This window comes from Stutzerimonas stutzeri (assembly GCF_024448895.1).
GTDB lineage: Bacteria > Pseudomonadota > Gammaproteobacteria > Pseudomonadales > Pseudomonadaceae > Stutzerimonas > Stutzerimonas stutzeri_Q.
In genome coordinates this window covers 1-57,671 of sequence record NZ_JAMOIC010000012.1, presented here as the reverse complement: position 1 = coordinate 57,671, position 57,671 = coordinate 1, and the positions used below count along the sequence as shown (strand labels likewise).

The 57,671-nt window shown below is 58.4% G+C and carries 52 protein-coding genes, 1 other RNA gene and 1 pseudogene; 30 read left to right on the top strand and 24 right to left on the bottom strand.

The features are described from left to right. Positions 1-95 precede the first annotated feature (95 nt). Entirely contained in the window at positions 96-467 is a 372-nt protein-coding gene (locus tag NA619_RS15165; RefSeq protein ID WP_255962677.1) for a YraN family protein, read from the bottom strand. After that, a complete protein-coding gene (locus tag NA619_RS15160) occupies positions 464-2,221 on the bottom strand; it encodes a penicillin-binding protein activator (protein ID WP_255962676.1) in 1,758 nt (585 codons plus the stop codon). Before NA619_RS15160 ends, NA619_RS15165 begins: the two co-directional genes overlap by 4 nt. A gap of 120 nt (positions 2,222-2,341) precedes the next feature. On the opposite strand from NA619_RS15160, the gene rsmI reads away from it, so the two are divergent. The 18 genes from rsmI (at position 2,342) to lpxC (ending at position 21,695) form a co-directional block, all read left to right on the top strand. Further along, positions 2,342-3,217 (top strand): 16S rRNA (cytidine(1402)-2'-O)-methyltransferase, encoded by an 876-nt coding sequence (gene rsmI / locus NA619_RS15155; protein ID WP_336605461.1) that lies wholly within the window; start codon positions 2,342-2,344, stop codon positions 3,215-3,217. An 82-nt stretch (positions 3,218-3,299) separates the two neighbouring features. Next, positions 3,300-3,657: RNase P RNA component class A (rnpB, locus tag NA619_RS15150), an RNA gene on the top strand. 295 nt (positions 3,658-3,952) lie between these two features. After that, positions 3,953-4,408 carry a division/cell wall cluster transcriptional repressor MraZ gene (gene mraZ / locus NA619_RS15145; RefSeq protein WP_122168339.1) on the top strand — a complete coding sequence of 152 codons (456 nt, stop codon included), beginning with the start codon at positions 3,953-3,955 and terminating at the stop codon, positions 4,406-4,408. Next, positions 4,405-5,352, top strand: coding sequence for a 16S rRNA (cytosine(1402)-N(4))-methyltransferase RsmH (gene rsmH / locus NA619_RS15140; protein WP_255962674.1), 948 nt, complete (start codon positions 4,405-4,407; stop codon positions 5,350-5,352). Before mraZ ends, rsmH begins: the two co-directional genes overlap by 4 nt. Before the next feature lie 17 nt (positions 5,353-5,369). After that, a complete protein-coding gene (gene ftsL, locus NA619_RS15135; protein ID WP_272891790.1) occupies positions 5,370-5,639 on the top strand; it encodes a cell division protein FtsL in 270 nt (89 codons plus the stop codon). Then, positions 5,636-7,363 carry a peptidoglycan D,D-transpeptidase FtsI family protein gene (locus tag NA619_RS15130; RefSeq protein ID WP_255962672.1) on the top strand — a complete coding sequence of 576 codons (1,728 nt, stop codon included), beginning with the start codon at positions 5,636-5,638 and terminating at the stop codon, positions 7,361-7,363. Before ftsL ends, NA619_RS15130 begins: the two co-directional genes overlap by 4 nt. After that, positions 7,363-8,826, top strand: coding sequence for a UDP-N-acetylmuramoyl-L-alanyl-D-glutamate--2,6-diaminopimelate ligase (locus tag NA619_RS15125; protein ID WP_255962671.1), 1,464 nt, complete (start codon positions 7,363-7,365; stop codon positions 8,824-8,826). Before NA619_RS15130 ends, NA619_RS15125 begins: the two co-directional genes overlap by 1 nt. Then, positions 8,819-10,195 carry a UDP-N-acetylmuramoyl-tripeptide--D-alanyl-D-alanine ligase gene (locus NA619_RS15120; protein ID WP_255962670.1) on the top strand — a complete coding sequence of 459 codons (1,377 nt, stop codon included), beginning with the start codon at positions 8,819-8,821 and terminating at the stop codon, positions 10,193-10,195. Before NA619_RS15125 ends, NA619_RS15120 begins: the two co-directional genes overlap by 8 nt. Beyond that, positions 10,195-11,277, top strand: a complete 1,083-nt coding sequence (mraY, locus tag NA619_RS15115) for a phospho-N-acetylmuramoyl-pentapeptide-transferase (protein WP_255962669.1) — start codon at positions 10,195-10,197, stop codon at positions 11,275-11,277. Before NA619_RS15120 ends, mraY begins: the two co-directional genes overlap by 1 nt. Before the next feature lie 6 nt (positions 11,278-11,283). After that, positions 11,284-12,627, top strand: coding sequence for a UDP-N-acetylmuramoyl-L-alanine--D-glutamate ligase (murD, locus tag NA619_RS15110; protein ID WP_255962668.1), 1,344 nt, complete (start codon positions 11,284-11,286; stop codon positions 12,625-12,627). Beyond that, positions 12,627-13,862, top strand: a complete 1,236-nt coding sequence (gene ftsW, locus NA619_RS15105; protein ID WP_255962667.1) for a putative lipid II flippase FtsW — start codon at positions 12,627-12,629, stop codon at positions 13,860-13,862. The genes murD and ftsW overlap by 1 nt, the downstream gene beginning before the upstream one ends. Beyond that, positions 13,852-14,922 (top strand): undecaprenyldiphospho-muramoylpentapeptide beta-N-acetylglucosaminyltransferase, encoded by a 1,071-nt coding sequence (gene murG, locus NA619_RS15100; protein ID WP_255962666.1) that lies wholly within the window; start codon positions 13,852-13,854, stop codon positions 14,920-14,922. The genes ftsW and murG overlap by 11 nt, the downstream gene beginning before the upstream one ends. After that, positions 14,915-16,375: a UDP-N-acetylmuramate--L-alanine ligase gene (gene murC / locus NA619_RS15095; RefSeq protein WP_255962665.1), complete on the top strand. Its 1,461-nt coding sequence runs from the start codon at positions 14,915-14,917 to the stop codon at positions 16,373-16,375. The genes murG and murC overlap by 8 nt, the downstream gene beginning before the upstream one ends. Next, on the top strand, positions 16,372-17,316 hold the full coding sequence (locus NA619_RS15090) for a D-alanine--D-alanine ligase (protein WP_255962664.1): 945 nt from the start codon (positions 16,372-16,374) through the stop codon (positions 17,314-17,316). The genes murC and NA619_RS15090 overlap by 4 nt, the downstream gene beginning before the upstream one ends. A 3-nt stretch (positions 17,317-17,319) precedes the next feature. After that, positions 17,320-18,177, top strand: coding sequence for a cell division protein FtsQ/DivIB (locus NA619_RS15085; protein WP_255962663.1), 858 nt, complete (start codon positions 17,320-17,322; stop codon positions 18,175-18,177). A gap of 12 nt (positions 18,178-18,189) precedes the next feature. After that, positions 18,190-19,437, top strand: coding sequence for a cell division protein FtsA (gene ftsA / locus NA619_RS15080; RefSeq protein ID WP_255962662.1), 1,248 nt, complete (start codon positions 18,190-18,192; stop codon positions 19,435-19,437). Positions 19,438-19,484: 47 nt separating this feature from the next. Beyond that, complete coding sequence (gene ftsZ, locus NA619_RS15075; RefSeq protein ID WP_255962661.1) at positions 19,485-20,672, top strand: cell division protein FtsZ; 1,188 nt, start codon at positions 19,485-19,487, stop codon at positions 20,670-20,672. A gap of 111 nt (positions 20,673-20,783) precedes the next feature. Continuing rightward, positions 20,784-21,695 (top strand): UDP-3-O-acyl-N-acetylglucosamine deacetylase, encoded by a 912-nt coding sequence (gene lpxC, locus NA619_RS15070; protein ID WP_255962660.1) that lies wholly within the window; start codon positions 20,784-20,786, stop codon positions 21,693-21,695. Between the two features lie 96 nt (positions 21,696-21,791). On the opposite strand, the gene NA619_RS15065 is transcribed toward lpxC, so the two are convergent. The 3 genes and pseudogenes from NA619_RS15065 to NA619_RS15055 form a co-directional block, all read right to left on the bottom strand. Then, positions 21,792-22,325: a ferritin-like domain-containing protein gene (locus tag NA619_RS15065; RefSeq protein WP_255962659.1), complete on the bottom strand. Its 534-nt coding sequence runs from the start codon at positions 22,323-22,325 to the stop codon at positions 21,792-21,794. A gap of 83 nt (positions 22,326-22,408) precedes the next feature. Beyond that, complete coding sequence (locus NA619_RS15060) at positions 22,409-22,549, bottom strand: hypothetical protein (RefSeq protein WP_255962658.1); 141 nt, start codon at positions 22,547-22,549, stop codon at positions 22,409-22,411. Positions 22,550-22,601: 52 nt separating this feature from the next. After that, a pseudogene (locus NA619_RS15055) lies at positions 22,602-22,959 on the bottom strand (termination factor Rho). Positions 22,960-23,325: 366 nt separating this feature from the next. Between NA619_RS15055 and rfbD the strand changes: the two are divergent. Then, positions 23,326-24,249, top strand: coding sequence for a dTDP-4-dehydrorhamnose reductase (gene rfbD / locus NA619_RS15050; RefSeq protein ID WP_255962657.1), 924 nt, complete (start codon positions 23,326-23,328; stop codon positions 24,247-24,249). Positions 24,250-24,360: 111 nt separating this feature from the next. Continuing rightward, positions 24,361-25,260 carry an AEC family transporter gene (locus tag NA619_RS15045; protein WP_255962656.1) on the top strand — a complete coding sequence of 300 codons (900 nt, stop codon included), beginning with the start codon at positions 24,361-24,363 and terminating at the stop codon, positions 25,258-25,260. 8 nt (positions 25,261-25,268) lie between these two features. Here NA619_RS15045 and NA619_RS15040 read toward each other — a convergent pair whose 3' ends face one another. The 14 genes from NA619_RS15040 to NA619_RS14975 form a co-directional block, all read right to left on the bottom strand. Then, positions 25,269-26,012, bottom strand: a complete 744-nt coding sequence (locus tag NA619_RS15040; RefSeq protein WP_255962655.1) for a VC0807 family protein — start codon at positions 26,010-26,012, stop codon at positions 25,269-25,271. Between the two features lie 89 nt (positions 26,013-26,101). Continuing rightward, positions 26,102-27,052, bottom strand: coding sequence for a lysylphosphatidylglycerol synthase transmembrane domain-containing protein (locus NA619_RS15035; protein ID WP_255962654.1), 951 nt, complete (start codon positions 27,050-27,052; stop codon positions 26,102-26,104). A 382-nt stretch (positions 27,053-27,434) separates the two neighbouring features. Beyond that, positions 27,435-30,230 carry a response regulator gene (locus NA619_RS15030; protein WP_255962653.1) on the bottom strand — a complete coding sequence of 932 codons (2,796 nt, stop codon included), beginning with the start codon at positions 30,228-30,230 and terminating at the stop codon, positions 27,435-27,437. A 102-nt stretch (positions 30,231-30,332) separates the two neighbouring features. Next, positions 30,333-31,622: a phosphoribosylamine--glycine ligase gene (gene purD / locus NA619_RS15025; RefSeq protein WP_255962652.1), complete on the bottom strand. Its 1,290-nt coding sequence runs from the start codon at positions 31,620-31,622 to the stop codon at positions 30,333-30,335. Positions 31,623-31,824: 202 nt separating this feature from the next. After that, the gene (gene purH, locus NA619_RS15020; protein ID WP_255962651.1) at positions 31,825-33,429 is read right to left on the bottom strand and encodes a bifunctional phosphoribosylaminoimidazolecarboxamide formyltransferase/IMP cyclohydrolase; all 1,605 of its coding nucleotides are present in this window, start codon (positions 33,427-33,429) and stop codon (positions 31,825-31,827) included. 85 nt (positions 33,430-33,514) lie between these two features. After that, on the bottom strand, positions 33,515-33,835 hold the full coding sequence (fis, locus tag NA619_RS15015; protein ID WP_021208373.1) for a DNA-binding transcriptional regulator Fis: 321 nt from the start codon (positions 33,833-33,835) through the stop codon (positions 33,515-33,517). After that, entirely contained in the window at positions 33,832-34,845 is a 1,014-nt protein-coding gene (dusB, locus tag NA619_RS15010; protein WP_255962650.1) for a tRNA dihydrouridine synthase DusB, read from the bottom strand. Before dusB ends, fis begins: the two co-directional genes overlap by 4 nt. A gap of 198 nt (positions 34,846-35,043) precedes the next feature. Then, positions 35,044-36,321, bottom strand: coding sequence for a DUF3426 domain-containing protein (locus NA619_RS15005; protein WP_255962649.1), 1,278 nt, complete (start codon positions 36,319-36,321; stop codon positions 35,044-35,046). 96 nt (positions 36,322-36,417) lie between these two features. After that, positions 36,418-37,299 carry a 50S ribosomal protein L11 methyltransferase gene (gene prmA, locus NA619_RS15000; protein WP_255962648.1) on the bottom strand — a complete coding sequence of 294 codons (882 nt, stop codon included), beginning with the start codon at positions 37,297-37,299 and terminating at the stop codon, positions 36,418-36,420. Between the two features lie 139 nt (positions 37,300-37,438). Beyond that, positions 37,439-38,788 carry an acetyl-CoA carboxylase biotin carboxylase subunit gene (accC, locus tag NA619_RS14995; protein ID WP_255962647.1) on the bottom strand — a complete coding sequence of 450 codons (1,350 nt, stop codon included), beginning with the start codon at positions 38,786-38,788 and terminating at the stop codon, positions 37,439-37,441. A gap of 17 nt (positions 38,789-38,805) precedes the next feature. Next, complete coding sequence (accB, locus tag NA619_RS14990; RefSeq protein WP_255962646.1) at positions 38,806-39,261, bottom strand: acetyl-CoA carboxylase biotin carboxyl carrier protein; 456 nt, start codon at positions 39,259-39,261, stop codon at positions 38,806-38,808. 73 nt (positions 39,262-39,334) lie between these two features. Then, positions 39,335-39,778, bottom strand: coding sequence for a type II 3-dehydroquinate dehydratase (aroQ, locus tag NA619_RS14985; protein ID WP_255962645.1), 444 nt, complete (start codon positions 39,776-39,778; stop codon positions 39,335-39,337). A gap of 152 nt (positions 39,779-39,930) precedes the next feature. Beyond that, the gene (locus NA619_RS14980) at positions 39,931-41,709 is read right to left on the bottom strand and encodes a protein-disulfide reductase DsbD (protein WP_255962644.1); all 1,779 of its coding nucleotides are present in this window, start codon (positions 41,707-41,709) and stop codon (positions 39,931-39,933) included. 71 nt (positions 41,710-41,780) lie between these two features. Beyond that, on the bottom strand, positions 41,781-42,104 hold the full coding sequence (locus NA619_RS14975) for a Rieske (2Fe-2S) protein (protein ID WP_255962778.1): 324 nt from the start codon (positions 42,102-42,104) through the stop codon (positions 41,781-41,783). Positions 42,105-42,315: 211 nt separating this feature from the next. Between NA619_RS14975 and NA619_RS14970 the strand changes: the two genes are divergently transcribed. Beyond that, a complete protein-coding gene (locus tag NA619_RS14970; RefSeq protein WP_255962643.1) occupies positions 42,316-43,200 on the top strand; it encodes a ChaN family lipoprotein in 885 nt (294 codons plus the stop codon). Between the two features lie 230 nt (positions 43,201-43,430). On the opposite strand, the gene NA619_RS14965 is transcribed toward NA619_RS14970, so the two are convergent. The 4 genes from NA619_RS14965 to NA619_RS14950 form a co-directional block, all read right to left on the bottom strand. Then, positions 43,431-44,228: a cyclic nucleotide-binding domain-containing protein gene (locus NA619_RS14965; protein WP_255962642.1), complete on the bottom strand. Its 798-nt coding sequence runs from the start codon at positions 44,226-44,228 to the stop codon at positions 43,431-43,433. 105 nt (positions 44,229-44,333) lie between these two features. Further along, positions 44,334-44,606, bottom strand: coding sequence for a TfoX/Sxy family protein (locus NA619_RS14960; RefSeq protein ID WP_255962641.1), 273 nt, complete (start codon positions 44,604-44,606; stop codon positions 44,334-44,336). Positions 44,607-44,614: 8 nt separating this feature from the next. Then, positions 44,615-45,364 carry a class I SAM-dependent methyltransferase gene (locus NA619_RS14955; RefSeq protein ID WP_255962640.1) on the bottom strand — a complete coding sequence of 250 codons (750 nt, stop codon included), beginning with the start codon at positions 45,362-45,364 and terminating at the stop codon, positions 44,615-44,617. A 158-nt stretch (positions 45,365-45,522) separates the two neighbouring features. Then, positions 45,523-47,085, bottom strand: coding sequence for an AAA family ATPase (locus NA619_RS14950; RefSeq protein ID WP_255962639.1), 1,563 nt, complete (start codon positions 47,083-47,085; stop codon positions 45,523-45,525). A gap of 156 nt (positions 47,086-47,241) precedes the next feature. On the opposite strand from NA619_RS14950, the gene mrcB reads away from it, so the two are divergent. The 3 genes from mrcB to NA619_RS14935 are packed head-to-tail and all read left to right on the top strand — an operon-like array spanning position 47,242 to position 50,664. Then, a complete protein-coding gene (gene mrcB / locus NA619_RS14945; RefSeq protein WP_255962638.1) occupies positions 47,242-49,554 on the top strand; it encodes a penicillin-binding protein 1B in 2,313 nt (770 codons plus the stop codon). A 52-nt stretch (positions 49,555-49,606) separates the two neighbouring features. Then, positions 49,607-50,332, top strand: a complete 726-nt coding sequence (locus NA619_RS14940; protein WP_255962777.1) for a tetratricopeptide repeat protein — start codon at positions 49,607-49,609, stop codon at positions 50,330-50,332. Beyond that, positions 50,332-50,664 (top strand): YqcC family protein, encoded by a 333-nt coding sequence (locus NA619_RS14935; RefSeq protein WP_255962637.1) that lies wholly within the window; start codon positions 50,332-50,334, stop codon positions 50,662-50,664. The genes NA619_RS14940 and NA619_RS14935 overlap by 1 nt, the downstream gene beginning before the upstream one ends. Before the next feature lie 31 nt (positions 50,665-50,695). Here the strand turns inward: NA619_RS14935 and NA619_RS14930 are convergent, their stop codons facing one another. Then, on the bottom strand, positions 50,696-51,127 hold the full coding sequence (locus NA619_RS14930) for a DUF4124 domain-containing protein (RefSeq protein WP_255962636.1): 432 nt from the start codon (positions 51,125-51,127) through the stop codon (positions 50,696-50,698). A 400-nt stretch (positions 51,128-51,527) separates the two neighbouring features. Here NA619_RS14930 and NA619_RS14925 point away from each other — a divergent pair, with 400 nt between their 5' ends. From NA619_RS14925 to msrQ, 6 genes are all read left to right on the top strand, one after another. Then, a complete protein-coding gene (locus tag NA619_RS14925; protein WP_255962635.1) occupies positions 51,528-53,252 on the top strand; it encodes an acetolactate synthase 3 large subunit in 1,725 nt (574 codons plus the stop codon). 2 nt (positions 53,253-53,254) lie between these two features. Beyond that, on the top strand, positions 53,255-53,746 hold the full coding sequence (ilvN, locus tag NA619_RS14920) for an acetolactate synthase small subunit (RefSeq protein ID WP_222909255.1): 492 nt from the start codon (positions 53,255-53,257) through the stop codon (positions 53,744-53,746). Between the two features lie 46 nt (positions 53,747-53,792). Continuing rightward, the gene (gene ilvC, locus NA619_RS14915) at positions 53,793-54,809 is read left to right on the top strand and encodes a ketol-acid reductoisomerase (protein WP_255962634.1); all 1,017 of its coding nucleotides are present in this window, start codon (positions 53,793-53,795) and stop codon (positions 54,807-54,809) included. A gap of 149 nt (positions 54,810-54,958) precedes the next feature. Then, on the top strand, positions 54,959-55,792 hold the full coding sequence (gene pssA / locus NA619_RS14910; RefSeq protein WP_255962633.1) for a CDP-diacylglycerol--serine O-phosphatidyltransferase: 834 nt from the start codon (positions 54,959-54,961) through the stop codon (positions 55,790-55,792). A 60-nt stretch (positions 55,793-55,852) separates the two neighbouring features. Next, positions 55,853-56,863 (top strand): protein-methionine-sulfoxide reductase catalytic subunit MsrP, encoded by a 1,011-nt coding sequence (gene msrP / locus NA619_RS14905; protein ID WP_255962632.1) that lies wholly within the window; start codon positions 55,853-55,855, stop codon positions 56,861-56,863. Beyond that, on the top strand, positions 56,863-57,501 hold the full coding sequence (msrQ, locus tag NA619_RS14900) for a protein-methionine-sulfoxide reductase heme-binding subunit MsrQ (RefSeq protein ID WP_255962631.1): 639 nt from the start codon (positions 56,863-56,865) through the stop codon (positions 57,499-57,501). The genes msrP and msrQ overlap by 1 nt, the downstream gene beginning before the upstream one ends. The last annotated feature ends 170 nt before the right edge of the window (positions 57,502-57,671 follow it).

Here is a 57,671-nt window from a genome sequence, read left to right as displayed (position 1 = left end):
TTCAGGTGACTGGCTGGGCTGCGTCGCCTTGCCGTAAGGAGTCTTTGGGTAAACGCGAAGCTTCACGAGGCGTTGGGGCGGTGAATCCGGGATGACTAGCTATCAAAAGCGTTCTGGATCCAATTGGGCTCTCCAATCACGTCTCCCGTTGAGCCGATGGCAACAACATCGAAGCGGCAGGGGTATTTTGCCCAGCGTGTCTCTTTCTGCAAGAAATGCTGGGCTGCCTTGATCAGCTTTTGCTGTTTGCGCACGTCGACGCTCTCGAGGGCGCCACCCCATGCGGCGTGGCGTCTGTAGCGAACCTCGACGAATACTACTGTATCGCCATCGAGCATGACCAGATCAAGCTCTCCGCTGCGGCATGTCCAGTTCTGGCACAGCGGCCGCAGACCTTGCTTTTGCAGATAGCGTTGCGCCAGATTCTCGGCAATTTGCCCGGTTGCTTTTCTGCTGGTTGGGATCAATTAAGCGTATCCGGGAGCGGCTGCACCGCGCCATCGTGGAACTCAGCCCAAGGCAGACGTCGCTCAATTCTCTGTGCTGGTGTAATGCTGAGCGTGCCCGACAATCCGTCAAGCTGAGTCTCCGGTAAGGCCAGCAGCTGGTTCAGGCGGGTCGCGAGCAGGTAGGCGTCTGCACCCATCGCGTACAGCCTGCCAAGACTGCCGCGCGCCTGCGGCCATTTGCTCTCTATTTCTTTCCGAAGTGGAAGTTGGGCATCGAGCAACCAAGGTGTTTCAGTGAAACGTATGCCTTCAAGATCTAAGTACTGGGTGCGATTGTCCGTAGCCGCGTGCAAGTGTGAGGTGGCGTACACCGGCAGATCACCAGCGTACTGGAATATCAGGGTAGGTCTGACTTGCTGTGCCTGTTGAGGGGTGGCGGCTAGAAAGAGGAAGTCGATATCCTGCCGCCGTGACGGTTCCGCGTCACCGTTGCTGCGAATCTGCAGGAGGTCGGCGATCTGGTTCGCCAGTTCGATAGGCTCTGCCAGGGATTCTGCAGCAGCGACTGTCCCGCCTAGCTCCTGCCATTGTTGCCGAAATGCCTGATAGACCCGATTGCCCCATTCGCCTCGCGGCGTAAGTGCCACAGCCTGGCGGTGTCCATCTGCCCAGGCTCGTTGTGCAACCTCGCGCGCTTCGTCCTCCGCGGCCAGTCCGAACTGGAACAGCTGGGGTGGCACCTTCTGACTGGCGTCGCTGTAGTTAAGCGCAAGAGTCGTAATTGGCAGTTGATCTCGGTCGGCCAGCTGGCGAACCATGTCCTTGTCCAGTGGCCCTATGACCAGTTCCACGCCGGCTGCGGCTGCCTGGCGATAGAATTCGTCGAGTGAGGAGAGCCGGGTGCTATCGAACAGTTCGATCTTGAGGTCTTGGTCCGCTTCAAGGTGAGCCGCGAGAAAACCGTCACGCAGGGCGCGGGCGACGCTAGCGAGCTGGCCGTCCATTGGTAATAACAGCGCCACGTGCGATAACGGTTTGTCAGCAAGCTCTCTGAGTTTGACCAAAGACTCTGGCAGCCGAGTGGCTGCAGGGTGGTGCGAGTTCAGCTGCAGCCAGCTGTCGATAGCGCGTTGCTGTTGTTCAAGAGTGCCGGCTTGTTTGACGCCTGCAGCCAGCGAAATCCATCCGGCCAGGTCTGCGTCTGCGGTTGGTTGCAGTTGTTCGACTGTCAGCGAAGAGACGAGGGACCAAATTTTCTCATGGTTCTGCTCAGCCGCTTCGCCACTCAGCAGGGGAGCGATAAAGGTGCGCTCGCGAGCGGCATCCAGAGGTTGGTCATTTGCTTCGTATGCCTCTGCACGAGCCAGCTGTGTACGGAGTTGCTGCTCAACAGGCAGTTCCGCAAGGCGCTCGAAAGAGGGGTGTTGCAAGGCTTCAAGGGCTTGCTTGGCTTCGCCGGCTGCGAGCTCAAGTTCCGCTTCAAGGGTCTTGGCGAACATCTGTTGAGCTGGCATAAGCTGCTCGATGTCAACCTGCTCCAGTATCTGCCTTGCTTGCGCTTCGTTGTTCTGCTGCATGCTGAGGTCGGCGGCCGAAAGTCGCAGCTGTGCGGCTTTGGCTGGCTCGCTGGTCTCGGCGTCTTTGAGCAGTTGCTGTGTTGATGCCTGAGGTGTGCGGGGCAACTCCCCCAGAGTTGAGGTCGGTGAGCTGGCGCAGGCCGAAAGCACGGCGGCAATGAATAAGAAGATAAGCGGGCGAAAACGAGCCGTCATTTGATCATTCCTGGAAGGCGCTGGCGGTTGTCAGTCGATTGTACCCAAGCGCTGTGGGGGCTGCGATGTTGGCGCCCGTAAACGGGCTACAATGCGCGTTTTGTAATTGAGGTACGCCCTGTGACTGCGACAGGAGATGTGAATTCCGCGGCTGGCACGCTCTATGTGGTCGCCACGCCAATCGGTAACCTTGAGGACATCAGCGCAAGGGCGCTTCGTGTTTTGTCCGAAGTGGCGCTGATTGCGGCAGAGGATACCCGGCATTCGGCTCGGCTGATGCAGCATTTCGGAATCGCAACGCCCTTGGCGGCGTGCCACGAACATAACGAGCGGGACGAGGGTAGTCGTTTCATAAAGCGTCTGTTGGCGGGGGAGGATGTGGCGTTGATATCGGACGCGGGGACACCCTTGATATCCGATCCGGGCTACCACCTCGTCAGACATTGCCGGGCTGCAGGTATCCGTGTTGTACCAGTCCCTGGGGCTTGTGCTCTTATCGCAGCGCTTTGCGCTGCTGGCTTGCCTTCGGATCGATTTATCTTCGAAGGTTTCTTGCCAGCAAAACAGGCCGCGCGTCGCGCTCGACTGGAGCAGCTCAAGCTGGAGCCGCGCACGTTGATCTTCTATGAGGCGCCACATCGCATTCTTGACTCGCTCGAGGATATGAGTGCTGTGTTCGGTTCTGATCGGGCAGCGCTGCTCGGGCGAGAACTAACCAAGACATTCGAGACGCTCAAGGGATTGCCTCTAGGTGCGCTGCACGCTTGGGTGGCGTCGGACGACAACCAGCAGCGAGGTGAATGCGTTGTAACAGTAGGTGGCTGGCAGGCTCCGGACTCGGATGAGGCTGTCGACGCCAATGCGCAGCGCGTCCTGAATTTGCTACTGGGTGAGTTACCAGTTAAGCGAGCCGCTGCGCTTGCCTCGGAAATTACGGGTGTTCGAAAAAACCTTCTTTATCAGCTGGCATTGCAGGAAAAAAATTCTGGCGAATAGGGCATCTGCAGATGCGTTGGACCAGTGCTGGCAAGGCTCTCCGCTTGCAGGCATCTGTTTAGCAAAGTACTCTGGCTGCCGGAGAGTCGATCGGACAGTCGCTGTCTCTTTTTGTTCGCAAAAAGGGAGGGAGGAAAGTCCGGGCTCCATAGGGCGAAGTGCCAGGTAACGCCTGGGAGGCGTGAGCCTACGGAAAGTGCCACAGAAAATAACCGCCTAAGCGCTTCGGTGCCGGTAAGGGTGAAAAGGTGCGGTAAGAGCGCACCGCGCGGCTGGCAACAGTCCGTGGCTAGGTAAACCCCACTTGGAGCAAGACCAAATAGGGATCCATTGGCGTGGCCCGCGCTGGATCCGGGTAGGTTGCTAGAGGCAGTCAGTGATGGCTGTCGTAGAGGAATGACTGTCCTCGACAGAACCCGGCTTACAGATCGACTCTCCGACCTCTCTTTCTGAAACATCCGTCCTTTTTAGTCCAAAAAAATCTTGCTCTTAACAAACTACTTTAAGTTTGAAGTGCAGGTTTCTGCTTGTCTTGGCTATCTCCTCCAGCCACTCCCTCCTGTTCGTCCTTTAGCACCGTTTCGGTTGCTAAATTCCCGCCACATAAGGCTTTTTCCCGTCGGACTTACCTTGACGGTGGGGCTGTTGCATTTCTATAGTGCGCACAAGTGGTGAAAAGTGGAATGAAGTGGGTATTTATGGGCATGGAAAGCTAAATTCAGGGGAAGCGCAGCCGTGTTTCGCGGAGCAAACGCAATCAGTCTCGATGCCAAAGGGCGGCTAGCCATGCCCAGCCGGTACCGTGACGAGCTCGTTTCGCGCTGCGAGGGCCAGCTGATAATCACGATCGACGCAGTCGATCGGTGCCTCTGTATTTATCCGTTACCTGAGTGGGAGCAGATCGAAGCCAAATTGCGCGAGCTGCCGTCCCTTAGGGAAGAGAGCCGCCGTCTGCAGCGTCTGCTTATTGGTAACGCAGTTGATCTGGAGATGGACGGCAGCGGTCGCGTGTTGGTGCCGCCGCGACTGCGCGAGTACGCAGGCTTGGACAAGCGGGCCATGTTGGTTGGTCAGCTGAATAAGTTCAGCCTTTGGAACGAGGACGACTGGAACGCACAAGCTGATGCGGACCTGGCGGCCATCAAACAACCCGGCGCCTTGCCGGAAGAACTGCGTGATCTAATCCTGTGAGCCAGACCAGTAGCTACAACCATGTGACCGTGTTGCTTGACGAGGCCGTTGCGGCCCTCGCGGTGCGCCCGGATGGTCGCTATCTGGATGGGACCTTTGGCCGAGGCGGGCATAGCCGTCTCCTGCTTCGGCAGCTTGGGCCTGATGGCTGTTTGCTAGGATTCGATAAAGACCCGCTAGCAATCGCTACGGGGCAAGCACTGGCGGCCGAGGATGGCCGCTTTGTCGTTGTGCAGAGAAGTTTTGCTGAGCTTGGTGCGGAGGTCTCGCAGCGCGGCTGGACCGGTACTTTGAGCGGTGTTTTGCTGGATCTTGGCGTTTCGTCACCCCAGCTTGACGACCCTGAGCGTGGCTTCAGTTTTCTTAATGATGGTCCTCTGGACATGCGCATGGACCCCAGTCGAGGTATCAGCGCGGCCGAGTGGATTGCAACCGCGAATGAAGAAGACATCGCGCGGGTGCTTAAGGAATATGGTGAGGAGCGCTTCGCTCGACGCATGGCGCGTGCTGTGGTGCTGCGTCGCTCCGAGCGCCCCTTTGAGCGTACGGCTGATCTGGCCCAGGTACTGACGGTCGCCAATCCGGCATGGGAAAAAGGCAAAAACCCGGCGACTCGCGCATTTCAGGGGCTGCGTATATTCATCAACAACGAGCTCGGAGATCTGGAGGTCGGGCTCGAGGCTGCGCTCGAAGCGCTCGAGATTGGCGGTCGTCTCGTTGTTATCAGCTTCCATTCCCTGGAAGACCGTATCGTCAAACAGTTCATGCGTCGTCACGCCAAAGGCGAAGCCGACACCATGCCTCGCGACCTGCCAATCATTCCCGAGAAGTTCGTGCCACGACTGAAACTGTTGGGTAAGCCGCAGTACGCATCTGCAGAAGAGGTCAAAGCGAATTCCCGTTCACGTAGCGCAGTGATGCGTGTTGCGGAGAAGTTGCGGTGATCCAGCTCCGTCGCGCCATGCCAAAGGGCAGCTTGCTGATGCTGGTGCTGTTCATCGCCGTGCTGGTGTCGGCTATCGGTGTTGCCTATAGCGCGCACTGGAATCGGCAGCTTCTCAACGAGCTATACGGTGAGCTCAGCGTGCGCGACAAGGCTCAGGCCGAGTGGGGTCGTCTGATTCTCGAGCAAAGCACCTGGACCGCTCACAGTCGCATCGAGACCTTGGCGACCGAGCAATTGAAGATGCACATCCCCGAAGCGGCGGATGTCAGGTTGGTGGCTCCATGAAGCTTCAGGGTGCGCTGTATCCCTGGCGTTTTCGAATCGTTCTGGCGCTGCTGGCATTGATGGTTGGCGCCATTTCGTGGCGGATTGTCGACCTTCAGGTAATAGATCAGGGTTTCCTGAAAACTCAGGGTGACGCGCGCAGCGTTCGGCACATTCCCATCCCGGCTCATCGCGGTCTGATCACGGATCGCCACGGCGAACCTCTGGCAGTCAGTACGCCGGTTACCACGCTTTGGGGCAATCCTCGTGAATTGCAGGCAGCTCGTGCCCGTTGGCCCGAGCTGGCCAACGCACTGGGGCAGGATGCAAGCGCACTACAGAAGCGCCTCAATGACCAGGCAGAGCGCGAGTTCATCTATCTCGTTCGTGGATTCACGCCCGAACAAGGGCAGCGAGTGCTGGATCTAGATATTCCCGGCGTGTATTCGCAGGAAGAATTTCGTCGTTTCTACCCCGCTGGAGAAGTTGCCGCTCAGATCGTTGGTTTTACGGATATCGATGATCGAGGTCGTGAAGGTCTTGAGCTGGCTTATGACGAATGGCTGGCCGGCGTACCTGGCAAGCGGCAGGTGCTCAAGGATCGCCGCGGTCGTCTGATCAAAGACGTGCAGGTGACCAAAAACGCCAAGGCCGGTAAGGCGCTCGCTTTGTCCATCGACCTGCGCTTGCAGTATTTGGCTCACAGCGAGTTGCGCAAGGTGGTTCAGGAATACGGGGCCAAAGCTGCCAGTCTGGTCATGGTGGACGTCAACACTGGCGAAGTCCTCGCCATGGCCAACCAGCCCACCTACAACCCCAATAATCGCCGTAACCTTCAGCCGTCTGCCATGCGCAACCGCGCATTGATCGACGTGTTCGAACCGGGCTCGACGGTCAAGCCGTTCAGCATTGCTGCCGCGCTTGGAACGGGCAAATATCAGCCCGAGTCGGTCATCAACACCCTTCCGGGCTGGATGCGCATCGGCCGTTACACCATTCGGGACGTATCCCGAGGCGGCATGCTCAACCTGACCGGCATCCTCATGAAGTCGAGCAACGTCGGGATCAGCAAGATTGCGCTCGACATCGGTCCGGAGCCTGTTCACCAGATCATGCATCAGGCGGGTTTCGGCCAGCCTACCGGTCTCGGCTTCCCTGGCGAGCGCGTCGGGTCGTTGCCGAACCATAGGAAGTGGCGGGATGCCGAAACCGCTTCGCTTGCCTATGGCTACGGATTGTCCGTCACAGCCGCACAGCTGGCCCATGCGTACGCAGTGCTGGGTAACGAAGGCACCAATATCCCGATGTCGCTGCTGCGCCTGGATCAGCCACAGGCCGGCGTGCAGGTCATGGACAAGGAAATCTCCAAAACCGTTTTGCGCATGCTGCAGTCCGTGGTCGAGGAAGAAGGCGGCGGCGGTGCGCGAGCCAAGGTTCCCGGCTACCACGTGGCTGGAAAGAGTGGAACCGCGAAAAAGACTTCGGGAACGGGTGGCTATACGCAAAGCGCTTATCGCGCATTCTTTGCCGGGGTCGCGCCCGTGTCCAATCCTCGCATCGCAATCGTCGTGGTGGTTGACGAGCCCAGCGAAGGTGGCTATTTCGGCGGGCTCGTGGCTGCGCCCGTATTCGGCAAGGTAGCGGCTCGCGCGTTGCGGCTGATGAATGTCGCCCCCGACAACCTGCCACCGCCAGTCGAGGTTCAAACCGCCGAAGCAGTGAAGAGCAAGGGAGGGCGTATCTGATGCCGATGCCGTTGAATCAGCTGCTGCCACAGGCTGCCGGCGACGCCTTGATCCGAGAGCTGACGCTGGACAGCCGCAAGGTCCGTCCGGGTGATCTGTTCCTGGCTGTACCCGGCTATCAGCAGGATGGACGTGTGCATATCGCTGATGCCATCGCGCATGGCGCGGCCGCTGTCGCCTACGAAGCCGAGGGTTCGGCCGAAATGACTGCCGCCAGCGCTGAGCTGGTGCCCGTACGCAATCTGGCAGGTCAACTGTCGGCGATTGCAGGCCGCTTCTACGGCGAGCCGAGCCGCAGTCTGCATCTGGTAGGCGTAACTGGAACGAACGGCAAGACCAGCGTGAGCTATCTGATAGCACAGGCCCTCAATCAGATGGGCGAACGGTGCGGAATCATTGGGACGCTGGGCACCGGCTTTCATGGAGAGCTGGTACTCGGCAAACACACCACGCCCGATGCCATTGGCGTACAAGCCAACCTTGCAAATCTGCGCAAGCAGGGCGCACGTGCTGTGGCGATGGAAGTATCGTCACATGGCTTGGCGCAGGGCCGAGTCGCTGCGCTGGCATTCGACGTAGCCGTATTTACCAACCTTTCTCGCGACCACCTCGATTACCACGGATCCATGGAAGCCTATGGTGAAGTGAAGGCGCAGCTGTTCGATATGCCCGGGCTCTGCTGCCGTGTCGTGAATCTGGACGATGAACTAGGCCGCTCTCTAGCAATAGAACGCCCGGAATCGCGTTTGATTACCTACAGTCTGAACGACAGTTCGGCCTATCTCTATTGCCCGGAAGCACGCCTGGACGACCATGGAATCCATGCGCGCCTCGTAACGCCGCAGGGTGAACGATCGCTGCGCAGCCCGTTGCTTGGCCGGTTCAATGTCAGCAACGTGCTTGCTGCAGTGGGTGCCTTGCTGGGAATGAATTATCCGCTTGACGAGATACTGGCTGTCCTCCCGAAAATCGAGGGTCCTGCCGGACGTATGCAGCGGCTAGGTGGGGATGGCCGACCGCTGGTCGTCGTCGATTACGCTCATACGCCTGATGCTTTGGAAAAAGTGCTTGATGCGCTGCGCCCGCATGCCCGGGGCAAACTCGTGTGCGTATTTGGTTGTGGTGGTGATCGTGACCGCGGCAAGCGCGCCCTGATGGCGAAAGTCGCTGAGCGCCTGTCGGACCAGGTAGTGGTCACGGATGATAACCCGCGAAATGAAGACCCCTTGCAGATTCTCGACGAGATTCGCACCGGTTTTGATGCGCCCGATCGCGCAGCTTTCATCCCCGGCCGCGCCGCTGCCATTGCGAGCTGCATCGCGCGCAGCGCTATAGATGATGTGATCTTGCTCGCCGGAAAAGGCCACGAGGACTATCAGGAAATCAAAGGCGAACGACTGCCGTTCTCCGATTTGGAACAGGCATCGATTGCCCTGGCTGCCTGGAGGAGTTCCGATGCTTGAAGTCATGCGCCTGAGCGATCTCGCAGCCCCTTTGTCCGGCAAATTGATAGATGCTGATGCATCCTTCCGTTCTGTGAGTACTGACAGTCGTGCCATCGAGCCTGGTCAGCTGTTTATCGCTCTGACCGGGCCCCGGTTCGACGGGCATGCCTACCTGGCAGACGTTGCCGCCAGGGGCGCCGTTGCCGCGTTGGTAGAGCACCATGTTCCCGAGTCCTCTCTGCCCCAATTGGTCGTCGCCGATAGCCGGATCGCGCTGGGTCAGTTGGGAGCATTGAACCGTGCAGTTTTTCGCGGCCCGGTTGCTGCCATCACAGGCTCCAGCGGGAAGACCAGCGTCAAGGAGCTGCTTGCCAGCATCCTTCGCGCTGCCTATGGCGATGACGCTGTGCATGCCACCCGGGGCAATCTGAACAACGACCTAGGCGCTCCGCTGACGCTTCTGGAGCTGGCCCCTCATCATCAGGCGGCAGTCATTGAGTTGGGCGCTTCGCGTGTTGGCGAAATCGCCTACACCGTCAATTTGACCAAGCCAGATGTCAGCTTGATTACTAACGCGGGCACGGCCCATGTCGGCGAGTTCGGCGGTCCCGAAAAGATCGTGGAGGCCAAAGGCGAGATACTCGACGGGTTGGGAGCTAGCGGTGTCGCCATCCTCAATCGAGACGAACGCGCTTACGCGACCTGGGAGCGCCGTGTTGCTGGCAAGCGCGTGGTGAGCTTTGCGATCAACAGCCCATTGGCTGACTTCCTTCCTGCTTCGATCGCCTACGACTTGCGCGGGTGCCCGAACTTCGTCATGACCAATCCAGCCGGCTCCGTCCGCGTTCAGCTGAACCTGCTTGGTCGCCACAACGTTGCCAATGCCTTGGCAGCCGCAGCGGCGGCTAGCGCGTTGGGCATCTCGCGCGAACACATCGTCGTCGGACTGGAAAGTCTGCAGCCGGTGAAGGGAAGGGGCGTCGCCCAGATGCTTAGCAATGGTGTCCGCCTGATCGATGACACCTACAACGCCAATCCCGCTTCCATATGCGCTGCCATTGACGTGCTTGGCAGCTTTGCCGGGCGCACGGTGTTGGCACTGGGCGATATGGGCGAGCTGGGCGAGTGGGCTGAGCAAGGCCACCGTGAAGTGGGGGCTTACGCCAGCGGCAAGGTGGATACGTTGCTCGCGGTTGGCCCGCTCATGAAGCATGCCGTCGACGCCTTTGGCGCTGGCGGCCGCCATTTTGCTGATCAGCAGAGCCTCATCGAGGCACTGAGTCTGGAACAAGGTAACGGGACAACCATTTTGATCAAGGGATCTCGGAGCGCTGCCATGGACAAGGTCGTCGCAGCGCTTTCCGCATCCGGCATGGAGAAATATTAATGCTGCTGCTGCTCGCCGAGTACCTGCAACAGTTCCACACGGGCTTCGCAGTCTTCCAATACTTGTCCCTGCGCGGAATTCTCGGCGTGCTGACTGCGCTGGTCCTGTCGCTTTGGATGGGGCCCTGGTTGATCCGCACGCTACAGCTGCGCCAGATCGGTCAATCGGTACGTACCGACGGTCCGCAGAGCCACCTTGCCAAGTCGGGCACGCCGACTATGGGTGGCGCCTTGATTCTCAGCGCGATCACAATCAGCACCCTGCTCTGGGCCGACCTTGCAAACCGCTACGTGTGGGTCGTGCTAGCGGTCACCTTGCTGTTCGGCGCGGTTGGCTGGGTCGATGATTACCGCAAGGTCATCGAAAAGAACTCCCGTGGTTTGCCCAGCCGCTGGAAATACTTCTGGCAGTCGGTGTTCGGACTCGGTGCTGCGATCTTCCTTTATATGACTGCGCAGACTCCGGTAGAAACGACTCTGATCCTGCCGCTATTGAAAAACGTCGAGATCCCCCTGGGCATCGGCTTCGTGGTACTGACCTATTTCGTCATCGTCGGCTCGAGCAACGCGGTAAATCTCACCGACGGGCTCGACGGGTTGGCAATCATGCCGACCGTGATGGTGGGTGGGGCGCTGGGCATCTTCTGCTACCTCTCCGGCAACGTGAATTTCGCTGACTACCTGCTCATTCCCTACATCCCCGGCGCAGGCGAGCTGATCGTCTTCTGCGGCGCGTTGATCGGTGCAGGGCTCGGCTTTCTCTGGTTCAACACCTATCCGGCTCAGGTCTTCATGGGCGATGTCGGCGCGCTGGCCCTTGGGGCCGCGTTGGGAACCATTGCTGTGATTGTCCGGCAGGAAGTGGTGCTGTTCATCATGGGTGGCGTTTTCGTGATGGAAACCCTCTCGGTGATGATTCAGGTCGCCTCGTTCAAGTTGACAGGCAAGCGCGTGTTCCGCATGGCACCGATCCATCACCACTTCGAACTCAAGGGCTGGCCCGAGCCACGGGTCATCGTGCGCTTTTGGATCATCACGGTGATTCTGGTGCTGGTCGGTCTCGCTACATTGAAGTTGAGGTAATAAAGAGTGCTCATCGCGTCCGATCAGTTCCGCATCGTCGTAGGCCTAGGCAAAAGCGGCATGTCCTTGGTTCGCCACCTGGCGCGCCGCGGGCTGCCGTTCGCCGTCGCCGATACACGTGCGAACCCCCCGGAGCTGGCCACTCTGCAATCGCAGTATCCGGATATCGAAGTTCGCTGCGGTGAGCTTGATGTCGAGTTTCTCTGCCGCGCCAGCGAGCTGCTGGTAAGCCCTGGGCTGCCGATCAGCACCCCCGCGTTGCAAGCCGCTGCAGCACGGGGTGTAAAACTGTCTGGTGATATCGAGTTGTTCGCCCGTGAAGCGAAAGCACCCATCGTTGCGATCACGGGCTCCAATGCCAAGAGCACCGTGACCTGCCTGGTAGGTGAAATGGCCGCAGCAGCCGGTCGCAAGGTCGCGGTCGGCGGCAACCTGGGTACGCCGGCGCTGGATCTGCTCGATGAAAGCGTTGAGCTCTACGTGATGGAACTGTCGAGCTTTCAGCTGGAAACGACCGACTTGCTGAATGCCGAAGTCGCGACCTGCCTGAACATCAGCGAAGACCACATGGATCGCTACGACGGATTGCCTGCTTATCACCAGGCCAAGCACCGCATATTCCGTGGCGCACGGCAGGTTGTCGTGAATCGCGATGATCGATTGAGCCGTCCTCTGGTAGCCGATGACCTGCCGACATGGTCGTTTGGTCTGGGCAAGCCTGATTTCAAAGGCTTCGGGCTGTTCGAGGAAAATGGCGAGAAGTACCTCGCGTTCCAATTCGACGCGCTGATGCCTGCCAACCAACTCAAAATTCGCGGTGCCCACAATCAATCCAATGCGCTGGCGGCTCTGGCGCTTGGACATGCGGCAGGCTTACCGTTCGAGCCGATGCTGGACACGCTGCGCCGTTTTGCAGGCCTGGCTCACCGCTGCCAATGGGTTGGCGAGCGCCGCGGTGTTAGCTACTACGACGATTCGAAGGCGACCAATGTGGGCGCCGCCCTTGCTGCGATCGACGGCTTGGGTAGCGATATAAAGGGCCAGCTGGTGCTGATCGCCGGTGGCGACGGTAAAGGCGCTGATTTCTCCGGGTTGCACAGCCCCGTGTCGCATCAATGCCGAGAGGTCATCCTCATTGGGCGGGATGCCGAACTTCTCGCCAGAGCGCTGGACGGCGCAGCCCCTTTGCATCGAGTCGAAACCCTGCAGGCTGCGGTGCAGCTCGCCGCTACGCTGGCCAAACCGGGTGATGCGGTATTGCTGTCGCCAGCATGTGCCAGCTTCGACATGTTCGACAATTTCGAAGATCGCGGGCGTCAGTTCGCCGCAGCGGTGGGGGCGCTCAGCTGATGCTTGCCTTCCTGCGCAGTGCACCGTCTCCTTTGTTCAGCCGTCGGCGCGGCCTTGATCTCGATTTCCCGATGCTTGCCGGATGTCTCGCGCTGCTCGGCCTCGGGCTGGTCATGATCACTTCGGCGTCGTCGGAAGTCGCCGCGGTGAATTCCGGCAACGCGATGTACCACATGATCCGTCATCTGGTTTACGTGCTGTTAGGTCTGGTCGCTGCAGCAGCGGTACTGTTGGTGCCTTTGTCGGCCTGGCAACGGCTGGACTGGATGCTGCTATTGGGCGCTTTTGCGCTACTGATTCTGGTGCTGATTCCGGGTATAGGCCGAGAGGTCAACGGTTCCATGCGCTGGATCGGTTTCGGCGCTTTCAACGTACAGCCGTCCGAGCTCGCCAAACTTTTCGTGGTTGTTTATCTCGCTGGCTATCTGGTACGCCGTCAGCAGGAAGTGCGCGAGAGCCTCTGGGGGTTTCTCAAGCCGTTCCTCGTCCTGCTGCCCATGGCAATGCTGCTCCTCCTTGAACCTGACTTCGGTGCCACTGTGGTCATGATGGGCGCGGCGGTAGCGATGCTGTTTCTTGGCGGCGTCGGTCTGGTTCGTTTCAGCCTGCTGGTTCTGCTTGCAGTCGGCGCAGTATTCATTCTGGTACAGACTCAGGAATATCGCCTGCAGCGGCTGATTACCTTTACCGATCCGTGGGCCGATCAGTATGGCGCCGGTTACCAGCTTACCCAGGCGCTGATCGCGTTCGGGCGAGGGGAATGGTTGGGTGTAGGGCTGGGCAACAGCGTACAGAAGCAGTTCTATCTTCCCGAAGCACACACCGATTTCGTGTTTTCTGTCCTTGCTGAAGAACTTGGCATGGTCGGTGCGCTTCTGACCATTCTGCTGTTTGCCTTCGTTGGTGTGCGTGCGCTGTACATCGGCCTTGCCGCCGAGCGTGCACGCCAGTTTTTTGCGGCTTACATAGCCTGGGGTGTCGCGTTTCTTTGGCTTGGCCAGTTCCTGATTAACGTCGGGGTGAATGTAGGGCTGCTGCCGACCAAAGGGCTTACGCTGCCATTTCTCAGCTATGGCGGCAGTTCTCTGGTCGTGACCTGCGCAAGCATGGCGCTGCTTCTGCGCATCGAGTGGGAGAGTCGCACGGTGCTGGGTAGCGAGGACGCCGAGTTCAGCGAGGATGATTTCGCTGAAGTCGTCGCGACGAAGCCCAAGGAGATTGTCCATGGGCGCTAACGTGCTGATCATGGCCGGCGGGACGGGCGGACACGTATTCCCCGCGCTGGCCTGCGCTCATGAGTTCCAGAGTCGTGGTTACAGCGTTCACTGGCTGGGTACGCCCCGCGGTATCGAAAACGAAGTGGTGCACGCAGCCGGCCTTCCGCTTCATCTGATTCAGGTGAGCGGCTTGCGTGGCAAAGGCGTGGCCTCACTTCTCAAAGCGCCATTCCAGCTGCTGCGGTCGCTTGGGCAGGCCCGGCGGGTCATGCGCGACGTACAGCCAATCTGCGTGCTAGGGCTCGGTGGTTATGTCACCGGGCCAGGCGGTTTAGCCGCGAAGCTGGCCGGTGTTCCCCTGATCATCCATGAGCAGAACGCCGTGGCCGGTACCGCCAACCGCAGCCTGGTGCCATTTGCGCAGCGCGTTTGCGAGGCGTTTCCCGAGACGTTCAAGAACAGCACCAAGCTGCGTACCACAGGCAACCCTGTGCGGCATGAATTGTTTCTCGAGACGCCTAGACAGACATTGATTGGTCGGCGAGTACGGTTGTTGGTACTGGGCGGCAGCCTTGGTGCAGAGCCGTTGAACAAGATGCTCCCAGAGGCGCTTGGGTTACTCGCCCAGGAACTTCGGCCTGAAATATTTCACCAGGCTGGCAAGCAGCACGCGGAAGTCACGCAGGAGCGCTACCGCGCCGCAGGTATCGAGGCCGAGGTTGCGCCTTTCATCAAGGATATGGCGCGAGCTTATGCCTGGGCGGATCTGGTGATCTGCCGTGCGGGCGCATTGACGGTTTGTGAGCTGGCAGCAGCTGGATTGCCTTCGTTTCTGGTTCCGCTGCCCCACGCCATCGATGATCACCAGACCCGCAATGCCGAATATCTGGCGAAGGAGGGCGCCGCCGTTCTTCTCCCACAAGCCAAGACCGATGCTGCCGCGCTGGCCGCGCAGCTGACCGAGGTAATGATGCAGCCGGAAAAACTCAAGGCCATGGGAGCCACGGCGCGCCGCCTGGCTCGGCCGGACGCTACCCGTACCGTCGTCGAAATCTGCCTGGAGGTGGCCCATGGCTAAATCGCCTGCAGCAGTAAAGGCAGAAGTCCGGCGCATGCGTCGCATCCGGCGTATTCACTTCGTCGGGGTTGGTGGTGTTGGAATGTGCGGCATTGCCGAGGTTTTGCTCAACCTTGGTTACGAGGTCTCCGGGTCGGATCTGAAAGCTTCCGCCAGCACCGAACGCCTGCAGAACTTCGGTGCGCAGATTTTCATCGGACATCAGGCGGGTAACGTCGCCGGGGCTGACGTGCTGGTGGTTTCCAGCGCTGTGAATGCCTCGAACCCCGAAGTGGCCCTGGCTCTCGAACAACGCATTCCTGTGGTGCCGCGCGCCGAAATGCTTGCTGAGCTGATGCGATATCGCCACGGCATCGCCGTTGCTGGCACGCATGGCAAGACCACCACTACTAGCCTGCTGGCCTCGGTTTTTGCGGCGGGTGGGCTCGATCCGACCTTCGTCATCGGCGGGCGGCTTACTGCAGCGGGCACAAACGCGCAGCTTGGCACCAGCCGGTATCTGATTGCCGAAGCCGACGAAAGCGATGCCAGCTTCCTGCATCTGCAGCCGATGGTCGCAGTGGTCACCAATATAGATGCCGACCACATGAGCACCTACGGGGGTGATTTCGGCAAGCTTAAACGCACCTTTGTCGAGTTTTTGCACAACCTCCCGTTTTACGGGCTGGCGGTGCTTTGCGTCGATGATCCGGTGGTACGCGAGATCATCCCTCAGGTGGGACGTCCGATTACCACTTACGGCACCCGCGAAGATGCAGACGTGCGGGCCATCAACATCCGCCAGGAGGGCATGCGAACCTATTTCACCGTGCTGCGTGATGGCTTCGATGCGCTCGATGTGTCGGTCAACATGCCGGGCAACCATAACGTCCTCAATGCGCTGGCCACCATTGCCATCGCCACTGATGAGGGAATCGACGACGACGCCATCCTGCTAGGCCTGTCGCAGTTCGGCGGTGTAGGTCGACGTTTCCAGGTCTACGGCGAACTGCCCGTCGAGGGCGGCAGCGTGATGTTGGTCGACGACTATGGCCACCATCCGCGTGAAGTCGCTGCTGTGATCCAGGCCGTGCGGGGTGGCTGGCCCGACAGACGCCTGGTCATGGTTTACCAGCCCCACCGATTCAGCCGGACCCGTGACCTGTACGACGATTTCGTGCAGGTGCTGAACGACGCGAACGTACTGCTCCTGATGGAAGTGTATCCGGCCGGTGAAGAGCCCGTTCCCGGCGCGGACAGCCGCCATCTCTGTCACAGCATTCGCCAGCGTGGACAGCTGGACCCGATCTATATCGAACGCGGTATCGAGCTCGCACCGTTGGTCAAGCCGCTGCTACGCCCTGGCGACATTCTGCTCTGCCAAGGCGCCGGCGATATTGGCGGCCTCGCTCCGCAACTCATGAAAAGTCCCCTGTTTGCTGGCGATTCAAGCGCCACGAGGAAGAGCGAATGACTGCCCTGCAATCGACTCGTGACCCCCGGGCTTTTGGCCGGGTTGCCGTGCTATTTGGTGGAAAGAGCGCCGAGCGCGAAGTGTCGCTGAAGTCTGGCGCCGCGGTCCTGGCCGCGCTTCAGGCGGCGGGTGTCGACGCGTTTGGCATTGATGTCGGCGATGATCTGCTCTCACGTCTGAGCAATGAGCATATCGATCGCGCCTTCATCGTCCTGCATGGACGGGGTGGTGAAGACGGTAGCATGCAGGGCCTGCTCGAGTGCGCCGGAATCCCCTATACCGGCAGCGGCATTCTGGCATCGGCGCTGGCTATGGATAAGTTGCGCACCAAGCAAGTCTGGCAAAGCCTTGGCCTGCCAACGCCGCGCCATGCCGTGCTGGCGAGCGAGGCGGACTGTCACTCCGCAGCCGAAGAACTCGGCTTTCCGTTGATCGTCAAGCCCGCCCATGAAGGTTCCAGCATCGGTATGGCGAAGGTTGAAGGTATTGCCGAGTTGATCGCCGCCTGGCGTGCCGCAAGTGCCTACGATTCTCAAGTGCTCGTCGAACAGTGGATTCATGGCCCGGAATTCACGATCGCCACATTGCGCGGCGTAGTGCTGCCACCGATCGGCCTTGGCACCCCCCACACATTTTATGACTACGACGCCAAGTACGTGGCCAACGATACCCAGTACCGCATTCCCTGTGGGCTTAATACTGCCAAGGAGCAGGAGCTCAAGGAGCTTTCCGCGCGAGCCTGCGAGGCGGTAGGCATCCAGGGCTGGGCGCGGGTCGATGTAATGCAGGACAGCGCCGGTGCCTTCTGGCTCCTTGAGGTCAATACCGTGCCTGGAATGACCGATCACAGTCTCGTACCGATGGCAGCCCGGGCTGCCGGCCTGGATTTCCAGCAGCTGGTAGTTGCCATTCTCGATGCCAGCCTGGCGGCAGGGAACTGAGCCATGATCACTACGCTTCGTCACACTCAACCGGGCACCGGCCGTACTTCGCGCAAACCCGTACAGCGTGGTGCGAGTCGCCTGGTGCAACGCGAGCCGCTTTCGGCCCGCTTGCCTCGGCCCAGCCTGAGTTCGCTTAAGCGTGCTCTCTGGCCGGTGATGTTGGTGGCGTTGGCAGTCGGGCTTTACGAGCTGGGTGATCACCTGGCGCCCTATGCTGATCGTCCAATCACGAAAGTCAGCGTTCGTGGCGATCTGACGTACGTCGATCAGCAGGACGTTCAGGCCCGGATGGCGCCATTCGTCGAAGCCAGCTTCTTCAAAGTTGATCTGGACGCCTTGCGTCACGACCTTGAGCAGATGCCATGGATTGCACATGTAGAAGCTCGTCGAATCTGGCCTGACGAAGTCATGGTCCGGCTTGATGAGCAGCTGCCCATAGCGCGTTGGGGCGACGAATCACTGCTGAACAACAACGGACAGGCCTTTGCGCCCGAAGATCTGACTCGTTATGAACACCTGCCCCAGTTATATGGTCCGAAGCGGGCCCAGCAGCGGGTGATGCAGCAGTACCAGATGCTCAGCCAGATGCTGCGGCCGCTTGGTTTTTCCATTGCCCGTCTGGAGTTGCGGGAAAGGGGCAGCTGGTTTTTGACGACCAAGCAAGGCGTCGAGTTGCTTCTGGGAAGAGACCAGATAATCGAAAAAATGCGGCGCTTCACTGCCATCTACCAGCAAGAGCTGGCGCAGGAAAGCGACAGAATTGCGCGGATCGACCTTCGCTATGCCAACGGTTTGTCCGTTGCTTGGCATGAGCCGGCCCCGACCACGGCGGAAGAACCCGTCGTTGCGAAGAATTGAGGAATGAAACAGATGCCTAGCGTGCAAAGCGGCAAGATGATCGTCGGTCTCGATATTGGAACCTCCAAGGTGGTGGCGCTGGTAGGAGAGGTAACGGCTGATGGCGAACTTGAGATCGTCGGTATCGGTACCCATCCGTCTCGCGGACTGAAAAAAGGGGTGGTGGTCAATATCGAATCCACCGTTCAGTCGATTCAGCGAGCTGTCGAGGAAGCCCAGCTGATGGCCGGCTGCCGCATCCACTCGGCGTTCGTCGGTTTGGCAGGCAACCATATCCGCAGCCTTAATTCGCATGGGATTGTTGCCATCCGCGATCGGGAAGTGAGCACAGCGGACCTTGAGCGCGTGCTCGATGCCGCCCAGGCCGTAGCGATCCCCGCCGATCAGCGCGTGTTGCATACGCTTCCGCAAGACTACGTCATCGACAATCAGGAAGGCGTTCGCGAGCCCCTTGGCATGTCCGGGGTCCGGCTTGAGGCCAAGGTCCATGTTGTCACCTGCGCAGTCAACGCCGCGCAGAACATCGAGAAATGCGTACGCCGCTGCGGCCTCGAGGTCGACGACATCATTCTCGAGCAGCTCGCTTCGGCCCATGCGGTGCTGACAGATGACGAGAAGGAGCTGGGCGTTTGCCTGGTGGACATCGGGGGCGGCACGACAGACATCTGCATCTTTACCGAAGGTGCTATACGCCACACGGCGGTCATCCCTATCGCCGGTGACCAAGTCACTAATGACATCGCCATGGCGCTGCGCACACCAACGCAGTACGCCGAGGAAATAAAGATTCGTTACGCCTGCGCGCTGGCGAAGCTGGCGGGGCCGGGGGAGACCATCAAGGTACCGAGCGTCGGAGATCGTCCGCCGCGGGAACTCTCACGGCAGGCACTGGCCGAAGTCGTGGAGCCCCGGTATGACGAGCTCTTTACACTGATCCAGGCGGAGCTGCGTCGCAGCGGCTACGAGGATTTGGTTCCCGCAGGAATCGTCCTTACCGGCGGTACGGCGAAGATGGAAGGTGCCGTCGAGCTGGCCGAAGAAATCTTTCATATGCCGGTGCGCCTGGGCGTACCGCACAGCGTAAATGGACTCGCGGACGTGGTCCGCAATCCTATCTATTCCACGGGTGTGGGCCTGTTGTTGTACGGGATGCGCAAGCAGACCGATGGGACATCCATGTCCGGTCTCGGCAATTTCGCCGAAGAACCCAAGACGTCTGTCGTGGACCGGCTCAAGAGCTGGATCCAGGGCAACTTTTAAGCAGTGCGGCAGTAACTAAAACTAGAAAGCTGGAAGGAGAGAGGGAAATGTTCGAACTCGTAGATCATACCCCGCAAAATGCAGTGATTAAGGTCATTGGCGTAGGCGGAGGCGGCGGTAACGCTGTCAATCACATGGTGCGCAACAACGTTGAAGGTGTGGAGTTCATCTGCGCCAACACCGATGCCCAAGCGCTGAAGAAAATCGAAGCGCGGACCGTACTGCAGTTGGGTTCCGCTATCACCAAGGGCCTGGGTGCAGGCACCAATCCCGACATTGGCCGTCAGGCTGCCATGGACGATCGTGAGCGCATCGCTGAAGTGCTCCAGGGCGCTGACATGGTGTTCATCACCACTGGCATGGGTGGCGGTACGGGCACCGGCGCAGCTCCAGTTATTGCCTCGGTTGCCAAGGAAATGGGAATCCTCACGGTTGCAGTCGTGACTCGCCCGTTCCCGTTTGAAGGTCGCCGCCGCATGCAGGTCGCTGACGAAGGCATCCGTCAGTTGTCCGAGTGCGTCGACTCGCTGATCACCATTCCTAACGAAAAGTTGCTGACCATCCTCGGCAAGGACGCCAGCCTGCTGGCTGCATTCGCCAAGGCGGATGACGTGCTGACCGGCGCTGTGCGTGGTATCTCCGACATCATGCAGCGTCCAGGCCTGATGAACGTCGACTTCGCTGACGTTAAGACTGTCATGGGCGAGATGGGCATGGCCATGATGGGTACTGGGTGTGCGACCGGACCAAATCGGGCGCGCGAGGCCACAGAGGCCGCTATTCGCAATCCGCTGCTGGAAGACGTCAACCTGCAGGGTGCGCGCGGAATCCTCGTCAACATCACGGCTGGTCTGGATCTTTCACTCGGCGAATACGCCGCTGTGGGCGAGATCATCGAGGCCTTCGCTTCGGACGAAGCTACCGTCAAGGTTGGCGCTGTCATCGATCCGGACATGCTTGACGAGCTGCATGTCACCGTCGTTGCCACTGGCCTCGGTCCTCGTCATGAGAAACCCGTCAAGGTCGTCGACAATACCCTGCAGACCTCTGCTGTAGCTTCCCAGGCAGCTCCAGCTCCTCGTCAGGACCAGGCTGCCGTGAACTATCGCGATCTGGATCGCCCAACGGTTATGCGCAATCAGGCTCATGCGGCTGCAACCGCGGCCAAGATGAATCCTCAGGAGGACCTGGATTATCTGGATATCCCAGCCTTCCTGCGTCGTCAGGCTGATTGATTGGATGTATCAGGATGATTGGGGTGATTGGTATTCAGCAAAGTGGGGTTCTGCTATGATCGCCACCTTTGTTGGAAACCATTCGCAACAGCGCAATAGCGAAACCAAGCCATGATTAGACAACGCACCTTGAAGAACATCATTCGCGCCACCGGCGTCGGCCTGCACTCGGGGGAGAAGGTCTACCTGACCCTGAAGCCGGCGCCCGTGGATACAGGAATAGTGTTCTGTCGCACCGATCTCAACCCGCCCGTACATATCGCGGCGCGGGCGGAGAACGTCGGCGAGACAACCATGTCGACTACGCTCATCAGTGGTGATGTAAAAGTCGACACGGTGGAGCATTTGCTTTCGGCAATGGCCGGGCTTGGCATCGACAATGCCTATGTCGAGCTTTCTGCCTCGGAAGTGCCAATCATGGACGGTAGCGCTGGCCCCTTCGTATTCCTGATTCAATCAGCCGGGCTGCAGGAGCAGGATGCCCCCAAGAAGTTTATCCGCATCATCCGTGAAGTCTCAGTCGAGGATGGGGATAAGCGGGCCACTTTCCTGCCTTTCGAAGGCTTCAAGGTGAGCTTCGAGATCGATTTTGATCACCCGGTTTTCCGGGGCCGCACTCAGACTGCCAGCGTGGATTTTTCGAGCACTTCTTTCGTCAAGGAAGTCAGCCGCGCACGTACCTTTGGGTTCATGCGCGATATCGAATTTCTCCGTTCGCACAATCTGGCCTTGGGCGGTAGTGTCGAAAACGCGATCGTTGTCGATGAGGACCATGTGCTCAATGAGGACGGCCTGCGGTATGAGGACGAGTTCGTGAAGCACAAGATTCTCGATGCGATTGGTGATCTTTACTTGCTGGGCACCAGCTTGATCGGCGAATTCCGCGGCTTTAAATCAGGACATGCACTGAACAATCGCTTGTTGCGCACCTTGATGGATCAAAAGGATGCGTGGGAAGTTGTAACGTTCGATGATTCCCAGACCGCACCGATCTCCTACATGCGTCCGGCAGCAGCCGGCTGAGTAGCACTCTCTTTCCTATTTTAGGCCACCCTCGGGTGGCCTTTTTTTTGCATCACAAAAAAGCCAAGGCTGGCTCAGTGCAAGCGGCGCAGGGTGTTAATTCATGCCGTCCAGCAATCCGGCCATGTCGTCGGCATGCTCTTCTTCCTGAGCGAGAATGTCTTCGAAGATTCGTCGTGTGGTCGGGTCTTTATCGCCAATGTACTGGACGATCTCGCGGTAGCTGTCTATCGCAATCCGCTCTGCTACCAGGTTTTCGAACACCATATCGCAAAGGCCGTTACCCTCTGCATATTGCGCATGGGCGCGCTCGGTTAGGCTGTCGGGATTGAAATCAGGGGCACCGCCAAGTTGAACGATGCGCTCCGCTAGCCGATCAGCATGTTCCTGTTCCTCATTTGCGTGCTCCAGAAATTCCTCCGCGGCAACGCTCGACTTCAGGCCAGTCGCCATATAGTAGTGGCGCTTGTAGCGCAGGTAACACACGAGTTCGGTTGCCAGTGCCTCGTTGAGAAGGTTGATAACCGTCTCGCGGTCGGCGGAATAGCTCTCTGTTACCGCGCCGTTTTCGACATGTTGGCGGGCACGCTCACGCAAAGTCTTTTTGTCACTAAGTTGTACGTAGCTCATCACGGTCTCCTGTTGTCAGCGATATAGCCGTTTCACCTGCGGGCTTCTCCATGGGCAGCGGCGGTGGTGAAGGCGCTCAAAGTTCAGCGTGGCCGCTGCTCTTCGGAGCGGTCCGGCGCGTTGGGCTCTTCGATGGGGACTTTGCTGCCAGGCTCTCTGCGCTCGGGTTCTGGCGTGGGGCTTGGTGTTCCATCATCCCGGGGGTCGGGCTCGTTGTTGTGCATGTCGTCCTCCGTCTCAGCTCAGAGCCTTTATCAGCTCGTTTTTGCGCATTGTCTAGCGACCGCGTACGTCGCGCTCGCGGGCCTTCTGTATCAGCTCAGCTCTTGTGAGTTCGCTCAAGGAGCTGCTGCCTGAACGGCTGCTGCGAGCCGATCCGTTGTTGGGAGACTCGCCAGAGCGTGCCTGCGCCGCGCGGTGCGCTGAATCCTTTCGGTCGGCGCGTTTGGCTGTTTCATTCTTCGTGCGACCGGAGCCACCTCTGCGCTCGCCACCGCCCGTTTGCTTATTCACCGTAGCCCAAGCTCGCGCTTCGGCCTCATCTGCTGACACCGCGCTCTTGGTAACTTTGTTCGATGTGTTCGGCTTTACGTTGCTGTTTGTCGGTATATGTAGATTTGTCACCTCTGGGCATGGTCTTTCCTCATGTTGAAGAAGATAGAACGAAGCTTTAACAAAGCTCGGGCAACATGCGTTTCTAGATTGGGCTTCAGTGCAGGCTGGGAGTTTCACCAGTGATAAAAAACCGGCACTCTGAGGGGGCCTATCCCTCTCAAGTACCTTGTGCATCATCAATATCGCTTTTGCGACTGTGTAATGTTGTATAAAACGACAATAATTCTCAGCTCGCATGAAGTTAGCGGAACAAATTACGATTATGCTGGCCTGAACGAAGCACGGACCGCGCTATCTCGGTCTCTCTGACCCAAGCAGCGTGTATCGACTCAGTTACAAACCCCGCTTGCCGGTAACGGCGAGCTTTGAAAGAGGCGTTAACCAGATGCGAATCCTTGTATGCGGAGCCGGTGGCCAGGTCGGCCACGAGTTGGTAGGCCGTGCGAAACAGTACGGCGTCGAAGCGCTTGGCATGACTCGTGATCAACTGGACATAACCGATGCGGGACAGGTGGCGGATCTGGTTAACCAGGTAAAGCCTGGAGTGATCATAAATGCCGCTGCCTATACCCATGTCGATAACGCCGAAACTCATGGTGCTGAGGCCTACGCCGTCAACCGTGATGGCGCCGCCAGCCTGGCGGAAGCCGCCCAGCAGGCCTCTATTCCCTTACTGCACATTTCAACCGACTACGTATTCTCCGGTGAGGCGCGAACCCCTTACAGCGAGTCGGATGAAGTCGCGCCGACTGGCGCTTATGGTGCGAGCAAGTTGGCTGGTGAGGCGGCAATTCAACGTGTAATGGATCAGCACCTGATTCTGCGCACTAGCTGGGTATACGGCACGCATGGTCACAACTTCGTCAAAACCATGTTGCGTCTGGGCGCCCAGCGTGACTCCCTCTCCGTCGTGGCTGATCAGTTCGGCTGCCCCACCCACGCTGGCAGCATCGCGGATGTCTTGTTACAGCTGGCGCAACGCTATGAGCAACAAGGCGCGCTTGCATGGGGGCTTTATCACTATACCGGGCGATCCCCCTGCACCTGGTTCGATTTCGCGGTAGAGGTGTTTCGTCAGGCTGAAGTCAAGGGCATGCTTGCGAAGCAGCCACAGGTTTCACCTATTACTACTGCTCAGTACCCCACGCCTGCCCGCAGGCCGGCCTGGTCAGTGCTCGATTGCAGCAAGTTCGAAACGACTTTTGGCATAGACACACTGGATTGGCACGAGGAGCTCTCGGTTGTACTTGATGAGCTGGCAGCCTCTGCGGTAGCTGTCGGTAATCTAGCGACCCATTCCCAGGCCTAATCTGGATAGAGGTTAGCTCGACCTCGCGTGCGGTGAGACTTGAGACTCGGGTATTCTTGGCGGCCTTTTTGCCGGGTGACATGACGTCCCCCGTGTTGCTGGAGAACCCGTGTGGTTGTGTTTCAGGCAATTCTGCCTATCTTCGGCCTGATCGTCCTCGGCTACCTGCTGGGTCGGCGTGGTTGGCTTGCTGGCGAAGCGGCGGCGGGTCTCGCCAATATCACCTTCAAGTTGTTCATGCCGGCGGTCCTCTTCGCCGGCATCGCTCGGGCACAGCTTAGCGATGGGATGTCGCCCATGCTGCTGCTGGCTTACTTCGGGCCCGTTCTTACCGTTTTCGGTTTAGTGTCGCTGGTTGCACATCGGTTGCAGGAGCGTGCGTCGCCACTTGGCCTTACTGCGGCGTACTCCAATAATGTGCTGGTGGGCATTCCGCTAGTCACCACGCTGCTCGGCGCCGGTAGTCTGGTGTATGTCTTTGCAATCCTTGTATTTCACAGCTTGATTCTGTTTTCACTACAAAGCTTCTACAGCGCGTTTGGCTCGGGACAGAAAGTTAGCGGCACGGCACTGCTGAAGAATCTGGCTAATCCGCTCATCGTGGGGCTCGCGCTCGGCGCACTTCTGAACGTGTCAGGTCTGAACCTGCCGCAGCCAATCTGGCGCATTGCAGACTGGTTAGCAGAGGCTGCATTGCCTTGCGCACTGATTGTGCTGGGCATCAGCCTCTCACGGTACCGGCTGCGGCCCAGTGCGGCGGCATTGAGCTTGACCGCCGTGAAATTGGGCGTGTTCCCACTACTTGTGTGGTACGTCAGTGGGCAGTTGCCGGGAATTGGCCACGAGGCAAGGAGCGTTCTCGTCTTGCTGGCGGCCTGTCCGAGCGGGGTCAATGTGCTGGCATTCGTGATCAATCAGGACGATACCCGCGCAGTCAGCTCAACAGTGTTCCTCTCGACGCTGTTGGCAGTTATCACACTGCCGTCGTGGATGGTGTTGATGTCAGCGTAACCCGCTACTCAGGATTTCCGGTCGGATGCGTGATTGGCAATGATGTCGTCCAGACGCAGGCCAGTGAGGCCGTGAATGGTTTTCCAGAGGTAATAGAAGATCGCCATCATCATCACCATGCTTGGAATCGCGATCATGGGATAGCTGAGCAAGGTCATGCGCCCGAGCTCAGCATTGAACGCCTCGCTGCCAGCTGGACTATTCACAATCCACTTAGCCAGCACGTAATTCATGAATGATGAAAAAAAGAAGGTGCCGCTGAGAAAGTAGGTTGCGCGCAGAAGACGTGTCTCGAAGTGAGCCACTTGCCCGTTTCGCTCTAGCTGCTCGTGAACCTTGTCGACATTCAGCACCTTGGGGTTGTAGAGCAAGGTGCGGATCAGCGGAAAGCGCGTACGTGTGGATGCGAGCACGGCGATGCCGATGATGCCAGGGATAGCGGCTTCCTTGATCGCCAGCCATTCGGGATCGAGTTGCAGCAAGCCAATACCGCCGGTAAGCAGGACGCTGATCAGGCCAAGCAGAGCAATCCAGTTGAATTTACGGTGTATCGCCAGCTCGAACAGGCCCCAGCCCAGTGGAAAGGCGAGCGCCAGTAACAAAGCGCCGTCCGCCCCCAGGCGATCTTCGCCGCTGAGCTTCATCAGAATCACTGACGGGATGACGATGCTGATCGCCAGGTCCATCAGGGGGCGAGGTTTACGCTCAGGGGGTTGCCCGGGACTGGGCTGATTGGTGCGGGGATCAGTCATGTAGTTCGATTTCTTTTCTCATGAAGAGCGGATGATCGCCTGAGATGACATCCATAGCCATAGTGCAATGTTGTCGTTGCATGACTGGGTCACTCCTCAGCTGCGCCTTTACTTCTACGCTGAGACCATTGTCCTGCTTCGAACACCGTCACGACGAGGATGGCCAACGCAAACGGGAGTATCAGATAAAAGCCTCTGAACACGATCAGGGCCGCCAGAACGTCTGCAGTAGGCAATTCTGGAAGCGCAGCTAGAAAAGTCACCTCAAGGACGCCGAGTCCTCCCGGTGCGTGTGACAGCAGCGCCAACGAAAAAGATGCGAGAAAGACGCCGAGCACCACCAGATAACCAGGGTTGGAGGCCTCGGGTAGCGCGAAATAGATGATCGCGGCAGCGCAGGCAAGCTCCAGAGGCGCAGCGATCAGCTGACGGCCCACGATGGGTAGGCGCGGATAGGTTATGCGCCATTTGCCTATCTGCATCGGCGAAAAATGCCGCCAGGCGCCGATCACGTATAGCCCGATCAAACTCAGCAGCGACGCGCCGATTGCGATCGACAGCCAGGGATCGACATCAACGAGCCGGTGCAGCAAATCCGGCCGAGCGATAAGTACGGCGCCACCCGCCAGTAGAGTGCCGAGGAAAAAAGTCAGCGAGCAGAATACGATCAGCACGCCAATCTCGTGCGGGGTCAGCCCCTTGCTGCGATATGCACGGTAACGCACAACTGCACCGGAAAACACCGATGCGCCTACGTTATGGGCCAGGGCATAGGTGGTGAACGAGCAGAGCGTGATGAACCACCACGAGATGTGTTTGCCAAGGTGGGCGAGGGCGATACGATCGTACCAAGCAAGCGCTACGTAGGCCCCCATGGTCGCCAACCCGGCCATCAGCCAATTGCGTCGGGTAATGGCCTCTAGGCTGTCAGTGAGCTCGGCAAGCGAAAGATTGCGGACCTCGTGATAAAGCAGATAGCCGGAAAGCACCACCGCTAAGATGCCGACAAAAGTCCATGCGACATCGCTCCTCTTCATCATCTAAGTGGGCTCCTTGGCGACGGCATGTGCCTCGAAGCAAAGGTTCGGACAATTGGGATGCATGCGTCGCGGATAATTCGGCCGGTCCTTTTATCGGCAGCGGACTGGGCGTTTTGTTCATTGTCGACCGAAAAGTACCCGTCTCGCCGTTTGTTGATCAGCAATTCAGGGTAACAACAATGGAATGGGTGAATACGGGGTGTGGCACTCGAGCTTAACGCTCAGGAAGTCCGTCGTTTGCGCGCATTCTTTCGTCACCGCCGCGTGCTTGTGGACTTTGCGTGGATAACGTCTGAATCGCCGGGAAAGCAGGTCTAAACTGGGAGGTGATGGTGATCAGTGAGGAAAGGCCGACACCTTCAGCCAATTCGATTAAGCCGAGTTAGCGATCAGCAGCAGCCCGAACGCGTGCCCAGTGTTCGACCAGTTCGCGTAACTGGGACATTTCGACAGGCTTGGCCATGTGACCGTCCATCCCAGCTTCCCGAGCACGCTCACGGTGTTCGCTAAGGATATGGGCAGTCAGTGCCACTACTGGCGTCCGACGCCGATTCTCCGATGCTTCCCAGGTGCGTAATTGAGCTGTGGCTTCGAAGCCGTCCATGATAGGCATTTCACAGTCCATCAGAACCAGATCGAACGGACATGCCTTGATCAACGCAAGCGCCTCTTCGCCGTTACTGGCCGTTTCCGGTTTGAGGTTGAGCTTGCTTAGCATGCCGCGGATGACCTTGGTCGAGATGCTGTTGTCTTCGGCGACCAGGATACGGAAGTCGTCCGGCACTGATAGGGGGGTGCTGTCGTGAATTGCCGAAGACTGCTCTAAGGCGCTGGTGCGGCGCGCGAGCTCATCTGCCAGCGTTGTCTTCAGGGTGTAGCCGGCCACGGGCTTGGCGAGAATGCGTTTGATGCCGGCGTTACGCGCGATGATCTTGCTTGGCGCGCTACTCATGCCAGTTAGCATGATCAGCAGGATGTCGTGGTTCAGGCTGAAATCTTCCTTGATTCTGCTGGCTAGCTGCATACCCGTCATGCCTGGCATGTCTTGGTCCAGCAATACCACATCGAAGTATTCGCGCAGGTGCGCCTTGGTGCGCAGTAACGCCAACGCCTCCTTGCCCGAGGCTACGGCGCTGACTTCCAGGCCCCAGCTGCTGCATTGCTGGCTGAGCACTTTACGGCACGTATCGTTGTCATCCACCACCAGCAGCCGAGTGCCTTTGAGCTGATCGTCCAGATCGCTGCCCGGCTGCTCCGTGACTTCAGTGCTCAGCGGCAGGCTGATCCACAGTGTATTGCCGGCAATACCACCAGTTTGAATACCAAACTCGCCATCCATCAGGTGGACCAGCTGCCTGGCGATGATCAAGCCAAGGCGACCGCCAAGCCGGGTTGCGGCAAGGAAGTCACGGCTATCCAGTGCGGCGTTGAGCAGAGCATCGCGTTCCTGGTTCTCCAGCGGCCGACCGTTATCCTGCACCGTGATACGCAGGCGTGGTAGACCGTCGCGATCATCCACTGCCGCAGTCAACAGCACTTCGCCCTCATCGGTTTGCTTGAAGGCATTCTCGAGCAGATTCAGTAACGTCTGGCGCAGTCGAGTGGGGTCACCAGCGACGATGTGTGGCATCTGGGGCTGAACGAAGCTGATCAGCTCGACCTTCTGCTGTTCGGCCTTGGCGCGGAAGATGCTCAGGCAATCCTCAATCAAGGCGTTGAGATCGAACTGCACATCATCCAGTTCTATCTGGCCTGACTCCAGCTTGGATATGTCGAGTATTTCATTGATGAGGTTGAGCAGTTCGTTGCCGGAGCTGTGAATGGTCTGAACGTAATCGCGCTGCTTGGCGGACAGGGAGGTCCCCAGCAGCAGCTCGCTCATGCCAAGTACGCCATTCATTGGCGTGCGTATTTCATGGCTGATCTTGGCGAGGAAGTCCGCCTTGGTTTTGAGTTCGGCGCTGTTTACCGCTTCGGCGGTGTGCTGGTTTCGACTATCAGCTTGAATCTGCCGCTGACGCTCGAGCAGGGCGAAACTCAGAATCAGCCCCGAGCAGGTGGCAACGCTGAAGGTGATGCCGGTGAGCCAGTCCGGATTGAACTGATTGAAGCCCAGCAGAACCGGCAGTACGAAAGCGAAACCGCCGTCGAATACCAGCATCCCTGCGACCAGGAGTCGGGCGGGTTCGTAACCTTGTCGCCAGTGGTGAATCGCTACCGCGGTAACGCTGAGTGCGGTGACCAATACCAGTGCATAGATCAGCCAGCTAAACCAGAACTGACCGGTGGCCAATATCGTCGCCGCCAATGCACTGATGAAGACTGCCTGCAGGGCGAGCAGCCAAGTGACCCAGGCCTTCCGTCGGTGATGAAAGAACCCATAGGTGAAGGCAAGCAACGAGATACAGGTCAGCAGCGCTGCCATATCGGCGATCAGCGGCTGGCTGAATATCAACTTTGGCGACCATACCGCCAGTAGCCCCAGGTTGGCCACTGCGCATGTCAGCAGAGCGCCGTGCAATACAGCGAGCCAGATATGGCTATAGCTAAAGGTATAGGCGAACCGCAGAAGGTTATAGATCGTCAAAAGCGCCAAGGCGCCGAACAGCGCCCCGAACAGGTAAGCCGGCCGAGCCATCTCGACCAGGCCCACCTCGTCCACGGTATTGAACCAGGCCATGATCGGGTGTGACGATTGCAGCCGAATGTAAGCTTCGCGGGGAGCATTGTCGTTCGGCATTGAGAACAGGTAAGCGCGGGCGGGCAAAGGGCGCGACTCCAGCGGTCTCAGCTCGCCGGTTTCTACGTGTCGCTCCAGCCGACCATCATTCAGTAGATAGAAATCCAGATATTGCACGCGCGGTGCGAAAATCCAGAGCCAGTTTGGATCAGCAGCTGCCGGAAGGCTGACCTGCAGCCATACCGCATGGTCGCTAGCCGGGGCGGCGAACGCGCGCTCGTCGGTTCGTTGGAAGAGGTTTCTCTGAGCGACAATTTCGTCGAGGGTCAACAGGCCTGACTGGTCGACGAGCAGTCGCCAATTGGGGCCAGTCGGTTGGGCTGCCTCGGGTGATGTTTCAGGAGAAGGTTCAGCGGTCTGGGCGGATGCGGTCAATACGTTCAGCGCAGCCATCAATAGACTGAAGGTAAAAGCAATGGCGACCCAGAGTCGACGCACGATTGAAGTCCCTTCATCTGTGTGACGGTGGATTATAGCCATCGCCGCGTAACTCGGTAGTACGCGCAACAAGAATCCATGGTTGCGCGCATTTGCTGAATTTCAGCCTTCGCCGTGTTCGCGAGCAATGGCTCGATAGCCGATGTCGTGACGATAGAAGTGCCCATCCCACTCGACACGAGCTGCCAGCGCGTAGGCGTTTTGTTGTGCGGCAAACACCGTCTCGCCCATCGCCGTGGCACAAAGTACACGGCCGCCGGATGTGGTGACCACGCCATCCTTCAGCGTGGTGCCGGCGTGGAATACTTTTCCGTCCAGAAGCGCGGCAGCCTCCAGGCCACGGATGGGGGCGCCTTTGGCATAGTCGCCAGGATATCCGCCGGCGGCCAGTACTACACCAAGACTAGGGCGTGGATCCCACTGCGCCTCGATCTTGTCGAGTGCCTTCGCCAGGGCTGCTTCGACCAAAAGCACGAGGCTGGATTGCAGGCGCAGCATGATCGGCTGGGTTTCGGGATCGCCGAAACGGCAATTGAATTCGATCACCTTGGGGGCGCCGCTGCGGTCGATCATCAGACCGGCATAGAGAAAACCGGTGTAGACGTTGCCTTCTGCAGCCATCCCTTTGACAGTCGGCCAGATCACCTCGTCCATGACCCGTTGGTGTACCTCAGGCGTGACTACTGGCGCGGGAGAGTACGCACCCATGCCGCCTGTATTGGGGCCGGAATCGGCGTCGCCGACACGCTTGTGGTCCTGGCTGGTGGCCATCGGCAGCACATTGGCACCGTCGACCATGACGATAAAGCTAGCTTCTTCGCCCTCCAGAAACTCTTCAATTACCACCCGCGCCCCGGCGTCGCCAAAGGCATTGCCGGAGAGCATGTCGCGTACGGCCTCTTCGGCTTCCTGCAGCGTCATGGCGACGATCACGCCTTTGCCCGCTGCCAGGCCGTCGGCCTTGATTACGATGGGCGCGCCTTTGTTCTGTAGATAGGCCAGCGCTGGCTCGACCTCGGTGAAGTTCTGATAGTCAGCTGTAGGAATCTTGTGGCGAGCCAGAAAATCCTTGGTAAACGCCTTGGAGCCCTCCAGCTGCGCCGCGGCCGCCGTTGGGCCAAAGCAATCCAGTCCGCGTGAACGGAACAGGTCGACTACACCTTTCACCAAAGGAGCTTCGGGGCCGACGATAGTCAGGTGAACGTTACGTTCTGCGAAGTCCGCGAGCTGGTCGATAGCCAGTACGTCAATGGCAACGTTCTCGCATTTCGCTTCGGTAGCAGTGCCGGCATTGCCGGGAGCGACATAAACCTTCTCGACGCGTGGGTCCTGCGCGACCTTCCAGGCCAGGGCGTGCTCACGACCGCCGCTGCCGATGATCAGTACTTTCATTGTTGTCTCCTTCAGGAGGTGGGCCCGTGGCCCCAAGGGTGAATGAGCAAAACGTCATTCACCTTACGAAATCTGAGCGACCCTAGGGTTGCGGTCGCAGCCGGACAGATGGATGCAAGGCGCCGGTCCCTCACCAGGCGAAGCTGCCTATCGGCAATGAGCATGGTAAGGGCGCGCGATGCCGCGCAAATCTCTGCCAGGGTCAGTGCCTGAAATGGCGCATGCCAGTGAAGACCATGGCTATGCCGGCTTCATCCGCTGCGGCTATCACTTCCGCATCGCGCATCGACCCACCTGGCTGGATTACCGCCGTGATGCCAACCTTGGCGGCATTATCGATGCCGTCACGGAAAGGGAAGAAGGCGTCGCTCGCCATGACTGCGCCCGGGACTGGGAGACCGGCGTGCTCTGCCTTGATGGCAGCTATGCGCGCCGAGTTAACACGGCTCATCTGCCCCGCGCCAACGCCCACGGTTTGGCGATTCTTTGCGTACACGATAGCGTTCGATTTGACGAACTTGGCGACTTTCCAGGCAAAGATCAGGTCATGGATTTCCTGTTCGGATGGCGAGCGTTTTGTCACTACTTGGAGGTCAGCTTCGCTGATCATGCCAATGTCCCGGCTCTGGACCAGCAAGCCGCCGTTGACGCGCTTGAAGTCCCAGCCTGGAGCACGGTCAGCGGGCCACTGGCCACACTCCAAGAGGCGCACATTTGCTTTGCTGGCGACCACTTCGCGGGCTTCGGCTGACACGCTTGGGGCGATGATCACCTCAACGAACTGCCGCTCGACGATAGCCTTGGCAGTCACGCCATCCAGCTCACGGTTGAACGCGATGATGCCGCCGAACGCTGACTCGCTGTCGGTGGCATAAGCCAGCTCGTAGGCCTGGCGGATACCACCTTCGTTCTCGGGGACCACGGCCACACCGCATGGATTGGCGTGCTTGACGATTACACAGGCGGGTTTGACGAAGCTTTTCACGCATTCAAGGGCAGCGTCGGTATCGGCGACGTTGTTGAATGACAGTTCCTTGCCTTGCAGCTGGCGGGCGGTAGCAATGCAGGCCTCATCGGCCGTTTCTACGTAAAACGCCGCGATCTGATGCGGGTTCTCACCGTAGCGCATGTCCTGCGCCTTGACGAATTGCGTGGTGAAGGTACGCGGCAGCAGGCTGCGGCCCTCGGTCGAAAGTGTTTCGGCGCTTTGATCCACCGTGCCCAGATAATTGGCAATCATGCCGTCGTAAGAAGCAGTGTGTTCGAAGGCTTTCAGTGCCAGATCGAAGCGCTGAGCGTAGGTCAGGCCGCCGTCTTTAAGGTTGTCGATAACGGTGGCGTAGTCGTCGGCGTTGACCACAATTGTGACATCTTTGTGGTTCTTCGCAGCGCTGCGAACCATGGTCGGGCCGCCGATATCGATGTTCTCGATTGCGTCCGGTAATGTGCATCCGGATTTGGCTACGGTTGCTGCGAAAGGGTAGAGGTTAACGGCGACCAGATCGATCGGGTTGATGCCGTGCTCCGCCATGACCGCTGCATCCAGGTCGCGCCGGCCGAGGATGCCGCCGTGGATCTTCGGATGCAGCGTCTTCACACGGCCATCCATCATTTCCGGGAACCCCGTGTAATCCGCGACCTCGACCGCCGCTATTCCGTTCTCGCACAGCAACTTGAAGGTGCCGCCGGTGGACAGGATCTCGACGCCGAGCGCAACGAGTTCGCGGGCGAAATCAACGACACCGGTTTTGTCAGACACGCTGATCAATGCGCGGCGGACGGCAAGGCGGATGCTTTGGTCGGTCATAAACATTTCCTAGGAGCTACAGGCTGCAAGCGGGAGGCCCCAGGCGAAACGGCTAGCTACCGTTCCATCGGAGCATGCCGTTAATTCAGAGAAGATCGTACTGCTTGAGTTTCTTGCGCAGGGTTCCGCGGTTCAGCCCCAACAACTCTGAGGCCTTGGTCTGGTTGCCTTTGACGTAGTTCATCACGGTTTCCAGCAGCGGGGCCTCGACCTCGGAAAGCACCAGGTTGTAGACGTCCGTGACATCTGCACCTTCGAGGTGGGCAAAGTAGTTGTGCAGTGCCTTCTCTACACTGCCGCGCAGGGTTTGGCCTGCTTCGCTCGGCGTATTGAGGTGCTGCTTGAGGTTCACGTTGTCGCTCACGGATGTTGTTCCAGTTAACAGTGTTTCGTTCAACAGCGTCATGCAGCCACCCCTTTTCCATCCCCTGAGTCAGGGCCTGTTCGGCGTTCGGCCAGAAATGCCCGAACGCTGGCGCATTGCGCGTCCCTGTCTTCCAAACCGTTGAACCGGGCACGATATTCGCGCGCTCCGGTTTGTGTCGCGAGGTACCAGCTGACGTGCTTTCTTGCGATCCGTACGCCCATCACATCACCGTAGAAAGCATGAAGGGCGTGCAGGTGTTCCAACAGGATGCCCTCTACTTCTGCCAGTGTCGGCGGCGCAAGCAGTTCGCCTGTCGCGAGGTAATGATTGATCTCGCGGAATATCCAGGGCCGTCCCTGCGCCGCTCGCCCGATCAGCAGCCCATCTGCTCCGGTAGCCTTCAGTACTTCGCGCGCCTTCACTGGCGTGTCGATATCACCATTGGCGAACACCGGAATGGACACCGCCTGCTTGATCGACGCGATGGTGTCGTATTCCGCCTCGCCGGTATAAAGGTCGGCGCGGGTACGGCCATGAACGGCAAGCGCCGATATCCCACATTGCTCGGCGATCTTTGCCACCGTAAGTCCGTTCTTGTTTTGTCTGTCCCAACCGGTACGAATCTTCAGCGTAACGGGGACCTGGACCGCACCGACCACCGCCTCGAGTATTTCGGAGACCAGCTTTTCGTCCCTCAGCAGCGCCGAGCCCGCGGCTTTGTTGCACACCTTTTTTGCAGGGCAGCCCATATTGATATCAATGATCTGTGCCCCTAGCTCGACATTACGAACTGCAGCCTCGGCGAGCATTTGCGGATCGGCACCAGCAATCTGTACCGAACGCGGCTCCGGATCACCTTCGTGCAGCAGGCGCAGGCGCGACTTGCGGCTGTTCCACAGACGCACGTCGCTGGTCACCATTTCCGATACCACCATGCCTGCACCCAGACGCCGGCATAGCTGGCGGAACGGCTGATCGGTCACGCCAGCCATGGGCGCGAGGATCAATCGATTCGATAGGGTATAGGGGCCGATACGTACCGCTGACATGAAGATTCCCTGCTTGGAGCCTGCTTGTTAGGTCGATCGGGACAGCAAAAAAGGGTGTGCATAATACCCGCTACGGATGACGGGTTAAAGGCTGTTTTGAACAAAATCTGAACAGCCAAGATCTTATAACCACCGGTAGCATGGCGCTGGAACTGTCCGACGGGGGACGCTGCCGAACACCTCCAGCCAGACGACTGGTCAGTCGGGCGATCTGAAGCTCAGGCTGTAGTTAACGGCTGTCGTGCCTGGGTCGAGGATGTCCAGGGCGATGTGGATCGGTATCTGCGAGGGCATCTCTCGCTGACCAGCAAGCTCTCCGGAAAGGTATTCGCCTGGCTTGAAAAGTCGCTTTGCCAAGGGCTGGCCTTGAATGTCATCGAAGCGGATTTCGAGTAGCGGGAAAGGTTGGGCAAACGGCGCACGGTTGTAGATGATCGCATCGACCACCAGTGCGCCCGAGAAATCCGGATGGCTGCGTACCACCAGATTGCTGCTCTTGATCTGGCTTATATCCACCCTTGGTGGCAGTTCACAGCCCACCGCCGGACAAACTCGTTCGAGCCATGGGCGGTATTCGTCCTGTCGTGCCAGTTCATCGTAGTTGTACACCACGTACTGGGCGGCTAAAACCGATAGGGCAATCAGGTTCAAGAGTCCCCAGCCCAGCCAGCGACCCCATGGCCGCCGGCGAGCCTCCCAGTCGAGCTGCAAGGGTTCATCGTCGAGTTCGAACAGCGGGTCGTCACGCGTGTTGCGTGCACTGGCGGCTGCTGCGCTTTTGGCCTCAGCCTGCTCTTCATCATCCGGGCCGCGTTGGGGCAGATCGTCGTCAGGTTCGATCGCCCCGTCAAGGGCGGGCTCCGCTCTTTGCTTCGTTAATCCACCGCCTGGATGCGCCAGTGGGCTGGGCGGCGCAGGGTGTTCGGACGTAACGGGTGTGAAATGAATATCCGTCGCCTCGAATCCGTGACTGTCGTCAGCACTGCTCTCCTGTTGCAGTTCGCGTTCAGGGGCGTTCAGCTCGGCTATTAGCAGCTGCTCGGCCCACAACTCGTCATCGTCCGACGCGCGATTCAGGGGGCGGCGCTCACCTAGTTGAGGTTCGAGCTGGAGTAGTTCTCGGGACAGCTCTAGCTCCTGAAGCTCAAGCTTGGCGAGCTCCTCGTCCAGGTCGAGGCTGTCCAGATCCAGGTCGTCATGAATCCACAGCGTATCGTCTGTGATTGCAGGCTTTGCTGGAGGTGGGGCTAGTGGATGTGGGGGCTCGCTGAGTGGCGAGAGGATGGTGGCGACGACATTTCGATCCGTTTCGGGGGCATCCTGCGGATGTTGTTGCTGCTCCTGTAAGTGGCGCGCGGCATTGAACAGCTCCATGCACGCGCCGCATCGCACTACTCCATGAGCCGCGGAGAGCTGATTGCGGCTGACACGGAAGCTGGTATGGCAATGCGGGCACTGGGTGACGAAGCTGGTCATGCGATGGTCCGGCGCAAATGCCCGTAGTCTAGCGCAAGCGCGGCGATCAGCGGCAGTCACGAAGGCTAGGGATCGCTAGTGCTGCTCAATCGCCGTTCAGCTTCGCCGAACGCCGGTAATTCGAACCCAGCCGTCTTTCTCGGCGGTTGGGTCGAGGTCGAAGCGGTCCGCGTAGGCCGCACGGACCTCCTCGGCCTGCTCGGCCAGAATCCCCGAAAGCGCCAGGCGTCCGCCTGGCTTGACTCGCTCGATGATCTTTGGCGCCAGGGCGACTAGCGGGCCGGCGAGGATATTGGCGACCACTACGTCGGCCTGGCCATCCGGGAGCTGCTCGGGCAGATAGAGCGGGAAGCGTGCAGGCTCGATGCCATTGCGGCCAGCGTTATCTCGCGAGGCCTCGATTGCTTGAACGTCAATATCGGTCCCCGTCGCCTGTCTGGCGCCAAGGAGCAGCGCGGCGATGGCGAGAATGCCAGACCCGCAGCCGAAATCCAGCACCTCCAGGCCATTCAGCGGCTGTGCGTCCAGCCATTCCAGGCACAAAGCAGTAGTGGGGTGTGTGCCTGTGCCGAAGGCCAGACCGGGATCAAGTAGCAGATTTACCGCATTTGGCTCGGGAGCCGAATGCCAACTTGGAACGATCCACAGTCGACGGCCGAAGCGCATCGGGTGGAAGTTATCCATCCAGCTGCGTTCCCAATCCTGATCCTCGATGTGTTCCAGCTGATAGTTCGGCAGGTCGCCTTGGACCAGCAACTCCAGGTGTGCAAGGAGATCGGCCTCGTCAACGTCGCCTTCGAACAGTGCTAGCAAGTGGGTATGTGACCAAAGCGGTGTGGTGCCCAGGTCGGGCTCGAAGATTGGCTGATCCTCTGCGTCCATGAAGGTCACTGATACCGCACCGACGCCCAGCAAGGCGTCTTCAAGGGCTTCGGCCTGTTCCGGTGCGATGGCGAGACGAAGTTGTAGCCAGGACATGGGTGCCTCGTGAAAAGTGACGACCGCTCAGGCGAGCAAGGAATGCAAGCTTACTGTGCCAGAGCACGGTCTTCCAACATTGGTCGCCCCGGAAACGACGAGGGCTGCCATCGGCAGCCCTCGTTCAGTCAGCACTGAATCAGTGCTTGTCCATACCCAGTTTCTTTTCCAGGTAATGGATATTCACGCCACCCTTGCAGAAGCCTTCATCGCGAACCAGATCCCGATGTAGCGGGATATTGGTCTTGATGCCATCAACGACGATCTCGTCCAGCGCGTTGCGCATCCGCACCATGGCTTCTTCACGCGTAGCGCCATAGGTGATCAGCTTGCCAATGAGAGAGTCGTAGTTCGGCGGAACCGAGTAGCCGCTGTAAAGATGAGAGTCTACCCGTACCCCGTTACCGCCAGGTGCATGGAAATGCTTGACCTTGCCTGGGCTGGGCAAGAAGGTTGACGGATCTTCGGCGTTGATCCGGCATTCCAGCGAATGGCCGCGGATCACTACGTCTTCCTGTTTGATCGACAGCTTGTTGCCTGCTGCGATGCTCAGCATTTCCTTGACGATGTCGACACCGGTGACCATTTCCGTCACTGGATGCTCAACCTGCACGCGGGTGTTCATTTCGATGAAATAGAAGCGACCGTCCTCATAAAGGAACTCGAATGTACCCGCACCACGGTAGCCGATCTCGACGCAGGCGTCAGTGCAGCGCTTGAGGACCTCAGCGCGCGCTTTGTCATCGATGTAGGGAGCTGGCGCTTCCTCCAGAACCTTCTGATGCCGACGCTGCAGCGAGCAGTCCCGATCACCCAAGTGGATCGCGTTACCCTGACCGTCGGAAAGCACTTGGACTTCCACGTGACGCGGATTACCGAGAAACTTTTCAAGGTAGACCATCGGGTTGCCAAACGCCGCGCCAGCTTCGGTGCGGGTCAGCTTGGCCGACTTGATCAGATCTTCCTCGTGATGAACCACACGCATGCCGCGACCACCGCCACCACCGGCAGCCTTGATGATCACCGGATAGCCGACTTCACGGGCAATGCGTAGGGCTTCTGCCTCATCTTCGGGAAGCGGGCCGTCGGACCCAGGCACCACAGGAACGCCGGCCTTGATCATGGCGTCCTTGGCCGAAACCTTGTCTCCCATCAGGCGGATAGTGTCAGCCCTTGGACCCACGAAGGCGAAACCGGACTTTTCGACTTGCTCGGCGAAGTCGGCATTTTCAGCCAGGAAGCCGTAGCCCGGATGAATAGCGGTGGCACCTGTCACTTCCGCTGCGGCAATGATCGACGGGATGTGCAGGTAAGAATTGGTCGCGAGTGCCGGTCCGATGCAGACGGACTCGTCGGCGAGGGCCAAGTGCATCAATTCCCGATCGGCAGTGGAGTGAACCGCGACGGTCTTGATTCCCAGCTCCTTGCAGGCTCGCAATATCCGCAGGGCGATTTCACCGCGGTTTGCGATCAGTACTTTTTCCAACATCGCTGGCTCTCCGCGGTTCAAACGATGGTGAACAGCGGCTGGTCGTATTCGACCGGCTGACCATTCTCCACCAGGATGGATTCGATGGTGCCGCTGGTTTCGGCTTCAATGTGGTTCATCATCTTCATCGCTTCAACGATGCACAGGATGTCGCCTTTCTTGACGCTCTGCCCCACTTCGACGAAGTTCGCAGCTTCCGGTGACGAGGCACGGTAGAAAGTGCCGACCATCGGCGAGCGGACTACGGTGCCGTTGAGCTTGGGCTGCGCAGGTGCAGCATCAGCGGCCGGTGCGGCGGCGGGAGCAGCTGCAGGAGCGGGCATGGGCGCCTGAGCATAATAAGGTTGCTGCATTGCAACCTGCTTGCTGTGACGGCTGATGCGGACGGACTCTTCACCTTCGTGAATTTCAAGTTCGTCGATACCGGACTCTTCCAGCAGTTCGATCAGTTTCTTGACTTTGCGAATATCCATGAAGCGGTGACTCCCACGTAAGTTCAAAGGGATTACTGCTCATTCCAGGCGGGGCGCGTATCGCGCGGTCCTGTCAGGAAGCAGCGAGTTGTTCCAGGGCGGCCTCCAATGCCAGGCGATAGCCGCTGGCGCCAAGGCCGCAGATCACCCCTACCGCGACATCTGAAAAGTAGGAGTGATGGCGGAAAGGTTCACGCTTGTGCACGTTTGAAAGATGCACTTCGATGAATGGGATGCTCACTGCCAGCAGCGCGTCACGTAGCGCGACACTGGTATGTGTAAATGCGGCCGGATTGATCAGAATGAAGTCCACGCCTTCGCTGCGTGCCGCATGGATGCGTTCGATCAATTCGTACTCGGCGTTGGACTGCAGGTGCAACAAGTGATGGCCGGCATCACGCGCTCGCTGCTCCAGATCCTGATTGATCTGGGCCAGCGTGACTGCGCCATAGACGCCCGGCTCGCGAGTGCCGAGCAAATTGAGATTCGGGCCGTGAAGGACCAGAAACGTCGACATGAGTATTCCTTGTTGTTCTATCCGGACGGCGTCCGCAGGGCGGCCGGTCGGTGAGGGGAAAAACTATGCCCGAAGCAGGGGCTGACTGTCCAGTCATGTATTAATCGGCGTAAATGTCGACATTATGACTGGAGATTGCGACAGGGAATGATCTACAAAAATGAGTCGGCACGGTCCAGACGCTCACCGAACTGTCTTGCATCTATTTCTCCGACGACCCGGATCTCGGCCATCTCCTGGCCGGCGCGATCGAAAAACAGCACCGCGGGCGGCCCAAAAAGCTTGTAGTGATCGAGAAGCGCGCGTTGTTCGGCGTTGCTTTCAGTGATGTCGAAGCGAATCAAGCGGTAATCGGCAAGCCGAGGTGCAACAGCCGGAGCGGCAAAAACTTCACGTTCGATCACTTTGCAGCTGATGCACCAGTCGGCATACCAGTCGAGCATGAGTGGCTCGCCTGCAGCCCGAGCCGCGCTAAGTTGCCGTTCGAGCTCAGCGGGCGTGGATACCGTATGCCAGTCCTCGGCTACGCTGCTCGCATCGCCATTGACTTGAGCTGAGCGAGGCAGCGGGCGCAACGGATCGGAGCCACCCTGTAACGCGCCGACCCATGCTGCAAGCGCATAAACCAGTAATGCGAGGCCGAGTAGCTGCGCCAGTTTCTGTCGTGCCGTCTTCTGGTCGAATTCCAGCGTGCCAAGAAACAGTGCCGTGCCAGCGGCGAGCAAGCCCCACAGCGCCAGCGCCAGCGGTCCTGCCAGGACACGTTCGAGCATCCAGACGGCCACTGCTAGCAGCATGACGCCGAAAACATTGCGTACAGCGACCATCCAGGGGCCGCTTTTGGGCAGTAGCGCACCTCCGCCGACGGCGAACAGAACCAGCGGCGTACCCATCCCGAGGCCGAGTGCAAACAGCTTCAGGCCCCCGCCCAGGGCATCTCCGCTTGCGCTTATATAGAGCAGTGCGCCTGCAAGCGGCGCTGAAACGCAGGGGGACACAAGCAGGCTGGAAACGGTGCCCAGCAGTGCCGCGCCCATGAACGAACCGCCTTTGGCCCTGCCAGCAATGCGTTCCAGGCGATAGCCCATTGCTTGAGGCAGTCGCAGTTCGAACAGGCCGAACATAGCCATGGCGAAGGCAACGAAAAACAAGGCGAAAGGCACTAGCACCCACGGAGACTGAAGACGTGCCTGCAGATTCAACTCAGCGCCAAATACGCCCATGAGCGCGCCCAGCAAGGCGAAGCCGCCAGCCATCGGTAGCACATAGGCAAGCGACAGCAGGAAACTGCGCGTACCGCCAATCTGCCCGCGAAGCACGACGCCTGACAGAATTGGCAGCATGGGCAAAACGCAGGGAGTGAATGTCAGGCCCAGCCCAGCAAGGAAGAAGAGGGCAACTGAACGCCAAGAGAGCGAGCTGTTTTCTCCAGCCGCGCTCTGGGGGGAAGTTGCAGTAGCTGCGGAGGCCGGTGCGCCGCCGATATCGAATGTTTCGGTTTCAGGTGGATAGCAGAGGCCCTTGTCGGCACAGCCCTGGTAGGTGACCTGCAGTGTGAAGGGCTGAGCGTCTGGATTCTGTACCGGCAGTTCGACGTCGAGGATGCCGTAATAGACCTCCACTTCGCCGAAGTAGTCGTCGGTCTTCTGTTCGCCTGCAGGGAGCTTGGCCTCTGCGAGTACCACATCGGCGCCGCTGGTTTTGAACTGGAAGCGGTGACGGTAGAGGTAGTACCCCTCCGCAGCGACGAATCGCAGTGTGACCTGCTCCGGCGTCGTATCCATTACGGCCAGGCGAAACGCCTCACGGACCGGCAGAAAGTCAGCAGAATTGTTCAATCCGCCTAGCGCAGAGCTGGGACGGCTGTCGAACAACCCCGCGGCAGCGGGAAGGGTAAAGAGCAGAATTAGCAGACTCAGCAAACGGCGCATGGTCATCTCACAAATAGCAGTGGCCGCATGATACCCAAGGAGGCAAATCGTCGCCCGGTCGCAACGTCGCACTAATCGAGCTTTTGCAACCAGATGATGCCGTCGCGCTCTATGCTCGGCAGCTCTTGTAGAAAGTCGCCAGCGCAGGGGCCGGCGACGCATTCACCGCTTTCGATAAGAAATAGCGCGCCGTGTGTTGCGCATTGGATAAGACAGCCGCTGCTGTCGAGAAATTGATCCGGCAACCACTCCAGCGCAATGCCCCGGTGCGGGCACCGATTCAGATAGACGTACAGCTTGCCATCTTTGCGTACTGTCAGTATTTGCGTCCCGCCTGATTCAAATCCCTTGCTCTGGCCTTCACCCACCTCGTTTGAGTTGCACAATCGAATCATCTGACCTTCCTCAATCCAGGTGCGGTTTCCTAGCGCCACAGATGGCTGCGACATTATTTACTTCACTCAAGCCCGTTGCTCGCCTTTGCAAGGGCACCCAGCGCCCTTGTAGCTAGGCACTGTCACCTGTTTCGATTGCGGGCCTACTGTGTTGATCCATCAGGCCCTCAGGCGGATCATCATGCGCTCAAGGTAGGTCGAGGAGCTTCTGGTGCGATTACTCATGTTCATTATCACGATCCTGCTCGCCGCTTGTCATTCGACGCCGCCGTTACCGCCCTGGCAGAGCCCGGATGGGCGAGATCACGCTGATCTGGGATCGATCGTCGATTTACGAAGCGGTGAGCGAATTCCGGTTAAACACCTTGTCGATGATTTGGCTGATGCTGACCGGCTACTCATTGGTGAGCGTCACGACAACCCGGATCATCATGCCCTGCAGTTATGGCTGCTCCAGGCGCTGGCGCAGCGCCGTGAGCAAGGGAGTTTGCTGATGGAGATGCTCAATCCTGATCAGCAGATGCAGGTGCAGCAGGTTCAGATGTCAATCAAAGGTGGGCGCTGGCCAAGCGATTTGCCCGCTGATCTGGAATGGCAAAAGGGGTGGGTGTGGGAGCTCTACAGGCCAGTGGTTGAGTACGCGCTGGCGCAACCGTATTCATTGCTGTCGGCGAATCTTGACCGCGATGAAATCATGAGCATCTATCGAAGCGTTCCCGAATTGAAAGGTGCGGCGGCCAGGACTGCCGTCCAGGAGCCGTTGATGGAACAGATTCGGATATCTCACTGCGGCATGCTTCCCGAGGCGCAATTACCGGCCATGCTGGCTGTGCAACAGCAGCGTGATCGTAGAATGGCTGAGCAACTGGATGCCGCACTCAAGCCTGCGGTCTTGCTCGCCGGCGCGTTTCATGTCCGGCGTGATCTAGGTGTGCCTCTGCATTTGGCGAACAGAGGCCGTGAGGCGGGCACCAAGATACTGATACTCGCTGAAGTCGGTGAGATGCTACAGGCGTCGCAGGCCGATTATGTGTGGTTTACCCCTGCCCAACACCAGCAAGACCATTGCGCCGCGTTTCGCGAGCAGAGCAAATGAGGTTGCGCCAACAGAGTGTCGGATGACTTTTTCATGGGCAAAAAAAGACCCGGCAAGAGCCGGGTCAAAACCGTGATTAGCCTGATGAGGAGATAACCTGAAAGTCCGACTGCCTGGTCTTCCAGCTTACCAACTGATCTCGCGACCAGTGGTGCTAATAATAACAATTCTCATTCGTTAGTCAACGGCTGATTTGAAAAAAGATCCAGACTGGTTTTAACGGCTTTAGCTCACGCGGAAAGGGGTAGCCGGAGCTTGGTCACTTCCTTGTTCAACAGGTCGATACGTCGAGCCATGCTTTCGATCAGGCTGTGAGCGATCTTCGGATTACTTTGCATCAGGCCGAGGAATTGATCTTTGGGAATCAGCATGACGGTACAGGGCGCCGTGGCGACGACAGTGGCGCTCCGCTTCTCCTGGGTGAACACGGCCATGGCGCCGAAAATCTCGTCACGCTGAACATCGCCGACCTTTTGGCCGTCTACGAGCGCTTCGGCATGGCCTTCGATAATGATGAACACGTTGTCAGCATCGTCGCCCTGACGGATGAGCTCATCGCCAGCCGCAAAATGCTGGAAGCCCGTGGTTGGGTGGATCTCGGGTTGTTTGATCCGCGCCAATGCGTCGGAGAGCAGCGCAGTCTGGCCAATCAAATACTGGGTGAAGAGTTCCTGCTTGCGCGGATCCGCATGGATATGCTGAAACACCATGCTTCTGGAGTATGGAACCACGCGAATTGACTCATCGCTGCGATAGCGGCACAGCGGCAGCTCGATTCCCTGGCGCAACCCCAGGAGATCCCCTTCCTGCATATAGAAAAGAGGCCGGTCATCAACCAACGCGTGCAGCAGCCCGCTCTCGATGATGAACAGGTGCTGCTCGGGCAGATCCTCCGCCAGATCGTCGGAGCCCTTCAGTTCGATAGGTGCCGCCGAAGGTGCAAGGCCTTCTAGCAATTGCGCGGGGATACCCTGCAGGCGATTGATCAATTGCTCGGCATAGGCCGGTTGTTCCCCGAGTAAATACATGACTGCAATCCTTGGACAAGCAGGCTCACAAAGGTGGAGCGATGCGCGTGCTCACATTAAGGCTGCGCTCGGCTGGAGTAAATCTCGCCGATCGGAGGTTGTGAGCTAGCTCTTGTCTCGATAGTCGCAACCTGCCAAGTGCTGGTTGAGCTCGGTCTTCAGGGTGTCAGGAAGCTCCTTCCAATTGATGTCGCGCAGTGCGCCTTCTATCGCATACAGCAGGACGCGCGACGCACTGAACCCTCGTGACTTTACGGCTTGATAAGCGCTTACCGCGCCGAGCCGCCTAAGGTCGTCGGCCGTATGGATGCCCGATGCGTGCAGCCATTGCGCGGATGTCTTGCCGAGATTTCTCAACGTCAGCAGCTCGTCGTTCATGATTGCTCCTAACGGCCGGGATAACCGGCAATGAAGTGAAGCGGCCAGCGAACCAGTCGGCCATGCTCCGGATTGCCCCACAGCTCTGAGAGCTCAGCTGCGATCTGATTCAGCGGATCCCGGGCATGTATTTGATGCCAGCGCTTCACCGCAGACCATGTACGAAAGTAGCCCATCAACTGACCAAGGTCCCATTGGGCTTCAATAGCGAACGCGGGGAGCTCGATCGTCTGGAACGGAGGCTTGATGTCGAGATAACCCATGTCGACGCTGGCACGGCCTGAAGGCCAGTAGCCGGCAAGGACATCGCCATGCAGACGATCGATCAGAGCGTCAATCTCAGGGTCGATACGGAGCAAGCTGTAGCACCAGGCGCAGAACAGGCCATCAGGCTTGAGGACTCTTTTCGTTTCGCTGAAGAAGTCCGGGGTGGCGAACCAGTGCAACGCCTGCGCTACAACCATCAGATCGGCGACTTCACCGCGTAGCGGCAGCTTGTCCGCCATTGCGGCGAATCGCTGCACGGTTGCCCAGTCCGAGCCACCTGATAATTGGTCTGGGCTAGCGTCGCATGCCACCACCAACTCGAACCGCGTCGATAAAGGAAGACTCGCCTGGCCGGTTCCAGCACCGACATCAAGCACGCAGCGCGTCGCCGAACAGTGTTCAGCTAACCACTCGAATAGACCGTCCGGATAGGTTGGGCGGAACTGAGCGTAATCGTCAGAGCGAATCGAGAAGAGGGCACTCACGCTCATGGCGTGTGGCCGACAGTAAGAAACGGCAGAACGAGGCGTGGCATGGTCGATTTCCGCTGACAGACCATTCCAAGTATAGAAGCACCTCCGAGTTCTGCTCTCGACGGTGTCCGAATAGCGCCACCTCCGCCTCTATTTGGGGACGTGGTGGCGCTCCATCAGAGCCCCGGAAGGCGCTGGCGAATCGCGCTTACCAGGCCGTCGAGGCTGTCTGCGTCAGGTGTAGCTATCTGTCGGTTGAGCAACTTTTCGCTGTCGCTGAGTGGCTCGCGCGATCGTTGTTGAGCCTTTATCACTTCCATTGTTGCGTCGGAAGGGTCGCCGCCACTTGCCTGACGTTGGGCTAGCCACTGCTCGATCACGGCTTCAGGGGCTTCACAGCTGAGGATAATGAAGGGAACGCCGGTCGACTCAGCGACTTGCCACGCAGCTTGGCGATAATGGTGCTTGAGGTATGTTGCGTCGATTACTACGGAGAAACCAGCGCCGAGCGCGGTCATGGCGATCGCATGCAACCGCTGGTATGTGGTCTCGCCTGCTTCAGCGCTGTAGATGCCCGCATCGACCTCGCTGGAGAGCGTTGCGGATTGTTCGCCGTGGAGCCGCTTGCGTTCGACATCCGAGCGAAGGCGAATGGCGCCCAGTGCTTCTACCAGGCGCAGGGCTACCTGGCTCTTGCCGACCGCCGATACGCCGTGAGTTATTGCAAGAAAGCGGGACGGAATTGCACTGTAGCTTTCGGCCAGATTGGCATAACTGCGGTACTGGCGAAGGATGACCCGGCGCTGTACGGCATCTTCTTCCTGGTGCAGCCGGAACAGGCTGACCTTGGCGCGGACCAAAGCCCGATAGGCCTTGTATAGATTGAGCAGTTCGAGCGAGGAGTAGTCGCCAGTACGCTCGAGCCAGCCGTTGATGAAGCGTCGGGCCTGACACTTCAGGCCGCGATCTTCAAGGTCCATCGCCACAAATGCAGCATCAGATGCGATGTCGATCAGGCGGAAGGGCTCGTTGAATTCGATGCAATCGAACAGCACCACCTTGTCTTCGATAATGGTGGCGTTCCCCAGATGCAGATCGCCATGGCACTCGCGAATGAACCCTTGCTGGCTGCGTTGTTCGAGCAGGGGGTGAAGGCGAGCAATGCTGGTTTCGGTCCAGTCGATCAAGGCATCGAGTTGCTGCAGGTCCGCTTGCTCGGTGAGCAGAGGCTGAATCTGTTCGAAGTTCTGCCGCATCGGCGCGACTATCGCTTCAGCGCTGTTCAAGGCGTGACCGGCGGGAACCTGTGGGATGCTCAGATGAAATTGCGCGATCTGCTCGGCGAGGGCGTCGATATGTGCGTCAGTCAGTTCGCCGCGCGCCTGCACTTCGGCCATAAGCTGAGTCTGCGGGAATTCGCGCATCTGCAGCAGGTATTCGATCGCCTCCCCCTGACCATCAATCTTAGGCGCTTCGACACTGCCGGTCACAGGGAGAACCTTGAGGTACAGGTCCGGCGCCATGCGTTGATTCAACCGCAGCTCTTCCTCGCAGAAATGCTTTCGAGCCGACAGATCAGTGAAGTCGAGAAAGCCGAAATTCACAGGCTTCTTCATTTTGTACGCGTGGGTGCCGGTTAGGATGACCCAGGAGATGTGGGTCTCGATGATCCTGAATCCGTCGACCGGGTGGGGGTATAGGGCCGGATTCTGCAGTGCGGCGATCAGTGCTTGGCTCACGGTCTTTCCTTGTGGATTTTGTTGGACGGGTGTGTGAGCACTTCGGGAGGCAGTTCACACAGTCAGAAAGCGCACCATTATGTCCATCCATGGTAGGCCTGCAAACCGCCAAGAGGCCGTCTTCGGCGCAAATCAAAGTGCGTATAATGCGCCGCCATGACTAAATCACGCTCCCCTCGCTCCCGCTCCAAACGCCGTACCGGTGGCTCTCGCCCCTGGTTAGGTTGGGTTATCAAACTCTCCATTGTCGCGCTCGTGCTTCTCGCTGGCGTGGCGATTTATCTCGATGCGCTGGTGCAGGAAAAATTCTCCGGCAAGCGCTGGACGATTCCCGCGACTGTCTACGCGCGCCCGCTTGAGCTGTTCTCCGGGCAGAAGCTCGATAAGGACGACTTCCTGACTGAGCTCGATGCGCTCGGATATCGGCGCGAAAAAAGCGTCAGCGGCCCTGGGAGCATGTCCGTCGCTGCCAACGTCGTGGAAATGCACACCCGTGGTTTTCGCTTTTATGAGGGCGCCGAAGAGTCGCAGCGCATTCGGGTGCGCTTCTCCGGAGACTTCGTTGCCGGTCTGACGCGTTCAAATGGTGAAGCGCTACCTGTAGCGCGGCTTGAGCCTGTGACTATCGGCGGGCTTTACCCGGCCCATAACGAAGATCGCATTCTGATCAAGCTAGACCAGGCTCCGCCTTATCTGGTCGAAACGTTGGTCGCTGTTGAAGATCGAGAATTTTTTAACCACTTCGGTGTGTCCCCCAAGTCCATTGCCCGGGCGGTCTGGGTAAACCTTACGGCTGGCGCGGTACGGCAGGGCGGAAGCACGCTCACGCAGCAGTTGGTGAAGAATTTCTACTTGACCAACGAGCGCAGCCTCACTCGCAAGGCCACTGAAGCGATGATGGCGGTGCTGCTCGAACTGCACTATGGCAAGACCGAAATCCTCGAGGCCTATCTCAATGAGGTATTTCTAGGTCAGGACGGTCGCCGCGCTATTCACGGATTCGGGCTGGCGAGCCAGTATTTCTTTGGTCGGCCACTCGTCGAACTCGATGTCCAGCACGTTGCGCTGCTGGTCGGTATGGTGAAAGGCCCCACGTATTACAACCCCAGGCGCAATCCGGAGCGGGCGCTGGAACGGCGTAACCTCGTGCTGGATCTTCTGGCCGAACAGCAAGTGCTGACTCCCGAGCAGGCAGACGCCGCCAAGAAGACGCCGCTTGGTGTGACGCCTCGGGGTAGCCTTGCCGACAGCTCCTATCCTGCGTTTCTCGATCTGGTCAAACGGCAGTTGCGCGAGGAATATCGTGACGAAGATCTGACCGAAGAGGGCCTCCGGGTTTTCACAAGCTTCGATCCGATCCTGCAGCGTAAGGCTGAAACGGCCATGACCGAGACGTTGAAGCGCCTCGGCAAAGCGGCGGAGGGAGTGGAGGGCGCTATGCTGGTCACGAACCCCGAAACCGGTGAGCTACAGGCCATGCTTGGCAGTCGTCAGCCTGGATTCGCTGGGTTCAATCGCGCGTTGGACGCTTCCCGTCCTATCGGCTCGCTGATCAAACCGGCTATCTACCTTGCCGCGCTGGAAAAGCCCAGCCAGTACACCCTTACCAGTCTTCTGGAGGACGAGCCATTCTCCGTCAAGGGCGCGGACGGTCAGGTGTGGAGGCCGCACAATTACGGGCGAACGGCTCACGGTACCGTCTACCTGTATCAGGCACTGGCCAACTCGTACAACCTTTCTACAGCACGCCTGGGTCTCGACCTCGGTGTGCCTCATGTATTGAAAACCCTCGAGCGGCTGGGCGCATCGCCTCAGTGGCCGGCATACCCGTCGATGTTGCTAGGCGCAGGTGGGTTGCGGCCGATTGAGGTCGCCGGTATGTATCAAACGCTTGCCAATGGCGGCTTCAATACGCCGCTGCGTGGTATCAGGAGCGTCGTCGCGGCCGATGGTGAGCCGCTTAGCCGCTATCCGTTCAAGATCGAGCAGCGTTTCGATGGTGGTGCGATTTATCTGACCCAGTACGCGATGCAGCGTGCCATGCTCGAAGGCACCGGACGTTCGGCCTACAACTTCGTGCCGAAGTCATTAGCTCTGGCGGGTAAGACCGGAACGACCAACGACTCGCGGGATAGCTGGTTCGCCGGATTCAGCCAGGATCTGCTGGCCGTAGTCTGGTTGGGGCGTGACGACAACGGCAAGACATCGCTCACCGGCGCGACCGGGGCGCTCCAGGTATGGGGCGACTTCATGCGCCGTGCCGATCCGCTCCCGCTGCAGGCGACATTGCCTGAGAACGTCGAGATGGTTTGGGTTGACTCGCAGACCGGCGAAGGAACATCGGACAACTGTCCAAACGCGGTGCAGATTCCGTACATTCGCGGCAGTGAACCTGCGCTTGGTCCTGGCTGCGGTATTCCGGCGCCGGCTGAATCGGTGATGGATTGGGTTCGTGGCTGGTTGCCTTGATGCGCCAGCTCAATGGAATTTCTATGAGGTTCGAGTAGTGAGCAAGCAATGGATGATTGTCCTGGCAGCAGTACTGTTGGTGCAGGGCTGTGCGACCGTCAAGCGTGGGGCGATACCTGTCGTCGATTCGGGGGCGCCTGTTTCAGAAGAGGTATCGACGCGACAAGCTGCACGTTCTGGCGGATCGCCAGCTGCGCCGGTGCAGTCCGCCGGTGAAGATTCTGGCGTCATGGTCATGGTGCCGCAGCAGCGTTCGGAGCCGTTGCAGACCTTCGCTGCACCTGATGCCGGGTTCAGTGGGTCTTCCGTGCCGGCGCCGGCAGAAAGTGAACAATGGAGTGCTCCGGTTCCTGGGCCTGCTCAGAGTTCCGCACCTGCTCCAGCACCAGCTCCGCGCCAATCGATGCCGAGTGGAATTCCGTCCAGTTCGGGCACCCTATCTGCCGATGAGCGCCTTGATGGCCCGGTTCTGGCGTTACTGACTACAGCTCAACAGCAGCAGGGTGGTGGCGATCTCAACGGTGCAGCATCGAGTCTTGAGCGCGCCCAGCGTATCGCTCCGCGGGAACCTCAGGTGCTTTACCGTCTCGCTCAGGTGCGCCTTGCTCAAGGTGATGCAGTACAGGCTGAGCAGCTTTCCCGTCGAGGCTTGAGCTATGCCGGCGACCGGCCCGCTTTGCAGGCGAGCTTGTGGGAGCTGATCGCTCAGGCGCGTGAACGTCAGGGCAATGCCGCGGGGGCTGCGCAGGCCCGCGAACGAGCAAAGGTCACGATGTGATGGACCATCGATCATCTGCGCTGGCTGATCAGTTGTTGCTCATAGAGCGCGAGCTTCGGGTTCAAGGGTTATGGGCTGCATCACCGCCGGATGCTCGCTCGTTGTCCAGCCAGGAGCCCTTCTGCGTTGATACGTTGGCTTTCGAAGAATGGTTGCAGTGGATATTTTTGCCCCGGATGAAGCTCATACTCGAGCGGGATGAAGCGCTGCCTACCGTTTCTGGCATTTTGGCGATGGCTGAAATGGTCTATCAAGGCAGGCTGGGGCAAGTGTCCGGCCTGCTGAGCGCGCTCAAAGCATTCGACGATTTGATTCTTGGAGGCGAGAGCTGATTTGCAGGCCGTGAAGAGGGCGTAGGCCGGATCAATCGCAGGTATCACCAATTTTCTTTTGGGTTTCGCTGATTCGTGCCTGGCGTTCTTCTTCATTGAGTCTTCGCATTTCGCCTTCTTCCTCAACCCGAACTCGTGGATTGTTCTGTAGTTGCGCCAAGTTGGTTCGCAACGTGGTGCAGTAGCGCTGTCGCTCAGCTTGTTGCTCTGCCACCTGCTTCTTCACCTTCTGGTCTATTGCGCGCTGTTCGGATTCACCCGTCAGTGCTGCTCCAACAGGCGCGGTCTCGACAGGCTTTGGCGGTGGGGTTGCAGTATTCAGTGTCTGCGCAGCCTGGCCTTGCGGTGGTTGCGCACCAAAGTGAGTGACACCCTGCGCATCCACCCATTTGTATACCTGGCCGGCCATGGCACTGCTGCTCAGTGCAAGCAACAAGCTGCCAGCGAGAATCGTTAAACGCATGCTAATCCCTTCTGTGGGGCGGAACCAAGGCGGTACTATACGCAAAAGACCAGCAAGGCCATTCTGCGCTGGATCACAGCTCAAAGAGCTGGAACTCCGTCGCTGGGCTTGACTTGGCTGTGCCTAATCCGAACAATTCCATGCTTGCTGTTCTGAGGGGCCGCCGCAAGCGAGCCTTTCGATCAATCATGAGGTGCACACCCGCGCCGACTTGCAACACCCGCAACGCGTTACCTCGCGCTGGGAGGGGCGCCCCGCAACACTTTGGGGCATTCCTAATACTTGCTTTGACAGAGCTGACGTAGTCGGCGACCACCGTCGCTCATGCGCTGCTTGGCAGTAAACCTATTTCTGGCCGGTCCAACGCGGGGCGGCTACTGGCGTTCTAGAGGTGAACAACGTGGAACTTTTATCCGGCGCTGAAATGGTCGTCCGCTTTTTGCGTGATGAAGGCGTTAAGTACATCTACGGCTACCCCGGTGGGGCCCTGCTGCACATCTACGATGCACTGTTCAAGGAAAAGGAAGTTACGCACATCCTCGTCCGTCACGAGCAGGCTGCTACCCACATGGCCGACGGTTACGCCCGTGCCACCGGCAAGGCCGGCGTGGTGCTGGTGACCTCAGGCCCGGGCGCGACCAATGCTATTACCGGCATCGCAACTGCCTATATGGATTCGATCCCTATGGTAGTGATCTCCGGTCAGGTTGCCAGCAACATGGTGGGCACCGACGCCTTCCAGGAGACCGACATGATCGGTATCTCCCGGCCCATCGTTAAGCACAGCTTCATGATCAAGCATCCTTCGGAAATCCCCGAAGTGATGAAAAAAGCGTTCTATCTGGCTCAGTCCGGCCGTCCCGGCCCGGTTGTCGTCGACATTCCGAAAGACATGACCAACCCAGCCGAAAAGTTCGAGTACGTCTACCCGAAGAAGGCCAAGCTGCGCTCGTACAGCCCGGCTGTACGTGGTCATTCTGGCCAGATTCGCAAGGCTGCCGAGTTGCTGCTGGCGGCTAAGCGGCCAATCATCTACGCCGGTGGCGGCGTGATAATGGGCGGTGCTTCATCGCAGCTCACCGAGTTGGCGAAGATGCTCAATCTTCCGGTAACGAACACCCTGATGGGCCTTGGCTGCTATCCGGGCAGCGACCGTCAGTTCGTCGGCATGCTAGGTATGCACGGCAGTTACACGGCCAACCTGGCCATGCATCATTCCGATGTGATTCTTGCTGTAGGCGCGCGTTTCGATGATCGAGTAATCAACGGCGCGACCAAGTTCTGCCCGAACGCCAAGATCATCCACATTGACATTGATCCGGCCTCCATTTCCAAAACGATCAAGGCCGACATTCCAATTGTCGGGCCCGTCGACAGCGTTCTCACCGAGATGGTCGCGATCGTCAAGGAGATTGGCCAGACGCCGAACGCCGATACCGTTGCCAGCTGGTGGAAGCAGATCGAGGAGTGGCGCGGCAGTCGCGGCCTGTTCCCGTATGACAAGGGCGACGGCACCATCATCAAACCGCAGGCGGTCATCGAGATGCTGTGCGAAGTGACCAGGGGTGAGGCTTATGTGGCTTCGGACGTTGGCCAGCATCAGATGTTCGCAGCTCAGTATTATCGGTTCGACAAGCCCAACCGCTGGCTCAACTCAGGCGGTCTCGGCACGATGGGCTTCGGCTTTCCTGGTGCCATGGGCGCAAAGCTCAACTTTCCTGAATCCGATGTCGCCTGCGTGACCGGTGAAGGCAGTATTCAGATGAACATTCAGGAGCTGTCGACCTGCCTGCAATACGACCTTCCAGTGAAAATCATCAACCTCAACAACGGTGCGCTGGGCATGGTCCGCCAGTGGCAGGACATGATGTACGACAGTCGCTATTCGCACTCATACATGGAATCCCTGCCTGACTTCGTCAAACTGGTTGAGGCATATGGCCACGTCGGTATGCGCATCACCGAGCTGAAAGACCTCAGGCCGAAACTTGAGGAGGCCTTTGCCTTGAAGGACCGTCTGGTATTCATGGATATCGCGGTCGACACCAGCGAGCACGTCTACCCGATGCAGATCAAAGATGGCGCCATGCGTGACATGTGGCTCAGCAAGACGGAGCGGACCTGACTATGAGGCACATCATTTCTCTGCTGATGGAAAACGAGCCCGGCGCTTTGTCTCGTGTGGTCGGGCTGTTCTCGCAGCGGAACTACAACATTGAAAGCCTGACTGTGGCGCCGACGGAAGACCCAACCCTGTCGCGCCTGACTCTGACCACCGTTGGCCACGAAGAGGTGATCGAGCAGATTACCAAGAACCTCAACAAACTGATCGAAGTGGTTAAGCTGGTTGATCTGTCTGAAAGCGCTCACATCGAGCGCGAGCTGATGCTGATCAAAGTGAAGGCCACCGGCGCCCAGCGCGCTGAAGTGAAGCGCACCACCGACATATTCCGTGGGCAGATCGTTGATGTTACGCCCAACGTGTACACCATCCAGCTTGCAGGTACGACCGACAAGCTGGACAGCTTCATCCAGGCTGTCGGTACCACATCGATTCTGGAAGTGGTGCGCAGCGGCGTTACGGGTATCTCCCGCGGCGACAAAGTTCTCAGCATCTGACACGATTTAATGAATGGCCCGAACGGCCAGTAACTGGGGTAATTCCATGAAAGTTTTCTACGATAAAGATTGCGACCTCTCCATCATCCAGGGCAAGAAAGTCGCAATCATTGGTTATGGCTCCCAAGGCCATGCCCATGCATGCAACCTCAAAGACTCCGGAGTTGATGTCACTGTCGGGCTGCGTGCTGGCTCCCCATCGGTTGCGAAAGCTGAAGCCCATGGTCTCAAGGTTGATAATGTTGCCGCGGCTGTTTCCGCTGCTGATATCGTGATGATCCTGACGCCCGATGAATTCCAGGGTCATTTGTACCGCGATGAGATCGAACCGAACCTGAAGAAAGGCGCAACCCTTGCCTTCGCGCATGGCTTTTCGATCCATTACAATCAAGTCGTTCCGCGTGCCGACCTGGACGTCATCATGATCGCCCCAAAGGCGCCGGGTCACACTGTTCGCTCTGAGTTCGTCAAAGGTGGCGGTATTCCTGACCTTATTGCGATCTATCAGGATGCGTCCGGCAACGCCAAGAATGTTGCGCTGTCGTACGCCTCGGGCGTCGGTGGCGGTCGCACTGGTATCATCGAGACCACTTTCAAGGACGAAACTGAAACCGATCTGTTCGGCGAGCAGGCAGTTCTGTGTGGCGGTTGCGTCGAGCTGGTCAAGGCAGGTTTCGAGACGCTGGTCGAGGCTGGTTATGCCCCTGAAATGGCTTACTTCGAATGCCTTCACGAGCTCAAGCTGATCGTCGACCTGATGTTCGAAGGCGGCATCGCCAACATGAACTACTCGATCTCCAATAATGCGGAGTACGGCGAGTACGTAACGGGGCCAGAGGTTATCAACGCCGAGTCTCGGGCAGCGATGCGCAATGCGCTCAAGCGCATTCAGGACGGCGAATACGCGAAGATGTTCATCACCGAGGGTGCTGCGAACTATCCGTCGATGACTGCATATCGTCGTAACAACGCCGCTCATGGGATTGAAGTCGTGGGTGAAAAGCTGCGCTCCATGATGCCGTGGATTGCTGCCAACAAGATCGTCGACAAGAGCAAAAACTGATACCAGGTTGTTGCTAGAAGAACGCGGCCTAGGCCGCGTTCTTTCGTTTTAGACACATGTCTCTGTTATAAATTGATGCCTGTCGGCAGGGGTGAACGTGCTGCTTCAGTGCCTGTCGAAATTATTCAAACCTGCTGTAGGTGAATTGCATGAGTGAGAATCCCGAAGAGCCGAACAAGCCCATTGAGCCAGAAAGTATTCTGCCGATCGACGAGCACATCGAAGAAAGCCAGGACGCGGAAGGTCGCAAAGTTCGGCACCGAGGCGTCTATCTGCTCCCGAATCTATTCACTACCGCTAATCTGTTTGCCGGCTTTTTTTGTATCGTCACTGCCATCAATGGCAATTTCTACGTAGCTGCCGCGACCGTTTTCGTTGCGATGGTCCTCGATAGCCTGGATGGCCGTGTGGCACGGCTCACCAACACGCAAAGTGCGTTCGGCGCTGAATACGATTCCCTGTCCGATATGGTGGCTTTTGGTTTGGCTCCGGCAGTTTTGGCCTATCAATGGGCGCTGTCTAGCCTGGGTAACGTCGGTTTGACGGTGGCATTTATCTACGTTGCCTGTGCTGCGCTGCGGCTTGCACGCTTCAATACGCAAATTGGCAAGGTGGACAAAAAATGGTTCATTGGGCTGGCGAGCCCCGCAGCGGCGGGTGTGGTAGCCGGTTCAGTCTGGGCGGTTTGGGCTCTGGATGAGCCGGGAATCTACGGCTACGATCTTCCGCTGGCAGTGATCATGCTGTTCGCTCTGCTCGTTGCCGCTGCTGGTTTGCTGATGGTCAGCAACATCAAGTACTACAGCTTCAAAGATCTGGATCTCAAGGGGCGAGTACCTTTCGTGGCGATCTTGGTTGTTGTTCTGGTCTTCGCGGTGGTGTTCAGTGACCCGCCACGTATTTTGCTCTTGATCTTCCTCGCCTATGCGGTCTCAGGACCAGTCCAGTTTCTGATGCGCCGCCGCAAACGCGCCGAAAGTTGATTTTTGTGCTGATCCGCTGTCTAGTGCTAGTTCTCGCGAGCCAAGACAGCGGAGCAGCTCATGTTGATCAAGACGCCACGTCGCAGTGATTGCCTTGAGTCTGAGGTAACGCCGGAAGCCATTTATCTAAATCGCAGAAGGTTTATGCAGGGGGCCGCGTTGTCCACTGCAGCATTCGGCTTGCCTGCAATGGCGCAGGCCGAAGCCGGTATCTACCCTGGTGTCGATGCGGCAGATGGTCCCGCATGGTTAGGCAAAATGCTGTCACAGGCTCGCTGGGGTGCGGTCACAGTAGAGGGCGAAGACGTTACGCCTTATGCCGATGCGACCCATTACAACAACTTCTACGAATTCGGGCCCGATAAGGGCGATCCTGCGCGCAATGCCCATAAGCTGACTACTGAGCCCTGGGTTGTTACCGTCGACGGCGAAGTAGGCAAGCCGGGCCAGTATTCGCTTGAAGACCTCGTCTCAGAGTCGATGCTCGAAGAGCGCATTTATCGACTGCGATGTGTCGAAGCCTGGTCGATGGTCATCCCGTGGTTAGGTGTCCCGCTAGCAGGTCTGATTAGTCGCCTGCAACCTACGTCTAGCGCTAAATTTGTCCGTTTCGAAACGTTATCCCGCCCTGATGAAATGGCTGGAATGCGTACCGGTTTCTCGCTGATCGATTGGCCGTACGTGGAGGCACTCAGGATCGATGAGGCGATGCATCCTCTAAGTCTGATGGCTGTCGGCATGTATGGACGCGTTCTGCCGAACCAGAACGGTGCGCCGCTGCGATTGGTCGTGCCATGGAAATACGGCTTTAAGAGCATCAAGTCCATCGTCAGGATCAGCTTCCTCCAAGAGCAGCCTGCCACAACGTGGGAAACTATGGCTCCCCAGGAATATGGGTTCTATGCCAACGTTAACCCGAAGGTTTCCCATCCGCGTTGGTCTCAGGCGCGTGAGCGCCGGTTGCCCGGCAGCCTATTCAGTCCCAACGTTCGCGAAACCCTCATGTTCAATGGCTATGAGGAAGAGGTTTCGACCTTGTATGCAGGGATGGATCTAAGTAAGGACTATTAATGCGTCATCCCGTGCTGAGGTTTGTACTCTTCATCTGCGCGGCAAGCGTGCCGGCCTATTGGTTGTACTTAGGTGTGATCGATGCGCTAGGGCCTGACCCTGGCAAGGTGTTAGTCGATAACTTGGGTCAGGGTGCGCTGGTCCTGCTACTCGGATCGTTGGCCATGACTCCTCTGCAGAAGCTGACAGGGTGGGCAGGGTGGATTGCGTTCCGTCGACAGCTGGGGCTCTGGTCATTTGCGTACGCAGTAATTCATCTCTGCGGGTATCTGTATTTCCTCTTAGGCCTGGATTTCGGCAGCTTCACAACAGAACTGATTGATCGCCCGTATATAGCGGTCGGTGCAGTTGCTTTTTTAGGCCTGCTAGCGCTTGCCATAACGTCTACTCGGTGGAGCATGCGAAAGCTGGGTAAGCGCTGGAAGAAGCTTCACCGCATCATTTACCCAACGTTGATTGTGGTTCTGATTCATATGCTTTGGGTTGTCCGTTCCGATGCGGGCCGCTGGAGTCTATACACAACGATTGCCGTGATTCTGCTATCTATTCGTTTGCCAGCAGTGCAGAAACGGCTGGTGATGCTTCAGGCTGGTTGGCGCGGCAAAACTTTATCCGCTAAAACTGAAAACAAGCGTTGACGTGAGAATTCCAGTGCCTATAATGCGCACCTTCTCCGGCGCAGGCTTTGAGCAAAACCTCTTGGAAATCAAGAAGTTAGCGAAATTTAAGGCTTGCACAGAAGGCGAATTCGAGTAGAATACGCCGGGCTGACAGGGTGGTGGTTTCGCACTGTTGGTGGCTTCGGTCA

Bases quoted from the DNA above. Each gene is read 5' to 3' on its own strand.
- NA619_RS15160 (WP_255962676.1), bottom strand. From the start codon at position 2,221: ATGACGGCTCGTTTTCGCCCGCTTATCTTCTTATTCATTGCCGCCGTG.
- ftsL (WP_272891790.1), top strand. From the start codon at position 5,370: ATGCCAAAGGGCAGCTTGCTGATGCTGGTGCTGTTCATCGCCGTGCTG.
- NA619_RS15130 (WP_255962672.1), top strand. From the start codon at position 5,636: ATGAAGCTTCAGGGTGCGCTGTATCCCTGGCGTTTTCGAATCGTTCTG.
- NA619_RS15125 (WP_255962671.1), top strand. From the start codon at position 7,363: ATGCCGATGCCGTTGAATCAGCTGCTGCCACAGGCTGCCGGCGACGCC.
- NA619_RS15120 (WP_255962670.1), top strand. From the start codon at position 8,819: ATGCTTGAAGTCATGCGCCTGAGCGATCTCGCAGCCCCTTTGTCCGGC.
- mraY (WP_255962669.1), top strand. From the start codon at position 10,195: ATGCTGCTGCTGCTCGCCGAGTACCTGCAACAGTTCCACACGGGCTTC.
- ftsW (WP_255962667.1), top strand. From the start codon at position 12,627: ATGCTTGCCTTCCTGCGCAGTGCACCGTCTCCTTTGTTCAGCCGTCGG.
- murG (WP_255962666.1), top strand. From the start codon at position 13,852: ATGGGCGCTAACGTGCTGATCATGGCCGGCGGGACGGGCGGACACGTA.
- murC (WP_255962665.1), top strand. From the start codon at position 14,915: ATGGCTAAATCGCCTGCAGCAGTAAAGGCAGAAGTCCGGCGCATGCGT.
- NA619_RS15090 (WP_255962664.1), top strand. From the start codon at position 16,372: ATGACTGCCCTGCAATCGACTCGTGACCCCCGGGCTTTTGGCCGGGTT.
- NA619_RS15085 (WP_255962663.1), top strand. From the start codon at position 17,320: ATGATCACTACGCTTCGTCACACTCAACCGGGCACCGGCCGTACTTCG.
- ftsA (WP_255962662.1), top strand. From the start codon at position 18,190: ATGCCTAGCGTGCAAAGCGGCAAGATGATCGTCGGTCTCGATATTGGA.
- ftsZ (WP_255962661.1), top strand. From the start codon at position 19,485: ATGTTCGAACTCGTAGATCATACCCCGCAAAATGCAGTGATTAAGGTC.
- lpxC (WP_255962660.1), top strand. From the start codon at position 20,784: ATGATTAGACAACGCACCTTGAAGAACATCATTCGCGCCACCGGCGTC.
- NA619_RS15065 (WP_255962659.1), bottom strand. From the start codon at position 22,325: ATGAGCTACGTACAACTTAGTGACAAAAAGACTTTGCGTGAGCGTGCC.
- NA619_RS15060 (WP_255962658.1), bottom strand. From the start codon at position 22,549: ATGCACAACAACGAGCCCGACCCCCGGGATGATGGAACACCAAGCCCC.
- rfbD (WP_255962657.1), top strand. From the start codon at position 23,326: ATGCGAATCCTTGTATGCGGAGCCGGTGGCCAGGTCGGCCACGAGTTG.
- NA619_RS15040 (WP_255962655.1), bottom strand. From the start codon at position 26,012: ATGACTGATCCCCGCACCAATCAGCCCAGTCCCGGGCAACCCCCTGAG.
- NA619_RS15035 (WP_255962654.1), bottom strand. From the start codon at position 27,052: ATGATGAAGAGGAGCGATGTCGCATGGACTTTTGTCGGCATCTTAGCG.
- purD (WP_255962652.1), bottom strand. From the start codon at position 31,622: ATGAAAGTACTGATCATCGGCAGCGGCGGTCGTGAGCACGCCCTGGCC.
- purH (WP_255962651.1), bottom strand. From the start codon at position 33,429: ATGACCGACCAAAGCATCCGCCTTGCCGTCCGCCGCGCATTGATCAGC.
- fis (WP_021208373.1), bottom strand. From the start codon at position 33,835: ATGACGCTGTTGAACGAAACACTGTTAACTGGAACAACATCCGTGAGC.
- dusB (WP_255962650.1), bottom strand. From the start codon at position 34,845: ATGTCAGCGGTACGTATCGGCCCCTATACCCTATCGAATCGATTGATC.
- NA619_RS15005 (WP_255962649.1), bottom strand. From the start codon at position 36,321: ATGACCAGCTTCGTCACCCAGTGCCCGCATTGCCATACCAGCTTCCGT.
- prmA (WP_255962648.1), bottom strand. From the start codon at position 37,299: ATGTCCTGGCTACAACTTCGTCTCGCCATCGCACCGGAACAGGCCGAA.
- accC (WP_255962647.1), bottom strand. From the start codon at position 38,788: ATGTTGGAAAAAGTACTGATCGCAAACCGCGGTGAAATCGCCCTGCGG.
- accB (WP_255962646.1), bottom strand. From the start codon at position 39,261: ATGGATATTCGCAAAGTCAAGAAACTGATCGAACTGCTGGAAGAGTCC.
- aroQ (WP_255962645.1), bottom strand. From the start codon at position 39,778: ATGTCGACGTTTCTGGTCCTTCACGGCCCGAATCTCAATTTGCTCGGC.
- NA619_RS14980 (WP_255962644.1), bottom strand. From the start codon at position 41,709: ATGCGCCGTTTGCTGAGTCTGCTAATTCTGCTCTTTACCCTTCCCGCT.
- NA619_RS14975 (WP_255962778.1), bottom strand. From the start codon at position 42,104: ATGATTCGATTGTGCAACTCAAACGAGGTGGGTGAAGGCCAGAGCAAG.
- NA619_RS14965 (WP_255962642.1), bottom strand. From the start codon at position 44,228: ATGTATTTACTCGGGGAACAACCGGCCTATGCCGAGCAATTGATCAAT.
- NA619_RS14960 (WP_255962641.1), bottom strand. From the start codon at position 44,606: ATGAACGACGAGCTGCTGACGTTGAGAAATCTCGGCAAGACATCCGCG.
- NA619_RS14955 (WP_255962640.1), bottom strand. From the start codon at position 45,364: ATGAGCGTGAGTGCCCTCTTCTCGATTCGCTCTGACGATTACGCTCAG.
- mrcB (WP_255962638.1), top strand. From the start codon at position 47,242: ATGACTAAATCACGCTCCCCTCGCTCCCGCTCCAAACGCCGTACCGGT.
- NA619_RS14940 (WP_255962777.1), top strand. From the start codon at position 49,607: ATGATTGTCCTGGCAGCAGTACTGTTGGTGCAGGGCTGTGCGACCGTC.
- NA619_RS14935 (WP_255962637.1), top strand. From the start codon at position 50,332: ATGGACCATCGATCATCTGCGCTGGCTGATCAGTTGTTGCTCATAGAG.
- NA619_RS14930 (WP_255962636.1), bottom strand. From the start codon at position 51,127: ATGCGTTTAACGATTCTCGCTGGCAGCTTGTTGCTTGCACTGAGCAGC.
- ilvN (WP_222909255.1), top strand. From the start codon at position 53,255: ATGAGGCACATCATTTCTCTGCTGATGGAAAACGAGCCCGGCGCTTTG.
- ilvC (WP_255962634.1), top strand. From the start codon at position 53,793: ATGAAAGTTTTCTACGATAAAGATTGCGACCTCTCCATCATCCAGGGC.
- pssA (WP_255962633.1), top strand. From the start codon at position 54,959: ATGAGTGAGAATCCCGAAGAGCCGAACAAGCCCATTGAGCCAGAAAGT.
- msrP (WP_255962632.1), top strand. From the start codon at position 55,853: ATGTTGATCAAGACGCCACGTCGCAGTGATTGCCTTGAGTCTGAGGTA.
- msrQ (WP_255962631.1), top strand. From the start codon at position 56,863: ATGCGTCATCCCGTGCTGAGGTTTGTACTCTTCATCTGCGCGGCAAGC.